General features: G+C 69.2%; 45 protein-coding genes and 1 pseudogene (2 of these 46 cut by a window edge). 21 read left to right on the top strand and 25 right to left on the bottom strand.

Features of this window, described 5'->3' with window-relative positions; translation table 11 throughout:
* Positions 1-736: the 3' portion of a hypothetical protein gene (locus tag QWU11_RS01800; protein ID WP_290103178.1), read on the top strand. Its footprint begins 314 nt before the window's first position; 736 of the gene's 1050 nt are visible here — the last part of the coding sequence; the start codon falls outside the window, past its left edge; it ends in the stop codon at positions 734-736.
* Here QWU11_RS01800 and QWU11_RS01805 read toward each other — a convergent pair whose 3' ends face one another.
* Entirely contained in the window at positions 737-4990 is a 4254-nt protein-coding gene (locus QWU11_RS01805) for an AAA domain-containing protein (protein WP_290103179.1), read from the bottom strand.
* Positions 4991-5206: 216 nt separating this feature from the next.
* Between QWU11_RS01805 and QWU11_RS01810 the strand changes: the two genes are divergently transcribed.
* Entirely contained in the window at positions 5207-6244 is a 1038-nt protein-coding gene (locus tag QWU11_RS01810) for a phosphatidylinositol-specific phospholipase C domain-containing protein (protein WP_290103180.1), read from the top strand.
* 55 nt (positions 6245-6299) lie between these two features.
* Here QWU11_RS01810 and QWU11_RS01815 read toward each other — a convergent pair whose 3' ends face one another.
* Positions 6300-8726: a lamin tail domain-containing protein gene (locus QWU11_RS01815; RefSeq protein ID WP_290103181.1), complete on the bottom strand. Its 2427-nt coding sequence runs from the start codon at positions 8724-8726 to the stop codon at positions 6300-6302.
* Positions 8727-9076: 350 nt separating this feature from the next.
* On the opposite strand from QWU11_RS01815, the gene QWU11_RS01820 reads away from it, so the two are divergent.
* The gene (locus tag QWU11_RS01820; RefSeq protein WP_290103182.1) at positions 9077-10864 is read left to right on the top strand and encodes a sigma-70 family RNA polymerase sigma factor; all 1788 of its coding nucleotides are present in this window, start codon (positions 9077-9079) and stop codon (positions 10862-10864) included.
* Between the two features lie 14 nt (positions 10865-10878).
* Complete coding sequence (locus tag QWU11_RS01825; RefSeq protein ID WP_290103183.1) at positions 10879-11823, top strand: thaumatin family protein; 945 nt, start codon at positions 10879-10881, stop codon at positions 11821-11823.
* Between the two features lie 13 nt (positions 11824-11836).
* Here the strand turns inward: QWU11_RS01825 and QWU11_RS01830 are convergent, their stop codons facing one another.
* The 3 genes and pseudogenes from QWU11_RS01830 to QWU11_RS01835 form a co-directional block, all read right to left on the bottom strand.
* The gene (locus QWU11_RS01830; protein ID WP_290103184.1) at positions 11837-12403 is read right to left on the bottom strand and encodes a hypothetical protein; all 567 of its coding nucleotides are present in this window, start codon (positions 12401-12403) and stop codon (positions 11837-11839) included.
* A gap of 222 nt (positions 12404-12625) precedes the next feature.
* Positions 12626-12859: pseudogene (locus QWU11_RS47160) on the bottom strand (J domain-containing protein); the annotation flags it as partial.
* The gene (locus QWU11_RS01835; RefSeq protein ID WP_290103185.1) at positions 12820-13308 is read right to left on the bottom strand and encodes a hypothetical protein; all 489 of its coding nucleotides are present in this window, start codon (positions 13306-13308) and stop codon (positions 12820-12822) included. The gene QWU11_RS01835 and the pseudogene QWU11_RS47160, both read right to left, overlap by 40 nt.
* A gap of 779 nt (positions 13309-14087) precedes the next feature.
* Between QWU11_RS01835 and QWU11_RS01840 the strand changes: the two genes are divergently transcribed.
* The 5 genes from QWU11_RS01840 to QWU11_RS01860 all read left to right on the top strand — a co-directional run bounded on the left by QWU11_RS01840 (position 14088) and on the right by QWU11_RS01860 (position 20587).
* A complete protein-coding gene (locus QWU11_RS01840; protein ID WP_290103186.1) occupies positions 14088-17345 on the top strand; it encodes a GH92 family glycosyl hydrolase in 3258 nt (1085 codons plus the stop codon).
* Positions 17346-17514: 169 nt separating this feature from the next.
* Positions 17515-18594 (top strand): hypothetical protein, encoded by a 1080-nt coding sequence (locus tag QWU11_RS01845; RefSeq protein ID WP_290103187.1) that lies wholly within the window; start codon positions 17515-17517, stop codon positions 18592-18594.
* A 75-nt stretch (positions 18595-18669) separates the two neighbouring features.
* Complete coding sequence (locus QWU11_RS01850; RefSeq protein ID WP_290103188.1) at positions 18670-19131, top strand: DUF3592 domain-containing protein; 462 nt, start codon at positions 18670-18672, stop codon at positions 19129-19131.
* Positions 19132-19292: 161 nt separating this feature from the next.
* Positions 19293-19619 carry a helix-turn-helix transcriptional regulator gene (locus QWU11_RS01855; protein WP_290103189.1) on the top strand — a complete coding sequence of 109 codons (327 nt, stop codon included), beginning with the start codon at positions 19293-19295 and terminating at the stop codon, positions 19617-19619.
* The gene (locus QWU11_RS01860) at positions 19616-20587 is read left to right on the top strand and encodes an HD domain-containing protein (RefSeq protein WP_290103190.1); all 972 of its coding nucleotides are present in this window, start codon (positions 19616-19618) and stop codon (positions 20585-20587) included. The genes QWU11_RS01855 and QWU11_RS01860 overlap by 4 nt, the downstream gene beginning before the upstream one ends.
* 89 nt (positions 20588-20676) lie before the next feature.
* Here the strand turns inward: QWU11_RS01860 and QWU11_RS01865 are convergent, their stop codons facing one another.
* The 5 genes from QWU11_RS01865 to QWU11_RS01885 all read right to left on the bottom strand — a co-directional run bounded on the left by QWU11_RS01865 (position 20677) and on the right by QWU11_RS01885 (position 31681).
* The gene (locus QWU11_RS01865; protein ID WP_290103191.1) at positions 20677-21330 is read right to left on the bottom strand and encodes a hypothetical protein; all 654 of its coding nucleotides are present in this window, start codon (positions 21328-21330) and stop codon (positions 20677-20679) included.
* Between the two features lie 89 nt (positions 21331-21419).
* Positions 21420-22649, bottom strand: coding sequence for an MFS transporter (locus tag QWU11_RS01870; RefSeq protein WP_290103192.1), 1230 nt, complete (start codon positions 22647-22649; stop codon positions 21420-21422).
* Entirely contained in the window at positions 22627-22851 is a 225-nt protein-coding gene (locus QWU11_RS01875; RefSeq protein ID WP_290103193.1) for an MbtH family protein, read from the bottom strand. The genes QWU11_RS01870 and QWU11_RS01875 overlap by 23 nt, the downstream gene beginning before the upstream one ends.
* A gap of 51 nt (positions 22852-22902) precedes the next feature.
* Positions 22903-30615 (bottom strand): non-ribosomal peptide synthetase, encoded by a 7713-nt coding sequence (locus QWU11_RS01880; RefSeq protein ID WP_290103194.1) that lies wholly within the window; start codon positions 30613-30615, stop codon positions 22903-22905.
* Positions 30616-30925: 310 nt separating this feature from the next.
* Positions 30926-31681, bottom strand: a complete 756-nt coding sequence (locus QWU11_RS01885; RefSeq protein ID WP_290103195.1) for a hypothetical protein — start codon at positions 31679-31681, stop codon at positions 30926-30928.
* Between the two features lie 404 nt (positions 31682-32085).
* Between QWU11_RS01885 and QWU11_RS01890 the strand changes: the two genes are divergently transcribed.
* The 4 genes from QWU11_RS01890 to QWU11_RS01905 all read left to right on the top strand — a co-directional run bounded on the left by QWU11_RS01890 (position 32086) and on the right by QWU11_RS01905 (position 34451).
* Positions 32086-32232 (top strand): hypothetical protein, encoded by a 147-nt coding sequence (locus QWU11_RS01890; RefSeq protein WP_290103196.1) that lies wholly within the window; start codon positions 32086-32088, stop codon positions 32230-32232.
* 255 nt (positions 32233-32487) lie between these two features.
* A complete protein-coding gene (locus QWU11_RS01895) occupies positions 32488-33090 on the top strand; it encodes a DsbA family protein (RefSeq protein WP_290103332.1) in 603 nt (200 codons plus the stop codon).
* Between the two features lie 3 nt (positions 33091-33093).
* Positions 33094-33846, top strand: coding sequence for an MFS transporter (locus QWU11_RS01900; protein WP_290103197.1), 753 nt, complete (start codon positions 33094-33096; stop codon positions 33844-33846).
* Positions 33834-34451, top strand: coding sequence for a hypothetical protein (locus tag QWU11_RS01905; RefSeq protein WP_290103198.1), 618 nt, complete (start codon positions 33834-33836; stop codon positions 34449-34451). Before QWU11_RS01900 ends, QWU11_RS01905 begins: the two co-directional genes overlap by 13 nt.
* Here QWU11_RS01905 and QWU11_RS01910 read toward each other — a convergent pair.
* Entirely contained in the window at positions 34382-36256 is a 1875-nt protein-coding gene (locus QWU11_RS01910) for a DUF2075 domain-containing protein (RefSeq protein WP_290103199.1), read from the bottom strand. The genes QWU11_RS01905 and QWU11_RS01910 overlap by 70 nt on opposite strands.
* A 191-nt stretch (positions 36257-36447) precedes the next feature.
* On the bottom strand, positions 36448-36576 hold the full coding sequence (locus tag QWU11_RS01915) for a hypothetical protein (protein ID WP_290103200.1): 129 nt from the start codon (positions 36574-36576) through the stop codon (positions 36448-36450).
* A 376-nt stretch (positions 36577-36952) separates the two neighbouring features.
* Here QWU11_RS01915 and QWU11_RS01920 point away from each other — a divergent pair, with 376 nt between their 5' ends.
* Both QWU11_RS01920 and QWU11_RS01925 read left to right on the top strand, forming a co-directional pair.
* Positions 36953-37111: a hypothetical protein gene (locus QWU11_RS01920; RefSeq protein WP_290103201.1), complete on the top strand. Its 159-nt coding sequence runs from the start codon at positions 36953-36955 to the stop codon at positions 37109-37111.
* A 183-nt stretch (positions 37112-37294) separates the two neighbouring features.
* On the top strand, positions 37295-38230 hold the full coding sequence (locus QWU11_RS01925; protein WP_290103202.1) for an HNH endonuclease: 936 nt from the start codon (positions 37295-37297) through the stop codon (positions 38228-38230).
* A 529-nt stretch (positions 38231-38759) separates the two neighbouring features.
* On the opposite strand, the gene QWU11_RS47165 is transcribed toward QWU11_RS01925, so the two are convergent.
* From QWU11_RS47165 to QWU11_RS01940, 4 genes are read right to left on the bottom strand one after another with little or no spacing between them, the layout of a single operon-like run.
* Positions 38760-38876, bottom strand: coding sequence for a DUF397 domain-containing protein (locus QWU11_RS47165; RefSeq protein ID WP_354670794.1), 117 nt, complete (start codon positions 38874-38876; stop codon positions 38760-38762).
* Positions 38873-39754, bottom strand: a complete 882-nt coding sequence (locus QWU11_RS01930; protein WP_290103203.1) for a helix-turn-helix transcriptional regulator — start codon at positions 39752-39754, stop codon at positions 38873-38875. The genes QWU11_RS47165 and QWU11_RS01930 overlap by 4 nt, the downstream gene beginning before the upstream one ends.
* Before the next feature lie 43 nt (positions 39755-39797).
* Positions 39798-40466, bottom strand: a complete 669-nt coding sequence (locus QWU11_RS01935; RefSeq protein ID WP_290103204.1) for an NUDIX domain-containing protein — start codon at positions 40464-40466, stop codon at positions 39798-39800.
* Positions 40463-40945, bottom strand: a complete 483-nt coding sequence (locus QWU11_RS01940; protein ID WP_290103205.1) for a hypothetical protein — start codon at positions 40943-40945, stop codon at positions 40463-40465. The genes QWU11_RS01935 and QWU11_RS01940 overlap by 4 nt, the downstream gene beginning before the upstream one ends.
* A gap of 412 nt (positions 40946-41357) precedes the next feature.
* Here QWU11_RS01940 and QWU11_RS01945 point away from each other — a divergent pair, with 412 nt between their 5' ends.
* The 4 genes from QWU11_RS01945 (at position 41358) to QWU11_RS01960 (ending at position 43655) form a co-directional block, all read left to right on the top strand.
* Positions 41358-41945, top strand: a complete 588-nt coding sequence (locus QWU11_RS01945) for an ATP-binding protein (RefSeq protein ID WP_290103206.1) — start codon at positions 41358-41360, stop codon at positions 41943-41945.
* On the top strand, positions 41942-42184 hold the full coding sequence (locus QWU11_RS01950; RefSeq protein ID WP_290103207.1) for a hypothetical protein: 243 nt from the start codon (positions 41942-41944) through the stop codon (positions 42182-42184). The genes QWU11_RS01945 and QWU11_RS01950 overlap by 4 nt, the downstream gene beginning before the upstream one ends.
* A gap of 254 nt (positions 42185-42438) precedes the next feature.
* Positions 42439-42732, top strand: coding sequence for a helix-turn-helix domain-containing protein (locus tag QWU11_RS01955; protein WP_290103208.1), 294 nt, complete (start codon positions 42439-42441; stop codon positions 42730-42732).
* Positions 42733-42758: 26 nt separating this feature from the next.
* Positions 42759-43655: a hypothetical protein gene (locus QWU11_RS01960; protein ID WP_290103209.1), complete on the top strand. Its 897-nt coding sequence runs from the start codon at positions 42759-42761 to the stop codon at positions 43653-43655.
* 183 nt (positions 43656-43838) lie between these two features.
* On the opposite strand, the gene QWU11_RS01965 is transcribed toward QWU11_RS01960, so the two are convergent.
* Together QWU11_RS01965 and QWU11_RS01970 are read right to left on the bottom strand one after the other, a co-directional pair.
* Positions 43839-44198 carry a DUF6086 family protein gene (locus tag QWU11_RS01965; protein ID WP_290103210.1) on the bottom strand — a complete coding sequence of 120 codons (360 nt, stop codon included), beginning with the start codon at positions 44196-44198 and terminating at the stop codon, positions 43839-43841.
* On the bottom strand, positions 44195-44590 hold the full coding sequence (locus QWU11_RS01970) for a hypothetical protein (RefSeq protein ID WP_290103211.1): 396 nt from the start codon (positions 44588-44590) through the stop codon (positions 44195-44197). The genes QWU11_RS01965 and QWU11_RS01970 overlap by 4 nt, the downstream gene beginning before the upstream one ends.
* Positions 44591-44661: 71 nt before the next feature.
* Here QWU11_RS01970 and QWU11_RS01975 point away from each other — a divergent pair, with 71 nt between their 5' ends.
* Positions 44662-44988 carry a hypothetical protein gene (locus tag QWU11_RS01975; protein WP_290103212.1) on the top strand — a complete coding sequence of 109 codons (327 nt, stop codon included), beginning with the start codon at positions 44662-44664 and terminating at the stop codon, positions 44986-44988.
* Here QWU11_RS01975 and QWU11_RS01980 read toward each other — a convergent pair.
* Positions 44960-45169 (bottom strand): hypothetical protein, encoded by a 210-nt coding sequence (locus QWU11_RS01980; RefSeq protein ID WP_290103213.1) that lies wholly within the window; start codon positions 45167-45169, stop codon positions 44960-44962. The two genes, QWU11_RS01975 and QWU11_RS01980, sit on opposite strands and share 29 nt — an antisense overlap.
* Positions 45170-45233: 64 nt before the next feature.
* Positions 45234-47486, bottom strand: coding sequence for a hypothetical protein (locus QWU11_RS01985; protein ID WP_290103214.1), 2253 nt, complete (start codon positions 47484-47486; stop codon positions 45234-45236).
* On the opposite strand from QWU11_RS01985, the gene QWU11_RS01990 reads away from it, so the two are divergent.
* Complete coding sequence (locus QWU11_RS01990) at positions 47479-47841, top strand: hypothetical protein (RefSeq protein WP_290103215.1); 363 nt, start codon at positions 47479-47481, stop codon at positions 47839-47841. The two genes, QWU11_RS01985 and QWU11_RS01990, sit on opposite strands and share 8 nt — an antisense overlap.
* A 54-nt stretch (positions 47842-47895) precedes the next feature.
* Here QWU11_RS01990 and QWU11_RS01995 read toward each other — a convergent pair whose 3' ends face one another.
* The 5 genes from QWU11_RS01995 to QWU11_RS02015 form a co-directional block, all read right to left on the bottom strand.
* Entirely contained in the window at positions 47896-49224 is a 1329-nt protein-coding gene (locus QWU11_RS01995) for a TIGR02679 family protein (RefSeq protein WP_290103216.1), read from the bottom strand.
* 38 nt (positions 49225-49262) lie between these two features.
* The gene (locus QWU11_RS02000; protein WP_290103217.1) at positions 49263-53429 is read right to left on the bottom strand and encodes a TIGR02680 family protein; all 4167 of its coding nucleotides are present in this window, start codon (positions 53427-53429) and stop codon (positions 49263-49265) included.
* On the bottom strand, positions 53426-54559 hold the full coding sequence (locus QWU11_RS02005; protein WP_290103218.1) for a TIGR02678 family protein: 1134 nt from the start codon (positions 54557-54559) through the stop codon (positions 53426-53428). The genes QWU11_RS02000 and QWU11_RS02005 overlap by 4 nt, the downstream gene beginning before the upstream one ends.
* Entirely contained in the window at positions 54556-56055 is a 1500-nt protein-coding gene (locus QWU11_RS02010; protein ID WP_290103219.1) for a TIGR02677 family protein, read from the bottom strand. The genes QWU11_RS02005 and QWU11_RS02010 overlap by 4 nt, the downstream gene beginning before the upstream one ends.
* Positions 56056-56167: 112 nt before the next feature.
* On the bottom strand, positions 56168-57671 hold the end of the coding sequence (locus QWU11_RS02015) for a TIM-barrel domain-containing protein (protein ID WP_290103220.1). Its footprint extends 1610 nt past the window's final position; the window shows 1504 of its 3114 coding nt (coding positions 1611-3114); the start codon falls outside the window, past its right edge; it ends in the stop codon at positions 56168-56170.

A 57671-nucleotide genomic window follows, 5' to 3' on the forward strand; every position in this document is an offset into this window, starting at 1 on the left:
CCGCCCAGAGGACCGCCGGCGGGCCACGGCCGCCCTTCTGGACTGCGTCGATTACGCCCGCGCCCGCGTACGCGCCGGTGTCCGGCGGGCCGCCGACGTCCTCGACTCCCAGGGCCGCGTCAAGCCCGAAGAGGTCAGCCTCAAATTCTCGGTGATCCCGCCGCACCCGGCCAACTGCTCCTTCAACCGGGTACGCGGCCGCGTCAAGTGCGACGTCATCGAGGAGTTCGGCCGTGCCCTGCACGCGATGCAGGACTTCTACTCCCACAGCAACTGGGCCGACGAGGCCGCCCCCGGGCCGATCGGCGTGCGCAACCCGCCCGGCGGCCGGCAGGACGACATCAGCCCGCTGTTCGCCCTCTTCGGGCCTGAGCCGTCCGACGTACCCGGCTGGCTGACCACCGGCTGCTTCGACGCCCAGGCCGCCATCTCGGGCGAACGGGCCGGGTGCACCGACGACGGCCGGACCCGCCTCAAGCACGCCTGGATCAACAAGGACCACGGCGTGATCGACCCCCGTACGGGCGCCGCCTCGTGCGTGGAGAACGACAAGAACGTGTGCACCTCGCGCGGGCAGGCCGGTGAGGACTTCGCCCGTGCCGTACGCGGGGCCGTCGACGACACCCGCCGCCAGTGGCGCGACTTCGCCACCGCCGTACGCCAGGCCTATCCCGGGCGCGGCGACCTCATCGTCTGCGCCCTCGCCCACGACGACCCGGTCAGGACCTGCCGATGACTACGACTCCGGGTGGATGCCGAGCTCGCCGAGGAGGGGCCACAGGCTCGCCATGGCCTTGTCGGGGTCGCGGTAGAACGCGCTGCCCCGGACCCGCCAGAAGCGCCAGCCCAGACGCTCCAGGACCAGCTGGCGGCGCAGGTCGGCCTCCCACTGGTCGGGGCCGTGATACCTGTCCCCGTCGCACTCGATGGCGAGCTTGCGCCCCGCGCCCCGTACGACCAGGTCGATTCGCAGGCTGCCCACGGGGTGCTGCGGCGTGACCCGGTAGCCACGCGCCAGCAGCTGGCGCAGGACGCGGCGTTCGAAGTCGGACTCACAACGGGACTCCAGATCCTGGGCCAGTGCGGGGGAGCGCTGACCGTCGCGGGCGTAGCGGATCAGTTTGGCGCGCTGGTCGTCCGGGTGCAGCGCGTCCGGCTGGACGCTGTGGAACACCCACATCTGGTCGCGGGCGCGGCTGGCCGTGACGTTCATCCGCTGCTCGAAGACGCGTGAGGTGGCCGCGCTCCGCGCGTCGTCGGCGACGACGCTGATGAAGATCACGTCGCGTTCGTCGCCCTGGAAGCCGTACGCGTCGGCGCAGCGCAGCCGGCGTGCCTCGTACTCCTCCGGGCCGAGCTTGTGCAGCAGCGCGGCGTCGATGAACTGCGCCTGCCGGCTCGTGCCCAGCAGGGAGATCACGCCCATGGTCCGGCCCTCGTACGCGGGGTCGGCGCAGCATTCGACCAGCGCGTCGACCAGCGCCCGCGCCTCCGCCTCGTTCACCTCGCCGACGGCCAGGTCCTGCCGTACGCCGTCCTCGACGTACACGGCGCGTACGACCGGGCCCGGCAGGCGGGTGGTCTCCTCGCGCAGCGGCTGGATCTCGCCGCCGTAGTAGTGCTGGGAGGAGAACTCGATGATCTGCGGCAGGCAGCGGAAGTGCTCGCGCAGCCGTACGACGCCGGGGAACAGCCGGGCCGACGCGTCGTACAGGCTCGACTCCAGGTCGAGCAGCAGCGCATTGGGGAACTCGCCCAGGTGCGTACGGATGAGCTCGTCGACCCGCCCGCGTTCGGTGCCGATCGCGGACGGGCTGATCTGCCGGTCGTCGCCGACGACCACGATCTTGGAGCCGAGCCCGAGCAGGCCGAGCGCGAACGTGTCGCACTGGCTGCTCTCGTCGACCACCACGACGTCGAACGGCGGGGCGGCGGCCGGGTCGAAGGACTCCACGACCCGGTAGTACGGCATGATCCAGATCGGCACCGCGCCCATGGCGTGCGGCATCAGCCGCTGGGCCTCGGCGCGCCACTTGCTGGCCGCCACGCCCGTGCCCTTGCCGATCTTGCGGAGCGTCTGCAGCCAGCCGACCAGCGCCTGCCGCTGGGAGTGGCCCAGGTTGCGCTTCATCGCGAGCCAGGCCGACCGGCGCGTCAGCTCCAGGGTGAGCGCGCGCTGTTCGTCCTGCGTACGTTCCAGGCGCCGCTGCACCTCGGCGACGTCGTCCGCGCCGATGATGCCCGACAGCCAGGTCTCGGCCTGCCGCCACTGCCACAGCAGGTCGAGCTGGGCGGGGTCGCCGGCCAGCATCGCCCGGCCCCCGGTGGAGCGGATCAGCTCGGCCCAGCGCGGCGTCACCTCGGCGAGCCGGTCGTACAGCGACGCGAGGCGTACGACGGCGGGGCGCATGGCGCCCAGGCGCGCGGCGGTCGCGACCGCGGAGTTCCAGCGCCCCCAGTCCGCGGAGTTGAGCGCGTCCAGCAGGTCGTCCCACAGCGAGCTCGCCTCGGGGCGGGTGCGCGCCGCCGCCAGCCATTCGCCGAACCGGGTCAGGTCCGACTGCAGCGACCGCTGCCGCTGCCGGGAGCGCAGGCCGTCGAGGACCTCCGACAGCAGGCGCAGGTCGTCGGGGGAGGGCCTCGGCGGGGCGGGCAGGACGTACGCGACGCGGTCGCGCAGCCAGGGCCAGTCGACGGTCTCCCAGTGCAGGGCGGCGACGACCTGCTGGGTGTGTTCGCCGATCCAGGTCTCGACCGCGGAGATGCCGGGGGGCACGGGAGGCGCCGCGAGCGCCACGACGAACTCATCGGCCCACAGGGCCGCGAGCGACTCGCGGAGCCGCCGCAGCCGCAGCCACGCCGTCACCCGGTCGACGTCCCCCGCCGTACGCGGCGGCTCACCGTCGATGCGGACCGACTTCACGAACTGCGCGAGGTCGCGGTTGACCAGCGAGGAGACCTTCTTGTGCTCGGCGTAGCGGCGGCGCAGCTGGTCGAGCATCTCGAGGTTCTCGCGGTAGGGCCGGTCGGGCATCTCGATCCGGGAGCCGGCGAACGCCGAGCGCATCGCCGCGCACTCGTGCGCGCCCTGCCGGAGCCGTTCGGCGTGCCCCGACCACAGCTCCAGCCACTGCCGCTCCTGCGCGACCTGCGCGCGCAGCCGTACGAGCCACTCCTCGCTCAGGAGGGTCAGGCCGTCAGCCGCCCGCGCGGCGTCGTCGGAGAGCCGGGCCAGCTCGGCGTCGCCGAGCGCGTCGATCCGCGCGAGGTCGGCGTCGTGACCGGCCAGGATCCGGCCGAGCCGGCGTACCTCCTCGGTGTCATGGGCCAGGCGCTCCCCGGTCGGGAGTTCGCTCGCGACCGGCATGTCGGCGGTGCAGGCGATCGCGTCCGAGGGGCCGACGCGCTGGAGGAGGGAGTACAGCTCGGCGAGCTCGGCCGGGGTCAGCGGGCACTCCGTGCCGAAGGAGAGCGCGTCGGGGATCCGGCCGAGGTCGTGCTGGTGCTGGACCAGCCAGTCGGCGACCTCGCCGGCGCGGCGCGGATGACCGGCGACCTCCAGGCTCTCCCGCTCGCGTTCGAGGCCGGTCCGCAGGCGCTTGCGCAGCCGGAGCACCTCGGCCTCGACCTCGTCGAGCCGGAGGCGGAGCCCGGCCACCGCCCGGCTCTCCTGCTCCTCGTCCACACTGTCCGCCGCGGACGTGATGGCCTGGACGGACCGCTGCAGCTCCGTCAGGTGCGCCGAGGACGAGCCGAGCACGGCGAGCGACAGGTCGCGCAGGTCGTCCGGGATCTTCTCACGCAGCACGGTCAGCGCCTGGTCCTTGTGCGCGGTGACCAGCACGCGCTTGCCGTGCGCCACGAGGTGCGACACGAGGTTGGCGATCGTGTGGCTCTTGCCCGTACCGGGCGGGCCCTGCACGGTGACGCCGCTGTGCGTGGCGAGCTTGCGCGCGATCTGCACCTGCTCGTCGTTGGCGGCCAGCGGGAGCAGGAGCTGTTCGGCCACGGGCGCCCAGTCCTCGGCGTCCAGGGCGGCGGCGTCGTCCTCCCCGGCGGCGAGCGCGACCATCGGGGCGGGCAGTGAGGGCCGGTCGGCCATCGCGAGCTTGAGCTGCTCGAAGAACTTCAGGAACATCACGCGGCGCCGGCGTACGACCAGCCGCCACGTGTCCACGATCACCGGGGCCTCGGTGGTCTCGGGCAGCTCCGGGCCTTCGTCGACCCGGTCGTCAAGGCCCAGCGGGGCCACGATCCGGCGGTAGAGCGCACGCGCCTCGCCGGACCAGACGTCGACCGGCTCGGCGGCGAGCTCCTCGCCGATCCGGCCCAGCCGCTCCAGGTCGGGCACGCCGAGCCCCTGCAGGCAGTCGAGCTCCAGCACGGGCAGGCCGTCGGGCACGACCGACAGGTCGCCGGACTCGTCGTCGAAGACGATCCGTACGGGGGTGAGCACCATCGGGTGGCGGATCCGCCGGCCGGCGAAGTTCCAGCCGAGGACGCCGTGGCCCCAGACCAGCTCGTGCGTCGCCTCGTCGGTGCGCATCCGCTGCCGCAGCCGGAACAGCGTCTCGTACAGCCGCCGCGCGGCGACCGCGGGCCGCGCCTCGTGCGCCCAGGGCTCCCAGACCTCGGTCATCCACTCCAGCACGGCGGCCTCGGCGTCGGGGTCGTCGTCGGGCGGCAGCGGCGTGAAGTGCGGGTCGTCGACCGGCACGCCGTCCAGGAAGGACGCGAGCGCCTCGGGTACGGGGGGCGGCACCGGCCTGGGCACCTTCGCCACCCGGAGCCACGTCGTCCCGGCGCCGAGGCTCACGGAGGGGTGCGGCGGCACGTCGGACGGCGCGACCGTCACGTCATAGTCCGCGACGTCGCGGACCGGCTTGGCGTGGACCTCCTGGGCGAGCGCGCTCAGGTAGTCGTGCAGCCGCCCGATCCGTTCGCGGGTGTTCATGTCGTCCATCTTGGGCGCCCCGTCCGTCCGATCCACCCATCTTTCCCCACGGATCTGACGCACGGGCGGGCTCCCCGGACCCGCCCGTGTCGGCCCCGTCACTCCGAAAGGTTCCGAACCTGTTGTCTGACTGCTGTCAACAATCGATAACAAATCGTTCATCGGAAAGTGCTTCACATCACACTCGCAGCCGTTTACCGTCCCCGGTGCGTGAATCGACCCGCGGATTCACCGCAGGCATTGGGAGGCTTGATGCTGTTCAACCGGATCGGCCGTCGCATTCGCTGGAGCATGACGGCCGCCTCGGCCCTCGTACTGGCGAGCCTGGGGATGCCGGCGCTCGCGGCCACCCCGTCCGTGGCGCAATCCACCGTCGTCGGAATTCACAACGCCTACACCAAGGCGGACTTCCCGTATCTGGCCAAGGCCCTCGACGCCGGCGCGTCAATGGTCGAGCTGGACGCGTGGGACGACATCTTCACCCGCGAGTGGAAGGTCAGCCACGACAAGCCGACCAGCAACGACAACAACTGCGTCAACGCCGCCGGCCCGGCCGACATCTACACCGGCAGCGCCAACAAGGACCTCGGCTCCTGTCTGGACGACATCAAGTACTGGCTCGCCGCGCACCCGTCGTCCGGCCCCATCTTCGTCAAGGTCGAGCTCAAGGCCGGCTTCCAGAACAACTACGGGATGGGACCGGCCGCGTTCGACGCGGACGTGAACGCCCACCTGGGGAACGTGCTGTACCGCCCCGCCGACCTGCTCGGCGGCCACGCGAGCCTGGACGAGGCGGCGAAGGCGAACGACTGGCCGAGCCGCGCGTCGCTGGCCGGCAAGGTCATCATGTACGTCATCCCCGGCACGGTGGAGCTGGCCAACCCGACCGACAAGCTGCACACCGACGTGGAGTACGCCACGTACCTGAAGAACCTCAAGGCGGCCGGGAACCTCGCCACCGCCACGACCTTCCCCACCGTGCTCGGCGCGCTCACCGGAGACCCCCGCGCGCAGTACACCGACGCGAGCATCCGGCCCTGGTTCGTGGTCTTCGACGGTGACGCCGCGACGTACGTCGCGGGCGTCGACACCTCCTGGTACGACACCAACCACTACCTGCTGACCATGACCGACGCGCACAACGTGCCGCCCGCCCTGGACGACACGAATCCGCCGGTCGCCGACGCCCAGAACCGGGTGGCCCAGCTTGCCCGGGACCACGCGTCGATCGCCTCGTGCGACTGGTACGCCCTGCCGTCCGTGCTCTCCCAGGTCCTGACGCGCGGCTGAGACACGCAGGGGAAACGCGGCGGCGGGCGGGGGAGACCCAGCCCGCCGCCGGTTCCTACGGGGTCAGACGCAGGACCTGGGGGTCGTGGTCGCTCGTCTGGCCGGTGTACTCCGCGTTGACGTGCACCACCTGGTAGCGCACGCCGCGTACGAGCGGGGACACCAGGATGTGGTCGAGCACCTCGGAGATGCCGTCGTACACGTAGGTGTAACGCTCGTCGCGCGGCAGCGTGCTGATCAGGTCGGTCAGGATCGGCAGGCCGCGCCCGCTGGTGGAGCCCGTCCGCAGCGCCGCCAGCGCCGGGCTGAACTGGTAGTCGTTCAGGTCGCCGAGCACGACGACGTCGGCCAGCAGGTCCTTCTTCAGGATCTGGCCGACGAAGTCATGGACCTCCTTGGCCTGGCTCGCGCGCTGCACTGCCGACGACTGCGCCGGGTACTGGTAGCGCCCGTCCGCGTTCTGGTCGCCCAGCTTGGAGGCGAAGTGGTTCGCGATGACGAACACCGGCTTGTTCCGGAACAGGAACTCGCCCGCGAGCGGCTTGCGGCTGGAGTTCCAGGCCGTGCTCGCCGGGTCGATCCGGCCCGGCGACAGGCTCAGGGCCGGCCTGCCGTGCACCCTCTCGACGGACGTCGGGGTGGTCGAGCGGTTCACCGACGCGGCGCCGCGGTCCACGAAGGACACGCGTGCCGGGTTGAACAGGAACACCACGCGGATGTTGCCGCCGGGCTGGCCGCCGTCCTGGTCGTTGACCGGGTCGATCTCCCGCCAGTCGTACTTCGGGCCGCCGGCCGCGGTGATCGCCGCGGTCAGCTTGGTCAGCGTCTGGTCGGCCGCGACCACGCCGTCGTCGGTGGCGCCGGTGTTGTCCTGCACCTCCTCGACCGCCACGATGTCGGGCCTGGCGAGGTTCGTGACGATGCCCTGCGCGAGCCGCGCGTACTTGGTGGCGGGGTCGCCCGGCGCGAGGTTCTCGACGTTGTACGTCGCCACCGCGAGCTGCCCGGCGTCCTGCGGGGTCGCGACGATCGGCGGCAGATTCTTGTGCTGGACGGCGCCGACCTGCGTCGCGGCGATCGTGTAGCCGCCGAACAGGGAGTAGTCGACCGGCCCGGCGGTCGCGCCCTGGAAGACGTCGCCGACCGAGACGCCCGGGTCGCTGCCGTCGGCCGGGACGACCTCGACGCGGCCGGACGGCACGGCGTTCTCGGCGAGGAGCTCGGTGCCGCCGCGGTACGTCGGCGTCTGCGCCGGTTTGGTGGTGACGTACTGCTCGCCGAAGCTGTTCGACGGGCCGACCACCCGCGCGTCGTCGACCTCGACGCGCATGCCCTCGCGGGACTCCCAGAAGTCCAGGGCCGAGCGGGCCGGGGTGACCGGCGTGGACTCGATGTCGCCGCCGCCGAGGTCGGGGGCGTACGCGGCGGGAACCGTGTCCGGGGTGATGACCTCGGCCGCCGGCAGCGCGTTGCCGTGGGACAGGACCGAGACGCTGGGACCGCCGATCTCGGTCACCGACAGGTTGGAGGTGGCCGGGAGCGTGTCGCCGCTGGCCAGGGGGTAGTAGTCCTTGACCGTGCCCGTGACCAGGACGGAGTCGCCCACCGCCACGCCCGGCGACGAGGTGAAGACGAAGACGCCCTCGCTGGTGGCCGGGTCCGCGTCCGGGGCCGGGTCCTGGATCCAGTAGCCCCTGCTGCTGCCCGCCGACCGGATCGCGGTGACGATGCCGGGCACGTTGGTGACGTGCTGGCCGTCCTGCGGCGAGAGCCAGCCGGCGCCCTGGATGTCGTGGATGCGCAGCGGGCCGGGCTCGCCGCCGCCACCGCCTCCGCCGCCCCCGACGGTGTTCGCCGCGCCGGGCGTCGGGTCCGCGCCGCCGAAGTCGGCGGAGTTGTCGTCGCTGTCCGCCGCGTCCTTGCGCTGTACGGAGGCGGTGTTGGACGCGCCGGCGGCCGGCGCCGTCTCGTTCAGCACGGCGGTGCCGTAGCCGACGAGGTCCGTCGAGGCGCTCTGGCAGGCCGCCGAGTCCGCGCAGGTCAGCGCCGTCGTTCCCTGGACCAGGGCGATCGTGCCGGCGGTGGCGGACATCGCGATGGTGCCGGTGGCCTGCGTCTCCGGCAGGGCCTGCGTGCCGCCCGCGCCCTTCGCCTCGCCGATGAGGTAGAAGCCGCCGGGCGCGAGCGAGCCGCCCAGCGCGGTGACCTGCCAGGTGCCGGTCGCGCCGCCGGAGTGGTACTGCACGGACCAGCCGTCCAGGCTCACGGCGGCGCCGCTCCGGTTGGTGAGCTCGACGAAGTCGTTGGTGTAGGTGGCGCCGGAGTTCCCTCCGCCGCCGTACACCTCGTTGACCACCACGGACGTCGCCGGTGTGGCGGACGCCGGCGCGTCGCCGACGGCGACTCCGGCGGCGAGCGCGAGGCCGCCGACGGCGACACCCGCGGTCGCCCTCGTCAGCCCGAACTTCACATGGACGCGCAAGAGACCCTCCGATGACCGATGTCTGTCGGCCCCCATGATGCTGGGGCGGCCACCGCGGCGAAATGGCGAGCGAGCGTATTTCTCGCGAACGGATCGTCCGTTCCGGCTGGTTAGGACGGTCCGCAGGCCGTTTGCCGAACAATGGGTAGGCGGCTGGTCACGGAAATGGCGCGCGGTGAGGGATTCCACCAAATCGGCGGTGCCGGAATCGGCGGGATCTGCCGACCCGGCGCCATGACCACAAGCGGCCTGCCGTCGTCGCGAGAAGGCCGCCGGAAAAAGTGTTATCCGGCGACCGGCGGCCGCGTCTCCTGACTGTGAGAGAGTTCAGTGCCGTGGTGGCAACCCCCATGCCAGGCGTCGGGACCGTACGCGCGGCCCAGCGCGGTGACCGGCAGGCGCTCGCGGACCTCGCGTCGGGCTGCCTTCCCCTCCTTTACAACATCGTCGGCCGGGCGTTGAACGGCCATCCGGACGTGGACGACGTCGTGCAGGAGACGGTGCTGCGCACGCTGCGCGGCGTCTCCGGGCTCCGGCAGGCGTCCTCCTTCCGGTCCTGGCTGGTCGCGGTCGCGATCCGGCAGATCCGTGACTACCACCGGTCTCGCCCGCGCTCGACGCCCCTGGAGGACGTCCCCGACGTGGCCGATCCCGGCGCCGACTTCGCCGAGGTCACGATCCTGCGGCTCAGGCTCTCCGGCCAGCGCAAGGAGATCGCCGAGGCGACCCGGTGGCTCGACGAGGACGACCGCGAGCTCCTCGCGCTGTGGTGGCTGGAGGAGGGGGGCGAGCTCGAACGCGCCGACCTCGTGGCCGCGCTCGACCTGCCGGGGCCGCACGTCGCGGTGCGCGTCCAGCGGATGAAGCGGCAGCTCGACGTCGGGCGCGCCGTGGTGCGCGTGCTCGCCGACCCGGGGGAGTGCGCCGGGCTCGCCGCGCTCCTCGCGGACTGGGACGGGCGGCCCGCGCCGCTGTGGCGCAAGCGGTTCGCCCGCCACATCCGCGACTGCGCCGCCTGCTCGGCCCGCTCGTCGGACCTGATCCCGGCCGAGCGGCTGCTGGCGTCCCTTCCGCTCGTGCCCGTGCCTCTGGCGCTCGCCCACGGCGCGGCCGTGCCGGGCGCCGCCGCGCACGCCCGGCACGCCGGGAAACTGCTGCACCTGCCGGCGAAGGCGCTCGTCGCCGTACCGCTCGCCGGGGCCGCCGTCGCGGGTCTCGTCGGGTACGCCACGCTCGGCCGGGGTGGCGCGGAACGCCCCGCCGCCGCGACCGAGCGTGGCGTGCCGGCCACCTCGCCGGCCGTACGCGACCCGTCGCGCTCGCCGGTCCCGACGCCGCCCGCGCCTACGCTGATGGCCAAGGGTCACCCCCCGGTCGTAAGCGCCGCCGCGAGCTCGTGCCTGAAGGGGGTCGCCACCTGGAAGTTCGGCGCGGCGAGCACCGCGCTCAAGTCCTCTGGCGCCTGCTGGTACTACGACTGGGCCGCCGAGACCTCGGGGATCACCAAGCCGTCCGGCGTGGAGTTCGTGCCGATGATCTGGGGATCGAAGTCGGTCACCGCGGCGACGCTCGCCCAGGCCAAGGCCCGCGGCCGTACGCTCCTCGGCTTCAACGAGCCCGACATGGCCGCCCAGGCGAACATGTCGCCGGCCCAGGCGCTCGCCCTGTGGCCGAAGCTGACGGCGACCGGGATGCGGATCGGCAGCCCGGCGGTCGCGGCGAACGGCGCCACCGCCGGCGGCTGGCTCGACCGGTTCATGCGCGGCGCCGCCGCGCGTCACTACCGGGTCGACTTCATCACGTTGCACTGGTACGGCTCGGACTTCGACAGCTCGCGCGCGGTCGCACAACTCCGCCAGTACGTGCAGGCGGTGTACGCGCGCTACCACAAGCCGATCTGGCTGACCGAGTACGCGCTGATCCGCTTCGGCGCCACCTCGACGTACCCGTCCCAGAGCCGGCAGGCGGCCTTCCTCAAGGCGTCGACGACGATGCTCGCCGGCCTGAAGGGCGTCGAACGGTACGCGTGGTTCGGCCTGCCCGCCACGAAGGGCAGCGGCACCGGCCTGTTCACCGAGGCGGGCACGCCGAACACCGTCGGCAGGGCCTTCCAGGGCCTGCCGCGTACCAAGCGCTGAGGGGAGGACCCGTCGTGCACCGCAAGAACCCGCGCCGCGCCGCCGCCCTCCTCGCCGCCGCCGTCTGCGCGCTCGGCCTGGCCGCCGCGCTGCTGCTCGACGGCCCGGTCCGGGGAGACCGGGCCGCGTCGAAGCCCATCGCGGAGGCTCCCTCGGGCTCGGCCTCGGCCTCCGCGCCGGCGGACGCGCCGCTCACCCTGTCGGTCAGGTCCGCGCCGCCCAGGCCGCGCAAGACGCCCAAGCCCGACCGGCGCGCCGGGGAACGGCTGCTCACCCTGGTCAACCGCACGGCCCGTACGATCTGGCCCGCGGTGGCGAACGACCCGAAGCACCACCTCGCCGCGACCGGCTGGCGGCTGGAGCCGGGCGCGCGCGTCAGCGTCGTGCTGCCGGCCCACTGGGACGCCCGCGTCTGGGGTCGTACCGGCTGCTCGTTCGACTCCGCCGGCCGGGGCCACTGCGTGACCGGCGACTGCGGCGGGCGGTTCCAGTGCGGCAGCCGCTGGGGCGCGCTGCCCGCCACGCTGGGCGAGTTCAACCTGGACGCCTGGCAGGACATGGACTTCTACGACGTCAGCCTGGTCGACGGCTCGAACCTGCCGATGTACATCAACCACACCGGCGGCACGCCCGACAAGATCAGCTCCACCGGCTGCGTGTCCGCAGGCTGCACGAAGGACGCGAACGACACGTGCCCGCGGACGCTGCGGGTGACCCACGACGGCGCGGTGGTCGCGTGCCGCAGCGCGTGCGTGGCGTTGAACACCGACCAGACCTGCTGCCGTGGCCAGTGGGCGCCCCGGTCACGGTGCAGGCCCTCGGAGTGGCCGATCGACTCTGCGGCGTTGTTCAAACACGCCGAACCGGCGGCGTACTCCTATGTCAACGACGACGCCACCAGCGTATTCACCTGCAAGGGAAGTTGCGACTACCGCATCACCTTCGGCCGCAGCCCCTGACCGTCCGGTGCGTTCACTCCCGGCCGAGCGTTCCCGACACCGTCACCTTGTCCTTGCCGTCGCGATAAGTGACGACGACCGTGTCGCCCTCACGCACGATCTGGATGTCTCCGACGTCGCAGCCCGACATGTCCTCGGGGAAATCGGTGTTCACGGTGAGCCGGTCCGCCTTGAGGCCGATCGGCACCGCCGTTCCGGCGCACTTGGCTTCGAGATAGAGGACGTCACCGTTGTGCCTGCCGGCTCGCAGCCTGAGCTCGACGTTCCAGTGAGCCTTCTCATCTCCGGCGGCCCTGACCGTTCCTTTCCAGTCGCCGGCGAACTGCTCAGGTACGGACACGGACGGCTGCGGGCCCTGCTCCTCGAAGGGCACGGAACAAGACCCGCTGACCTGTGCCATCAAGATCGCCGATGCCAGGGCGAAGCCAGAGACACAGACGAATATCAGGTTGAACTTTCGGTGCGAGGCCGGCGCGTAGATCGGTTTCGGCGGCAGCGGGTGGCCGGGGTTCGAGGTGGCCCAGGGGTCCGGTGGGTGAGCGCTCGGCGGTTCCGGCCTCTCCCACGGGTCCGACGTCACCCACGGGCCCGGTGGAGGAGCGCTCGGCGGTTCCGGCCTCTCCCACGGGTCCGACATCGCCCACGGGTCCCGTGGGGGAGCGCTCCCCGGTTCCGGCCTCTCCCACGGGTCCGGTGGGGGAGCGGCCGCGGCTTCCGTCCCGTGCCGGGCTTCCGTACGTCGCTTACTCCCGGATGCCGACCGGAAGAGGCGGTAGGCGGCCCGACGGCCGAGCAGGACGTCGCGGGCCGCGTTGAGAAGCCGGATCCTCTCCTCGGCTCTGCCCTTGGCCGGCTGGTCGGTGAACAGGTCCGGGTGACTCACCTTGACCAAGGCCCGGTAGGCGCGCCGAACCTCCTCATCCGAGGCATCTGGGTCCACCCCGAGCAGGTCGTACGCGTCGTGTCCGGCGAGCTCGGAGAACTCCGCGGGAACCGCTACCCGCCGATCCGGCGTGCGACCGCGGCCCGGTAACACGTCACCGACCAGTGCGCGGTCGCGGTCGTGTGGCCCGACGGGATCGTGCTCGTGCCGACGGCGACCGTGACATCCTTCGGGCCGGCCAGATACAGCAGGAACATGGACAGGCCGTACTCCGACCCTTCGGCGCCCCACTGGTACCGGAGGACCCGTTGCCCGTGGACGAAAGGCGCCTGGAGCAACTCCTGCGCCCGCGGCGGGAGGTTACCGAGCACGCCTTCGATATCGGCGCCGAGACCGAGGTTCACGTACCGCGGGCCGGCGGGACCGGGCGACGGAGCCGGGCCGGACGACCGGGAGGACGCGTACGGCGGAGGGCGGTGGTCCACACGTACGTGCCGTAACGACCCGGGGAGGAACGCGAACGCGGAGATGGCATAGGCCGGGCGGAGCTGCGCGTTGAGCCGCGGATCCGCCAGGCTCAGGCCCCGATCGCCGAAGACCACGGCATAGGACCGGCCGTCCGGACTGGAGCCGTCCCGGTGCGCGGTCCACTCGATGACCGCGCCGGCGTGTTCCAGCAGCCGGCTCCGGACACGTGAGCCGATGTTCCGCCAGCACTCCTCACGAGATTTCTCAACGGCGGAAAGACCCAGGTGTCCTGGGGCGTGGAGAGCGACCTGGACCGGCTGTTCCGTTAATCGTCCTGGTCCGTTCGCCTGGACCAGTCTGCCGTCATGTCGCCCCTCGGGGCGATTGGTTCCCGAGGGAACCAAAGGAAACGATGAACCCACGCGCCGAGCCTCCCCGTCATGCGTCTCGAACGATATGTATATTATGGCGGGTTTTGACGATATTTGCCCCCTGGTGGCGCTCGGTCCATCAATGGACGGTCTTTGACTTCGAAAAGATCTCGGCGGGCCGCATGGCGTCGGGGAAATGTGGAGCATGACCTATTTCGTCGCGCTCTCCGTTGACCGAAATCCGCCTCGTGTCGTTTCCGGAACGTCCCTCCCCGTACGGTGAGCCGGGATCCGGTCACCTGGCTCCACCGGATCGTGGCCGGCGACGTGGAACGCGACCGTGCCCGGGGTCGTTCCGGCCCCGGGCGCCACGGCGGCATCCCTGACACCCGGCTATACCTCTCTTGACCGTCTTGTCCAGCCCGTGTCCGCTTCAGGCCGCCGCGCGAGTCTTTAACCCTTTTGGATTGACCGCATTCGGCCCGAAGGTCACGATGCCTGGGCGTGACAACGTTGTCATCCCCTCGTTGAACGGAGACGGTATGAGGCGACCGGCGGCGCGCCTGGCGTCCGCGGTGGCACTGGCCACGGCGGCGTTCCTCGGCAGCGGCTCCCCCGCCATGGCGCAGGTCCCCACCCCTACGCCCAGCCACGGATCACAGCTTTCCCGCGCCCGTACGGCCACCTGCGTCAAGGACGCCGACGGACGCCTGACCAACTGTCCGAAGCCCCTCGCCGCCAAGGCGTTGCCGAAGGCCGCCAAGGACACCTCCACCCTCGCGACCGTGAGCGACCCCGCGACGCTCGTCGACACGCGTACCTGGACCACGGGCGGCGGCAACACCTTCCCCGGCGCCGACGTGCCGTACGGGATGGTCCAGTGGAGCCCCGACACCATGCCGCACCGGAACGCCGGCGGCGGCTACAACTACGGCGACGAGGAGCTCACCGGCTACAGCCTCACGCACGTCAGCGGCCCCGGCTGCGGCGCGGCGCAGGACGTGCCGATCCTGCCGGTCACCGGCGACCTGCCGAGCGGGGACCCGAACGACGCGACGACCGCGTTCACCAACGCCGGCGAGGTCGCGCAGGCGGGCTACTACTCGGCGCAGAGCAACCTGCCCGACACGATCACCACGCAGCTCACCGAGACCCCGCACAGCGCGATGGGCCGCTTCACGTTCCCCGCGACGACGCAGGCCGGGTTCCTGGTCAAGCTCATGGACAGCCAGAACGGCGACTCGGCGTCCAGCGCGCAGATCGTCGGGACCAACGAGATCAAGGGCTCGGACACGAGCGGCGGCTTCTGCGGCGACTCGCACCAGTACACGCTGTACTACGACATCGTCTTCGACCGTCCGTTCACCGCGTCGAAGGTGATCGCCGGTGACAAGAGCCCGTCCGCGGTCTCGGTCACGTTCGACACCACGAAGAGCACCGCGGTCCAGGCCAAGGTCGGCATCTCGTACGTGAGTGCCGACAATGCCGCGCTGAACTGGAAGACCGAGAACCCCGGCTGGAACTTCGACTCGGTCAAGAAGGCCGCGCAGAAGTCGTGGAACACGCTGCTGGGCCGGATCGCCGTCTCGGGCGGCGAGGCCTCGACGACGCAGGAGTTCTACAGCCTGCTCTACAAGGACTTCATCCAGCCGAACATCACGAGCGACGTCAACGGGCAGTTCATGGGCTCGGACGTCAAGGTGCACTCGGTCTCGGGTACGCAGAAACAGCAGTACGGGATGTACTCGGGCTGGGACACCTACCATTCGCTGGCGCAACTGCAGGCGATGCTGACGCCCAAGGAAGCCAGCGACCAGGCCCAGTCGCAGGTCAACTACTACGCCGAGAACGGCATCATCCAGCAGTGGGGCTACCTGCACCTGGACAACTGGGTGATGGCCGGCGACCCGGGCACGGCCCTGATCGCGGACTACTACGCGTTCGGGGCCAAGGACTTCGACACCAAGTCCGCCCTCGCCGACATGCTGAAACAGGCGAACTCGGTCAATGACGTACGGCCGGGTGCGGCGCTGGAGGAGAAGTACGGCTACCTCCCCGAGGACGGCACGTACGGCTGCTGCAACCCGCACAACCAGGTGTCCTCGTTGCTGGAGTACGACAACGCCGACTTCGCGCTGTCGCGCTTCGCCGCATCTCTCGGGGACAGCGCGAACGCCGCGAAACTGCAGGACCGGGCGAACAACTGGGCGAACGTCTTCAACACCTCGACCGGGCTGCTGACGCCGCGGCTGCAGAACGGCGCCTTCCTCACCGGGATCACGCCTTCGACGACGAGCCACTACATCGAGGGCAGCGCGTACGAGTACCTGTGGGACGTGCCGAACGACTACGCGGGACTCTTCTCGCTGCTCGGCGGCCCGTCGAAGGTGAAGCCGGCGCTGCGGAAGTTCCTGTCCAGGCCGGACGGGTACGGCGAGTACGCCCAGCTCTCCAACGAGTTCGGCTCCGGCGAGGAGTACGCCCTCGACTACGCGGGCGACCCGGCCGGCACGCAGCAGGCGGTCAACACCCTGCGGTACGGGCTCTACCTGCCCGGCCCGTCGGGCCTGCCGGACAACGACGACCTCGGCGCGAACAGCTCCGCGTTCGTCTGGTCGATGCTGGGGATGTTCCCGGAGAACCCGGGCAGCGACACGCTGGTCTTCGGCAGCCCCGGCTTCCCGCACGCGACGATCTCGCTGCCGAGCGGGAAGACCATCAAGATCAACGCTCCGGGTGCCTCGGCGTCGTCGTACTACGTGAAGTCGATGAAGCTGAACGGGAAGGCGAACACCAAGCTGTACGTCCCGTACTCCACCCTCGCCAAGGGCGGGACCCTGGACTGGACGATGAGCGGCACGGCGACCTCGTGGGGCACGGGCGCCTCGGACGCGCCTCCGTCGTACGGGCCGACGTTCGCCGCGACGGGCGCACTCAGCCCGTCGTCGCTGATCCTCCAGCCGGGGGAGTCGTCGAAGACCACGCTGTCGGTGAAGTCGCTGACCTCCGGCTCCCAGTCGGTGCAGTGGGCGGCTTCGGCGCCCTCCGGGGTGACCGTCAGTCCGGCGAGCGGCACGCTGGCCGTGTCGGGCGACGGGACGGCCACCGCCGACGTGACGGTGACCGCGGGCGACACCGACGGGAGCCATCCGGTCAACTTCACTCTCACCAGCGCGTCGGGCAAGATCCTCCCGGTGTCGTTGTCGGTGATCGTCGCCAGACCGGGAGACCTCGCGCCGTTCTATGACAACGCGGGCATCAGCGACGACAGCGCTCCGTCGGGCGCGAACTACGACGGCGGCGGCTGGAGCTATTCGCAACAGGCACTGACCGCGGCGGGCCTCGCCCCGGGCGCGTCCGTGACGTCCGGCGGCATCACCTACACCTGGCCGAACGTCCCGGCAGGGCAGGCGGACAACGTCTCGGTCGGCGGCCAGACCATCCCGGTGAGCGCGCCGGACGGCGCCACCAAGCTGGGCTTCCTCGGCAGCGCCCACAACGCGGGCACGGCCGGGTCGTCGGGCACCGCCACGATCACCTACACCGACGGGTCGACGTCGACGGCCACGATGGGCTTCAGCGACTGGACCCTGTCGGCCGGGAGCGGCACTCCCGGCTTCGGCAACGTGATCACCGCCTCCACTCCCTATCGCAACTTCACCTCAGGAAAGGACCAGGTGAAGACGTACGTCTTCGCCGAGACCATTCCCATCACGAGCGGTAAGACGGTCACCTCGGTGACCTTGCCGCCTTCTCTCAGCCAGGGCGCCATCGGCGTTTTCGCCATAGCGGCCGGCTGATCCCTGCCGCGGAGGGCCGGGGGCTGGTGTACCCCCGGCCTTTCGCTTTTGTTCGGCTTCTGTACGGTGTCGTGTTCCGATAGCCTGCCGGGGAAATCGTCTGTGGGCCTTTGAGCTGGTCATCCGGTGTCCGGCCACGCGCGATCCGCCGATCCTTTGGAGAGCTGCGATGGCGCCCACGCTTGAGGTCGAGATCCGGGATCTCGTGACGATGACGAACGATCTGGCCGAGGTCGGCACCACTTTCGCCGGCATCAAGACACTGGTGTCGGACACCCGGATCGCGACGAGCAACTGGCCGGCCGCGGGCTGGCACGCCGCCGACGCGTACAAGAGCGCGTCGTCGACCGCGGAGCAGGCCGCAGGCGCGGTCAGCGACGCGAGCAAGGCGACGGCCCTGAACCTCGACGCTGTGGCCAGGCACTACGCCGGCGCGGAGTACCACTCGTCGATCACCCCGTCCGCCCCGTCGAACGTGGGCTCCCCGAACTCCGGGTCGAGGCTGACTCTCAACAACGGGGCCCGCCTGTCCATGCCGGTGACCGAAGGAGCGATCGCCATCCTCCTGGTGCTGGCCCAGGCCCGGTCGTCGGTCAAGGCCTCCGCCCGTGCGACGGGCCTGCTGCCGTACTTCCTCGCCGTGGACGCCACGACGATCGAGCCCAACATCCGGGAGTCGGGTCCGTTCCGCGAGGCCCGCGACACCTGGCGCTCGATCGCGGACATCAAGCCGCTGCTGAGCGACCTGGACGCCCTGGTGCCGCTGCGGAACTGGGAGGGCGACGCGGCGAGCGGCTTCGACGCGCACATGCTCTACAACGTCCTGCCGGTGCTGGACCGCTTCGTGTCGGTGGCCGAGTCCATGGGCGACCTGTGCGACGAGATGGCCAAGGGAATGGACGAGATCAACCACCAGTGGCTGGCCCTGCTCATCAAGACCTCGATCCACCTGCTGGCGCTCAACCTGATCCCGCTGCCGTACCGGCTGGTGTTCTCGATCGCGGCTGCCACGCTGTTCGCGACGAACGTCGCGATCCTGTACTGGAAGATGCGCTCCTGGTACTCGGCGAAGTCCGAGGCGGTGCACAGCATGGCAGCGGAGGCGGGGGCCCTGGCGGTGGAATGCTTCGACGAGACCCAGACCCTCGACGCCAACCGCAACCTCCTGAACCCGCGCTTCACGATGGTCTCGGACGAATGGTCCGCCGGCGACTGGCTCGACAACTGGCGCTACAAAGCCGACGCCTGAGACGCCGCGAAACCTTTCGGGCACCTCACGCGTCCAACCGACGTGGGATACACCCCGAAGACGACGGTCGGCGCCGTGGGCGCCTACGGATTCATCGCACTGATCTTCGGGTGCGGCGCGGTTCTCGGCGCGCTCATGACGTACTCATCGTTCGCCCACGGCGTCGAGACGTCCGCCACCGTGATCAAAGGCGGTACGGCGCGCGGTGAGGCCACGATCGAGTTCACCACCGAAGACGGCCAACTGGTCCGTACGCGGATCGGCGGATCGGAGGTGGGCCGTACCGGTGACACCTCGAAGATCCGCTACTCGCCCGGCGACCCCTCCGATGTCTCCGGTGCCGGGTGGGAGAACCTGACGGTGGACATCGTCAAGACGCTCGCGGTCGCGGTGGTCGCGGCGTACGGCGCCGTGATGACGTACCGGCGGATACGCCGCCGGCCGCGCGCCGCACCGGTGACACCCGACCACCGATCGCCACGGACATCGGCGACCCAGTCCCCGCACGCGCGCCGAGCGTCGCGCGAGAGGGCATGACCGGCCGCGGGCGCAAGGCCGCTGTCGCGCTGTCGGTGGCCGGTGCCGCCATCGTCACCTACCGCGGGCTGGCGGGCCACCACCCGAAGTGATGGCCGGTCAGGTGGGTGTCACCTTTGAAGCAATGTCACGTTCCGCGTTGGATGTATAGAGTCCGATATATGGCGAATGCCCCCCGGATGACCCTGCAGACGATGCTCGTTCTGCGTGCGATGCTCGCCGATCCGGCCAAGCGGCGCTTCGGGCTGGAGCTGTGCGCGGAGACCGGCCAGCCGAGCGGCACCATCTACCCGATCCTGGCCCGGCTGGAGCACTTCGGCTGGATCGAAGGCCACAAGGAGTCCGCGGCCGAGCACTTGGCAGAGGGGCGGCGCGCCCGCTACTACTACACGCTCACCGACGAGGGCGCCGTACGTGCACGCGCCGCCCTCGACCAGGCCCGGCGATCCCGCGGAGCGGCCGCGAACCTGCGGCCGGCGACCTCATGACCACGCTCTTGGAGTCGCTGCTGGCCCGGCTGCCCGCCGGCGTCCCGGCCATCGAGCGCGACAGGATCCGGCGCGCGTATGAGTTCGCAGCTCGCCACCACGAGGGCCAGTTCCGTAAGAGCGGCGACCCGTACATCACCCACCCGGTCGCGGTCGCGGAGATCGCCATCGACTCGGGCCTGGACGGCGCGACCGTCTGCGCCGCTCTGCTGCACGACGTCATCGAGGACACCGGGTGCGACGCCGCCCGGCTCCGCGAGGAGTTCGGCGACGAGATCACCACTCTGGTCCAGCACACGACCGAACTCGACCGCGGCCACGACCAGGCGGCCGTCGACGCCGCCGACGACCGCGCGCTCACGCTCAAGGTGCTCGACCGGCTGCACAACATGCGCACCCTGCGTTACCTCGACCAGGATAGGCAGCGCCTGAAGTCGCGGCAGACACTGGACGTCATGGCGCCGCTCGCCAGGCGTCTGGGCCTGCGAGACGTCTCAGACGAGCTCGAGTCGATCGCTCGCGATCGCCTGACGCTCCTGTCCGGGGACGCGGGCGCGACCCACCGGGCGCTCGCGCTGGCCGCGCTGCTCCTCCCGCCCGTGGCCAGGTCACGTTATCTGGACGAATGGCTCGGGGAGCTCGGCGTCCTGCCGAGCCGCTCCGCCCGGGCCCGCTTCGCGCTGCGGCTCACACTCGCCATGCCGGCTCTGGCCTCAACTCTGCGAGGCCCGGCACGAGACACGCTGACCGGCCGCCTCCTGGCCGTCCTCCGCTGGATCCTGCGAACGGACCTGCGCACCTGGACCCCACTGACCATCCTGCTCGGCTGGATGGTCGCGGCGGCCGCCCGGACGAGCGTCGTCGACGCCGCGCTCACCCTGATCACCGTGCCCCCCGTCCTGCACGCCGGCGTCTCCCGCCTGCGCGTGAAACTCGGCATCGGCGATCCGGACCAACCGCCCTCCTGACCGGCGCGCACCGTGGCCGGTGACGGCGTTCCACGTACGCCCGGGAGGGTGGCGACTCGCCTCAAGAGGGCGGGTCTGCTCGCGCACCGTCATGGGGTCCGATAGAGGGCGGCCTTCTCATGGAGGCGTTCGAGGCTCTCCTCGAGAGTGGCCAGGTTCAGGTCGAGGACATGGACGCCGTCTCGGAAGTGCTCGAATCCGAGCTGTGCCCAGACCTTGCCGAGCTTGTTGACGGCCCGTTCGCGCCGGGCCTCGCTGAGTTCGCCCTCGTCTGTTTCGCCGAGCGGGGCGGGGTAGCACACGGCGGCTCTGGCTCCGCCGGACAGTTTCCTGATCGCGGTTCCGGCGAAGAGGACACCAAGGCCGAAGCCGCGCCATCGCGGAGCCAGTCGTACGGAGTTGAGGATGAGGATACGGCTGCCGAGCGGTTCGATCAGGTCGTCGAGCTCTTGGTCGAGCCGGCCGCTGCGGACGTTGAAGATGGCTCCGGCGACAAGGCCCAGGTCGGCCTCTTCGTCATCGAGCAGACCGAACGGGTCGCGGGTGTCATAGAGGTCGACGGCCACGATGTCCATGTCGGCGACGTGTTCCACCGGCTTGGTGCCGTCGTCGTAGATGTCGGCGTAGACCCGCCAGGTCTCCGGAGCGGTGTCGGCGTCATCCCCCATGTGGTGACGGTGCTGGTAGGTGAGGGTGACGTCGGCCGGGTCGGCGGGTGGAAGGCGGGCCGGGGAATCGGTCATGGAGATGCGACCTATCGGTGGTGGTCAGTGGGGACGGGCTTCGGCGTGGACCTCATCCTGCCCCGGCAGAGGCATGACCGGACCGATCTTCAGCGATCTGGGCTCGACATCCTGACCAGCCCTGTGAGGAGAGCCATGGCGGCGGTCGACATGAGGAGCGCGGCGACGACGAGGGCGACGGCGCGTACGCCGATCCTGGCCGACGCCATGGTCAGAGCGACCGCGCCCGCCGCTCCCAACGCGAGTTGAGCCGTGGTGAAGACCGAGGTGACACGCCCCATGAGGCCATCGGGCGTCATCTCCTGCCGTACGGAAGTGGCGCAGACCAGCGCCAGCGAGGCGCCGAAGCTGTATGCCGCGGCGATCGCCACGACCGACACCAGGTCGGTGACGACGCCCAGTAGCGCGGTGGCGAACCCCGAGAGGACGTAGGAACCGACCATGCAGGCGGCGAAGCCGTATCTCCTGCGAATGCGGTCGGCGAGGAGAGCACCGGCGACGGCTCCGGCACCGGCCGCACCGAGGACGAGGCCCACTGTCCCGTCGCGCTGCCCGAGGTCGTGCCGTACGTGGTAAATGAAAAGGTCGACCAGCCCGTACGTGGGAATCGCCGTTACGGCCATCAGCACCAGCAGCCGGCGCAGCGGGGGCCGATGCCAGAGAAACGACAGGCAGGCCCGCAGGTCATGCGAGGGTTTCGGCACGGCTGCCGCGCCGTCGTGGTGCCGGTCGCGGGAGGGACACACCTGGACGAAGAGCATCCCGACGGCGGAGAGGGCGAAGCTCACGCCGTCCAGCCCGATGGCCGCCGTGGCCCCGAAGGCCGCGGCGACGCCACCGGCCAGCGGAGGTCCCACCACGAACGCGGTCGCGCCACCCGCCTCGTACAGGCCGTTCGCCGCGGTCAGCCGCTCTCGCCCGACCAGCCCCGTGAGCACGCTCGCGTGGGCGGCCTGGAACAGCACGGCGGAGGCGGAACCGAGCGCCGCGGTCGCGTAGAGCGGCCACAGCCGTGGACCGGCGAGCCAGCACAGCGGGATGGCCAGGTAGAGCGCGGCGCGGAACACGTCGCAGGCGATGATGACCGTTCGTGGTCGGGTCCGGTCGACCAGCGATCCGGCGAACAACCCAGAGACGATCATGCTGACACCGCCGATGGCCGCCGTGACGCCCATCTGCGCGACCGATCCGGTGGTCTGGAGTACGAGGAGCGGGAAAGCGGCCGTCGCGAACGCGTCGCCGAGCATGGAAACGGACTGGCTCAGCCAGTAGATCGCGAAGTCGCGGCTTCCGGCTCTATCTTCCTCTGTGCGCGGCATCGCTCGCTTTCACCAGGCTCGCCGGCCGCATGTCCTTCCACTGCGCCTCGATGTGTTCCAGGCATTCGGCCCGGGGCTTTTCGCCGTAGACGGTCCGCCAGCCATCGGGTACGTCCAGGTCCGACGGCCACAGCGAGTACTGTTCCTCGACGTTGATGAGGACGAGGTAATCGCGGTCCTGATCTTCGAATGGGTTCTGCATGGCGGCCTCCAATAGGGAAAGCACGACGTTGAAGGGATCAGCCGGACGGACTCAGTCGCCGATTCTCATCGTGGACATCGGGCGATCCGGATGAGCGACGGCTTCGCGGAGCAGCATCGTCAGTTTCGTGACCAGTGCTTCGCCGGTTTTCCGGTCATAAAGATCGGTGGCGTAGCGGAACGAACACGCCAGCCCGTGACGGTCGTCCTCCTGCAGCAGGTCCAGGATCAGGTCGTAGGAGAACGGCGACTTCACCGCATCGAGCTTCTCGAGAGTGAGGCCCGGCATCGCGTACGTGCCGGTGACGTCGGCGTCCAGCATGACCTGGAACAGCGGACTGGCCGACGAGTCCCCGTGCGGCCACAGCCGCTCGGCGAGGATTTCGACGGGGATGTCCTGGTTTGCGTATGCGGTGGCATCGGTGTCCCGGACACGGCGTAGCAGCTCGGTGAGGCTGGGATCACCGGAGACGTCGGTCCGCAGCACCACCACGTTGACGAAGAAGCCGACCAGGTCGTGGAGCTCGCTGAGCGTACGCATGGAGACCGGGGCACCGATCGGCACGTCCTCGCCCGCCCCCAGCCGGCTCATCAGGGCCGCCAGGGACGCCTGCATGACCATGAAGACGGTCGTGCCGGTGCGGCGGGCGAGGCCGACGATGTCGCGGTGCAGGTCCGGGTCGATCGTGAAGGGCACCGAGTCGCCGTCGAACGTCGGCCTGTCCGGGCGAGGCCGGTCGGACGGAACGGTCGCCTCCGGCGGGAGGTCCCGTAGCGCATTCGTCCAGTGGGCGAGTTGACGGGAGATCTCGCTACCAGGGTCCTCCAGTTCACCCAGGGACTCCCGCTGCCACGCCGCGAAGTCGGCGTATCGCACGGGGAGCGGCGGCCAGTCCGGCCTGTCGCCGGCGGCGCGGGCGGAATAGGCGGCCGAGAGGTCGCGCAGCAAGATCGCCATGGACGGGCCGTCGGCCGCCGTGTGGAAGATCTTGCAGAAGAGGACATGCTCGCTCTCTCCCAGTTCGAACAGAGCGGCCTGGAACGGGAGGTCGTGCGCCGGATCGAAGGCGGCGGAGTTCTGCGACCTCAGCCGGCCGTCCAGTTCTTCGGGCGAGCACCGGATGATCGGCAGCGTGTAGTCGACCACGGGGAGTAGCCGCTGATGCCGTACCCCGTTCGTCTCCGGCAGGACCGTGCGCAGTGTTCCCTGCCGTTCGACGACGTCACGAACGGCGTTTTCCAGCGCCTCGGCGTCAAGGGGGCCGGCCATCCGGATCGCGGCCGGAATGGAGGTCGGTTCGGTCCGCTCGCGCCCCGTAAGGAACCGCAACCTGTGCTGCGCCCACGACAGCGGTACGTCGTGCGGGCGAGCGCGGGACGTGAGAGGAGGTGTCGTGGCCGCATGGGCGGTTTCCAGCCGTCGCACCAGACCGGCGACAGTGGGCGCTTCGAAGACCGCACGTACCGGAAGCTCGACGCCGAGTCTCGTGCGGGCACCGCCCACCAGCTGAGCCGCGAGGAGGGACTGTCCGCCCAGTTCGAAGAAATCGTCATTGATGCCCACGTCTGCGACGTCGAGCACGTCGGCGAACAAGGCGCACAGCGATCGTTCGAGAGACGTCCGGGCCGGCCGGCCATCACCCGGTGCCCGCTCCGGGGCCGGGAGGGCCTGGCGATCGAGTTTTCCGTTCGACGTCAACGGCAGCTCGTCCAGCCGTACGAACGCCGACGGCACCATGTGATTCGGCAGCACGCCCGACACATGTGCACGCAGGCCCGCGAAGTCGATGGGATCAGCGCCGTGGCGGGAGACCACGTAGCCGACCAACGCGGGATGGCCGGGCCGATCCTCGCGGGCGATGACGGCGGCCCGCGCCACCTGGGGATGAGCCGCCAGAACCACCTCGATCTCACCGGGCTCGATCCGGAAACCGCGAATCTTGACCTGGGAATCCGTACGCCCCAGGTATTCGAGCTGTCCGCCGGTGTTCCAGCGCGCTAGATCACCTGTGCGATACATCCGCTCACCTGCCGGTCCGTACGGATCGGCGACGAATCGCTCGGCGGTCAGTCCCGGCCGACGAAAGTAGCCCCGCGCGAGTTGGACACCGGCGACGTACAACTCACCGGCTACCCCGACGGGAACCGGCTGCAACGCCGTGTCCAGGACATAGACCCGCGTGTTCCACAACGGCCGGCCGATCGGGACTTTTCGCCCCTGCTCGTAGTCGTGAGAGGCCAGGGAATAGTAGGTACAACCCACCGTCGCTTCAGTCGGGCCGTACTCATTGTTCACTGAGACTTCTGAGTTCCGGCGATGCCAGTCGCGCACCAGCCGCCCGTCGACCTCTTCGCCACTGACCACCAGGTCACCGGTCGGGGCGTAGTGGCGGGACTGCGAATCCAGGTAGGACAGATGGCTGGGGGTCACCTCGAGATAGGTGAGCTTCCGTCCCCCCAAGACGGTATCGAGGCCGTCGTCCAGCGTTGCCACATGCAGACAGCCGCCACTGACCAGCGTCCCGTACAACGCGGTCACGCCCAGGTCGAACGCGATCGACGTGTGCAGCAACGTCGACCCACCCAGACTCGGGTATCTCCGCGTGACCTGCGTCAGATAGTTGACGAGACTTCGGTGCTGGACGACGACCCCTTTGGGGCGACCGGTGGAACCGGACGTGTAAATCACATACACCGGATGCTGCGGCAGAAGACGGCCGGCTCGCTCGGCACCGAGTACGTCGCCGTCGTCCAGGCGCCCCAGCGCGGCGATGGTCCGCGGATCGTCCGCGACGATGCGGGGCACCGCGTCCGGAACCTTGCTCACCGTACGGGAGTCGGTGAGGACGAGCAGCGGACGCGCGTCCTCGACGAGGTACGCGACGCGCTCTCTGGGATGATCCGGATCGATCGGAAGATAGGCGGCGCCGGCCTTGGCGATCGCCAAGAGGGTGATGACGAGGTCGGGGGAACGACCCATCATGACCACGACCGTGTCCTCCGGACCGGTCCCGTGTCCGATGATGAGCCGCGCCAGCCGGTTCGCCCGCCGGTTCACCTCGGCATAGCTGAGCGTGGTCTCCTCGAAGACGATCGCGGCCGCGCTCGGGTCTCGTGCGACCTGTGCCTGGAACAACTCCGGGAGCGTCAGGTCGGGCAGCGCACGGGCCGTGTCGTTCCACTCGGCGAGGACCTTCCGCCGTTCGCTTTCGTCCAGGACCTCCACGCGGTGCAGGGGCGTTCCCGGCGCCGTCTCCAACGCGTCCACGAGATTTCGAACGGCCGTGAGGAAGAGCGCGGAGACCGCCCGGCCATCGATCGGCGCGACGGCCTGGACGGTGACGCCGAATCCGTCGCCGACATCGTCCACGCTCACGTACAAGGGGTAGTTGGTGTGCTCGGATACCGTCAGCACCTCGACGCCGTCGATTCCGAGACCGTGCTCCTGGGACGCGACGATGCCGTGACGGTAGTTGAACAGCGAGGTGAAGAGCGGCGTCCGCGCGTCGATCCCGCTGGCCTGCCGGGCCAGCGCGAAGGGAGCGTGTTCGTGTACGAGCAGTGCGGCCAACTGCTCCTGCATCGCCCGAACCGCTTCCACGACCGTCGCGGCACCGGTGTCGGTGCGGACGGGAAGGGTGTTGATGAACAGGCCCGGCATCCGGTCCGATCCCGCGCCGGCGTCCATCCGGCCGGACAACACAGTGCCGAAGACCACATCCCGTCGGCCGGACGTGACAGCGACCACCCGCGCCCACGCGACATGAAAGAAGGTCGCGGCGCTGACCCCCAGCCGCTGCGCCTGCTCCCGCAGACGCAACGCCGGCTTCGCGTCCAGCTCGTAGCGTTCTTCCACCGCGTTACGGCCATCGCCGTGAACATCGGCGACGCCGAACGGGGCCGTCGGCTCCTCGACACCACGCAACAGACGGGCGAAGAACTCCCGGTGCTCCTCGCGGGGAACGCCCAGCCGCGTCTGCGCGACGAAGTCGCGGAACGGAAGCGGAGCCGGTAGCTCAGCCGCACGTCCCTCCATGAAGGCACGTATCTCGTCCATCAAGGTCGCCATGGTCGTCTGATCGCCGATCAGATGGTGTGTCTGCAGCACGGCGAGCCGGTGGCCGGTCTCCGGGTCCGTGCACGCGTGGAGGCGGAGCAGCGGCGCCCGCGAGATGTCCATGCCGGTGTCGTAGGTTGACAGCAGCCGGTTGATGAGCACGTCCCGGGTGGGCGCGCGCGGGGCTTCGGCCTCCCTCACCGTGAGCTCGACGCCGCGCTGAACGACCTGCACGGGCTCGCGCAGCCCCTCCCACATGATCGCCGTACGCAGGACGTCATGCCGGTCGATGACCATCTGAAGACCTGCGACGAACTGGTCGAACCGACGGCCGGCGTCGAACTCCAGAACCACCGACGAGACATAGACGTCATGACCATCGTCCGAACCCAGAAGGTGGTAGAAGAAAATGCCTTCCTGCGACGGCGTCAGTGGATAGACGTCAGCGACGTTGGCCGCACCGCCGGGCACGCGGGCGATGATGCGATCGAGCTCGTCCTGACTCAGGTCGGCCAGGGTGATGGCATCCGGGGTGATCGCCGTGGCGTCGTCCGGGATTCGGTTCGGCGGCACAACGTGTTCGCGCCTCATCCCCTGCGTCAGGCCCGCCACCGTCGGTGAGGTGAACAGCGCCCGTACGTCGGCAGGAACTCCCCGACCGCGCAACCGCTCCACCAGCGTCACCGCCAGCAGGGAGTTACCGCCACGAGCGAAGAAGTTGTCGTCGATACCGACCCGGTCCACGCCGAGAACCTCGGCGAAAACCGCGCACAGCGTCTCCTCCCGGGAGTTCCGCGGCGCCCGGTACACCTCATCGGAGGAGTGGTCGGGCGCGGGCAGCGCCGGCCGGTCGAGCTTCCCGTTCGGATTGAGCGGCAACTCATCCAGCGACACGAATGCCGAAGGCACCATGTACTCGGGCAGCAACCCCGACAGATGGCCGCGCAGGTCGGCGATGTCGACGACAGCGCCGGCCTGAAGGGGGACCACATAACCCACCAGCCGGAGTCGTCCCGGCCGGTCCTCACGCGCCAGGACCGCGGCCCGCGCCACGGACGGGTGGGTCATCAGAACGGTCTCGATCTCACCTGGCTCGATGCGGAATCCGCGGATCTTCACCTGGAAGTCGGTGCGCCCGAGATACTGCAGAGTGCCGTCGTGGTTCCAGGTCCCGCGGTCACCGGTGCGGTACATCCGCGAGCCCGCCGGCCCGTAAGGGTCGGCGACGAATCGCTCGGCGGTCAGGCCCGGCCGGTTGAGGTAGCCCCGCGCGAGCTGGGCACCGGCGATGTACAGTTCGCCGGCCACTCCGGGCGGGACCGGCCGTAGGTTCCCGTCGAGTACGTACACCCTGTTGTTGGCCAGTGGCCGGCCGATCGGCGGGTCGGCGCATGAGGTGTCGTCCAGGAGGGCCATGGTCGAGCAGATCGTCGTCTCGGCCGGGCCGTATGCGTTGGCGAGTACGCCGCCGGTGTCATGGAGGCTCTGGGCCAGGGAACTCGACAGCACCTCTCCGCCGGAGAGCTTCACCACCCCGCTGAGGGCGTCGGGGCGGGCGCTCGCGAGTTGCGCCCACAGCGACGGAGTGGACTGGAAGACGGTCGCGCCGGACTTCCTGATCGTCTCGGCCATCGCGTCCATGTCCAGGACCGTGTCGCGGGAGACCACGATGACCTGGCCGCCGTCGAGCAAGGGCGCGAGGAGTTCGAAGTTGGAGACGTCGAACCCGATGGCGGCCACGGCCAGCAGCCGATCGGCGGCGTCCAGCCCGAGCTGCTCGCGGGCGGTGTAGATCAGGTTGACGAGCGGACCGGCGCAGACGACCACACCTTTCGGCCGGCCGGTGGATCCGGAGGTGTAGATCACGAACGCCGGGTTCGCGGGCGAGGGCACGGCACGGAGCTCGGCGTCGGCCACGTCCGCCGCGTCGGTGTGTTCCAGCTCGGCCAGGACATGCGGGGAGTCCACGACCACGAGTTCGCGCCCACCTGTCTCCCCCTGTTCGACCAATGACCGGAGAGCGGTGCTGGTGATCACCAGGGAGCGGCATGCGTCATCGAGTATGTAGCTGACGCGGGCCGCGGGGAGACCGGGATTGATCGGTACGTAGCCGCCACCGGTCTTCAGGACCGCCAGCAGGGCGACGACCAGGTCGGCCGAGCGTTCGATCGCCACTCCGACCAGGGTCTCAGGCCCCGCACCCCGCGCGATGAGGAACCGCGCCAGCCGGTTGGCTCGCCGGTTCACCTCGGCATAGCTGAGCGTGGTCTCCTCGAAGACGACCGCGGTCGCGTACGGGTCTCGTGCGACCTGCGCCTGGAACAACTCCGGGAGCGTCGAGTCCGGCATCACGCGGGCCGTGTCGTTCCACGCGGTGAGGACCCGGTGTCTCTCCTCCTCGGTGAGCACGTCGATCCTGTCGATCGTTGTGTGCTCATCGGAAGCGGAGAAGGATTCGAGAAAACGAGCGAACCTACGGGCGTTCTCGGCGTTGAACAGTCCGCTGTAACGATCGGCGTTCGCGCTGAACTCGACCCTGATCGCGGTGTCGGCCCAGCTGTACAGGTCCATTGAGAAATCATTGGGCGTCGCCGCCTGGAAGGGGCGAGCGCTGCAGCTGAGGCCGTCGAACAGTGTCTCGAATGGATATGTCTGTATGTTTACTATCGGACCGTACAGCTCGCCATCGGTGCCGCGCAGGCCGAAATCCCGACGCATATCCTCGTATCGATAGCGCTGGTGGCGCAACGCCCCCTTCATGGCTCGCGACGTTTCGCGGATCAGTTCGCCCACCGACATCGTTCTCGAAACGCGGACCCGCACGGGCAAGATGTTGGCCGTCATGCCGGGGATCGGCCCTCTGGCCGGCCCGACACGGCCCGTGACCGCGAGGCCGAGGACGATGTCGTCCGCGCCGGTGAGAAGATGAATGAACGCGACGGCCGCGGCGAACCCGAGAACGGGAAAGCTCGTTTTGGAGCGCCGCGCACTCTCTCTCAGGCGAGCGGCCGCATGCGAGTCGATCTCTTCTGTCTGACGTACGAGACCGCCCCCCGTTCCCGCCCGTCCCGAACTCAACGTGACAGGGGCGGGAATATCGGCGAGAGCCGCCCGCCAGTAGTCTCTGTCGCTTTGGAAGGCCGGGGAGGTGCGATACGCCGAGTCGAGCTCGACGAGCGTACGCACCGATGCCAGCGGGCGTCCCGCATCAGGCCGTCCCGAGCGAAGCGACGCATAGATTTCGGCCAGCCGGCCGAAGACGACGACGAGACTGAAACCATCCGCGACCAGATGGTGGGCTCGCTGAAACCACAGATAATGATCTGGGCCGATCTTGAAAAGTTCTTGCTCGTGGAGGGTATCCGCATAAAGATCGAACGGCTGTTCCATCGCCGCCCGCATACGTGCGTCCGCGATGGCAGGCGAGTCCACCTCGCTGCTGAGATCACAATAGTTGAACGGATGTCCATCGGGTTTCGTGAAAAACTGTCTGACCGTTCCTTTGTCCATTGTGAAGTGGGCGCGCAGGGCATCGGACTCATCGACCACCCTGTGGTATGCCTGCCTCATCAGATCTACGTCGACGTGGCCTCGTATTTCGAGAGCCGCTCCAATATTGTATTTGGCGGCATAGGCCGTGGAATGCTGTGCGTACCAAATACCGATCTGGGCCGACGTGAGGTCAGAGGACTCGACGGTCTCGTGCATCCTGGCGCCTCTTCCTCTGTATGAACAAAGCTCGATGTAGCCTTGAACGGAGGTCAAACGAGGGCGATCGTAGATGCGCGTTATGTATAACGTCAAATCTCGGAGGGCTCTTTATAAAACACATTGGGCTGGCGTCTAGAATTTCACTGCCAGAACATCGGACGAACGTGCCGAGGTCAATTAGGGGCCGATTTCGGCAGGCGCGCGCATGGGAAATCTCCGAGCTTGCAGTTCTGTTTCCGGGCGGCACAGATCATCCGGCGGGAGAGGTGTTCTCCGTCGCGGACGATCACGAGTTGTGCCGGACGGTCTAGCCCCCGGGTCGGCGGTCCCGCGCGCGCTCCAGGACCTTTTCGCTGGTCAACGGGCTCTTCGGGTGGTGACTGAGACACAGCGGCGTCCGTACCTTCCGCGGAGCCTCACCCTCGGCCGCGACGTAGAACTCGCCGGAACGCAGCCGCGATACGTCGGGGACGTCCCCGCCCTTGGCCTTCACCATCTCCCGTGCGGCCTCGATCTGGATCGGGCTGTTCAGCAGGCCGTAGAACTGGGTGGCCGCATTGCCCGGAATACGGTTGTGCAGCCCCTTCGGAGCCTGGGTGGCGAACACCAGCCCGAGGCCGTACTTGCGCGCCTGTGAGGCCAGGGCGAGGGTGTTCTGCGTGCACGCCGTCATGGTCCCCGCGGGTGCGAGCGTCTGGGCCTCATCCATCACGAACAGCCCGAGCAGCGGCCGATCCCCGGCCGGGTGCTTCTTGATGTGCGCGAAGAGCGCCATCTCCAGCTGGTTGACGAAACTCTGGCGCATGTCGTCGGAGGGCAGCCCGACCAGGCTGATCACCGAGACACGTGCGCGCTTTCCGCTGGACGGGGTCAGCAGGACCGCCGGGTCCAGCGGCGTGCTGTCGCCGCCGAACATCGGGTCGTTGTCCATCGACGCCGTGAGCGTCTGAGCCAGGCCGCCGGCGATCTTGTCGGCGCCGTCGAGCTCGCTGACGCCGTCCGGCAGGTCGGCGAGCGTGTGGGGCTCGAAAACTCGGTCTCCTGCCGTGAGCTGAGGTCTCACGGCGGGATCACGATCGGGGCTGGCAGCATCCCGAGATGCTGTTGACACTTCTCTATCGGTCGATCCGGGGCCTATTCGATTTGCTGACCGTGATCGTACGCTCTGATCTGTCCACGTTAGGCCGAGTTGCTCGTGCCCCGGCACGAGCAACAGGTTCTGCGCCGGCAGGTCCAGGGTCGGACTCGATGAAATCCTGCTGTTCGGCTCTGGCCGGCCGCGCTGTCGCAGCTGTTACCCCGCCCCCGTTGGGACGAGGTCTTCCCCATCACCCCGGGAGAATCCCGCTTGGGGGCATATGTCGACCGGCCGTGCGCCCCAGGGCAGACCGGTCACGTCGATGCCCTCGGCGTCGACCGGTACGCCGGTGACGCGGACCCCCATCGAGCGGAACAGGAGGCTGGCGGATGGCCGGAGTCCTCGACCGCGACGCGGCAACCGAAATCGATCAGTACCCGGCCGATGAGATCGAGCGACTTCGGGGCGCCGTGGTTAACGACGTCGTCCGTACGCGATCATCGACGGCCGGTTTCCCGCCGGGCGGCCATCCGTGAGCCGACCCGCCGGCTTCAGTCTCTCCCGGAACACAGCGGCCGTCGCGTACGAGCGACTGGCCGCCGATGGGTTCCTCACAGCTGCCGGTTAGGTCTGCGCGGCCACCCCAGGGCGCCCAGGGGCACGTGGACGTCCATCCGGCGAACCGATAGTGGCCCAGCAACTGATGGAGGAATTGGCCCTTACCGTTGGGTCATCGTCCCTCCTAGCGTTGGCCTCCCGAGGATGAGGAGAACGGCGTGACCAGTGTCGATATGTGGTTCGACCCCAAATGTCCGTGGGCGTGGATCGCCTCGCGCTGGCTGCTGGAAGTGGAGAAGGTACGAGACGTTCAGGTCCGCTTCCACGTCATGAGTCTGGCCATGCTGAACGACGGTCGCGAGGGCCTGGAGGAGCGGTACGCCAAGTGGCTGCGCGACGCGTGGGGGCCGGTCCGCGTGGCGATCGCGGCCGAGCAGAAGTACGGCGGTGAGGTGCTGCGCGGCCTGTACACCGCGCTCGGCACCCGCATCCATCACGACAGGGCGCCGATCGGCCGCGACCTGTACCTCGCCGCACTGACCGAGGCGGGGCTGCCCGCGGAGCTCGCCGACGCCGCGGACGGCACCGACCACGACGAGGCGCTGCGGGCGAGCCAGCACGCCGGTCTCGACCTGGTAGGGGAGGACCTCGGTACTCCGGCGATCCACGTGCCGGGGCCGGACGGCGAGCCCATCGCGTTCTTCGGCCCGGTGGTCAGCCCCATTCCGCGCGGCGAGGCCGCGGGGCGGCTGTGGGACGGCGTGCTCCTCGTGGCCGGCACGGACGGGTTCTTCGAGCTGAAGCGCGCCCGTACCCGCCGCCCGATCCCGGACTGACCGATGAAAGGAATCCCACCCGCCGGGCCGCCTCGCGTACTGGCCCTGGCGTACCTGGCCGGTTCCATCGGCGACGGCGCGTACTACGTCACGTCGGCGCTGTACTTCACGCGCATCGTCGGGCTCAGCCCAGGACAGATCGGTTTCGGGCTGACCGCGGGCTGGGCCGTCGGCTCGGTCGTCGCCGTACCGCTGGGGCAGCTCGCGGACCGGCGCGGCCCCCGGGGCGTCGCGGTGCCACTCGCGGTCGCCACGGCCGTGTCACTCCTGGCCTTCCTGCTCGTGCACTCCTTCGTACCGTTCGTCTTGACGGCCTGCCTGTACGGGAGCTGCCAGAGCGGCCTCGCGGCGACACGTCAGGCCCTGCTGGCCGGCTTGGTCGGCCCGTCCGAACGCACGAAGCTCCGCGCGTACCTGCAGTCGACGGTCAACGCGGGCCTCGGCCTCGGCGCCGCCCTCGGGGGCGTGGCGCTGAGCTTGGGAACCCGCCCGGCGTACCTGACGGTGTTCGCGCTGGACGCTTTGAGCTTCTTGGCGTCGGCCGCCGTCCTCATGCGCCTGCCGGCCCCGGCGCCCGTCCCGGCTCCTGCCGCGGGCCCGTCGTCATCGGTGCTGCGGGATCGGCCGTACGCGCTGGTCACACTGATCAACACGTTCATGTTGCTGTACATGCCGCTGCTGAGCCTGGTGCTGCCGCTGTGGATCGTACGGCGGACGGCGGCGCCGGCCTGGACGGTGTCGCCTTGTTCGTACTGAACACGGTGAGCGTCGTCCTGTTCCAGGTCCGCGCGGCCCGCCAGGTGACCGGAACGGCATCGGCCGCCCGCCGGGTACAGCACGCCGGCGTGGTCCTGCTCGCGGCATGCGGAGTCTTCGCCCTGTCGGCGTCGGGCCGCTCGGCGTGGACGGCCGGGGCGGTGCTCGTCGTCGCCGCCGTCCTTCAGGTGATCGGCGAGATGCTGCTGGGCGCCGGGCTGTGGGAGATCGGTTTCGCCCTGGCCCCCGCAGACCGGCAGGGCCAGTACCAGGGCTTCTTCGGCGCGGGCACGGCGGTCGCGCGGATGCTCGGCCCGCTGCTGCTGACGACGCTGATCATCGGGTGGGGTCTGCCCGGCTGGCTGGTGTTGGGCGGGATGTTCCTTCTGGCCGGCTCGGCGATGGCCCCGGCCGTACGCTGGGCCGAACGGGATCCGAGGCGATCCCGTCCGGCGCGGCCTGACGGACCTGCGGCTAATCCGGATGAACCATCCACCAGGACCGAGCCGAGACGGGGCCCCGGCCTCCTATGTGCTCAGGCCCGCTCTGGCTCTGTCTTGAGCAGGTCGGCGAGAAATTCCTGCGTCTCCGGATCGACCGCATAAAGAACGGTGCCCACCATGCCTCGTGTGAGCAGCACCTTGTAGATGTTGCGGATATGCCGCGCGTACTGCAGGTCGGTGATGGAACGCCGCTTGAAATCAGGGTCCTTGTTGGCCTCGCGTACCGTGATCAGCCGACCGTCCCGGGCCACGATGTCGGGGCCGAGGATCACACCTGACCAGTCGTACTCGAAGCCTTGGGCGGTGTACACGCACCCGACCTGCTCGAAGCCACCGTCGAAGGTCGCCCACAGGGCACTGGGCGGTGCGTCGCCGACGGCCCGCTCGCCCTTGACGTTCCACGGCTTCGCCCAGTCACCGATGCGGACGTCGTCGACGAGGCGGCCGTCCTTCGCGTCACTCCACGGCCAGCAGTAGCCGGCCGATATGCGCGCTGAATGGCCGCCTTCAAGCTTGTCCCGCAGCGTCTCTTCCATCTCGCGTGGGGACTCGGCGAGCCGTACCTCGAAATGGTCGTCACCGCTCCACGCCTCCGGCCCCCCGGGCTCGATGTCGAGAAGGCGGAGCACCCAGTCCTCGTACTTGCGACTGCCGCCGCAACGGAACTGGCCGTCCAGCGGGACGTGGTGGACCCGGATGCCCAGCCGGGCGGCCTGAGACTTGATCGCCTCGACCGTCCCGATCTCGTTGGACTTCACGACCTGGTGCTCGTCGAGCAGGAAGACCGGCACGCGGGCGACCGCGAGCAACTCCTCCACCTGCGGCCGCCCGGTCCGCTGCGCCGCCCGGGTGAAGCGGTTCTCGGACGTCTCACGGATCCGGTGCGCCTCGTCGCAGATCAGCACCTCGAACGAGTTCTTCTCCGCCTGCATGAAGCTGTTGAAGTACGTGAACATGTTCTTGACCCGGGGCGATCCCTTGCCCACATGCCGGCGCAGCGTCTGGGTGAACGACCGGGAGCCCGTCGCGTGCAGGACTGTGTGCCCGTGTCGTGCCAGGTGCCCGAGCAGAGACAGCGCGATGACGCTCTTTCCGCTGCCCGGACCACCGGTGACGACGACCGCCTCTTTGGAGTCCGACTGGCGAGCCTTCCGCACCGCGTGCTTCACGAGGTCGTACGCGATCTGCTGTTCGGCCAGCAGCGTGAACTGCTCACGGTCCTTGATCTCCGCGGCCGCATGCTTGAGCAACTGCTTCGACGGGCGCGGCGTGCTGTCGAGCAGCCGGTCCCCGGCGTCGACGCCCGGCTCCGGCGCGAACTGCCCGCGCAGGTACTCCAGGAAGCCGCCTCGCCGGGTCTTGGTGAACAGGCGGGTGCGTTCGGTGGTGGCCAGGTCGAGGAGGTCCTGGACGTCGAGGTCCTGCGCGTTGTGAAGATAGGCGACACCGTGGAGGGCGTCCGGATGCTCGCTCAGCGAACTGGCGAAGTCGGCGATGTACTCGCAGTACTTCTCGACCTGCCGCAGCGGATGCCCGAGCATGCGATAGACGCCGGGGACCAGCACGAGGTTCTCGTCGTCCTCGTAGAGCTCGGCCTGGCTCCACTGCTTGAGCTCGACGACCACGTACCGATCGCCGCCGGTACGCGCGTCGACCCCGGCCAGCACGACATCCGCCCGCATGCTGGTGAGCGGGCGCTGATATTCGATGAGCATCTCGACCTTGCCGAGCCCCGCCTCGACCAGGTCGCGTGCCAGCACCGGCAGGCTCCGCCGCCAGGAATTCTTCTCCGCGTCCGAGGTGGACCGCCCCGTCGTCATCCGGAGATTCTCGGCGAGGATGCCGACAAGCCGTCGTTCCATCGTTGAGCCGACCAGATTCTCGGCGGAGACGCGCAGCGCCGTCACGAACTTCCCCCAGGCAGCACGAAGAACTCGTGCGGGTGGGGGCATGTCCGCGATCAGCGAAGATCGGCGAAAGCCCGTCGGGCCGCATTCCTAACGAAAGATCACACTACAACCGATCCCGTGCTGTCCTCGCCGGTTTACAGCGGACGGTAATTCGACGAGCACGAGATAGAACACCCAACTCACCGCCGTCAGGAGGCGGAGAAGCGAACCGGCTCACGGAGCGTGAGGCGTGCTCCTTCGAGGTCGGCGAGCCGAGCCGACAGTGTCGCCTCGGCGAGATGGCGCGGCAGCGCCGTGCTGAATTTCAGGCCGTTCAACGCGTCGTCGTCGACGTAGGAAGACAGAGTCGTTCGTGCGCGTCGGAGACCGCGACTTCCCAGATGGCGGGAGTCAGATCTCGGCGGAGGCGGATACAGAACTCCTCGACCCGCTGTGCGGGGTCGGCCATGCTGCTGACACTGGCTGCGGAAGTTCGGTGCCGCCGAGGGCGGTCGTGGCGAGGCGCCCGCAGAGCCGGTGCTGGCGATCAGGGTTGCTCATGTAGAGCGGGTGGCTACGCAGAGCCTCGTAACAGCGTCGAGTGTTGCCGGGGGCCTCCGTGCAGAATCGCTCCATCCCTTGGCCGCTTCGTTCGTGGCGAAGCGGAAGCGCCATTAGTCGCTGACAGGTGGCGAAGGGACGTCGTCGCCGCGCTTGGAGGACACCGCGAGCGACCTGCCGCGGATCGCCAAGGTGCTGGAGTGCTTCCTTATGGGTCTTGAAGCCGTCGACCGCCAACGCCTCGTCGAGAACGCTGGGCAGCTCATGGTGAAGCTCGGTCACTCCGACTTCGCTCAGGAGTCGAACGGCTGACCGGAGGCCAACATCGGCTGAGCTTTGGTCGGAGCCGTCAGCATCGTGATCGTGATGCCAAGGATGCGGCACACGGAGAGTGTTCGCACCGCACTTGCCAACCCGCGAGGAGCGGGATCTATGCCACTTTTGGTGGAAGGTCCGAGTTGGCTAAATGATCACCTGATCTGGATAATCCGGTGAGTGAAGGCATATGTAGGGGTTACGGACGGTTCGTGGTATCGGTTCCTTGCGGCACGTCCTAAGCTGGGCGAAGTCAATTTCTGGCGTCCGTCCAGTAAGCAGGCGTTCCGATCACTCGGCTCGGGGGAGCCGTTCTTCTTCAAGACCAAGGCCCCGCAGAATCGGATCGTCGGCGGAGGGTTCTTCAGCGACTTCGTGCGGCTTCCGTTGTCAGAGGCATGGGATCGGTTCGGCGAAGCGAACGGCGCGGCAAGCCTGAGTGACCTGCGCCATCGCATTAACACCAATCGCGCGGAGCCGATCACGGTGGGCGATGACCCGGTCATCGGATGCATCCTCGTGAGAGATGTGCGCTTCTTCGTCTCAGGGGAGGAGGCCGAACCGCCCCACGACTTCGCCTCCAACCTCGTGCAAGGAAAAAGGTACGACCTCGCGACCCATGTAGAAGCCGGTTATCTGGAGCGGCTGGTCACCCGCCTACTCGGCCGCGACGCAGAGCTTGACGACTCCCAGCCGTGGCGTCGGCCCGGGGCGGTGTTCGGGGACCCGCGACTGTCGCGTCGTCGACTCGGGCAGAGCTCGTTCAAGACGGCCGTACTGGCGGCGTACGAGGAACGGTGCGCGGTCACCGGCAGCCGGCTCCGCCCGACCCTCCAGGCCGCGCACATTCGTCCCGTCAGTGAAGACGGCGAGCACCGTCTGGACAACGGCCTGCTGCTACGTGCGGACCTCCACGCCTTGTTCGACGCGGGTTACCTCGGCGTGGACCTGGACTACCGGTTCAAGGTCAGTGCACGGTTGCGAGCGGACTTTGAGGATGGTGAAGAGTTCTACGCGCGAGTCGGCCAGCCGATCGCCCTCCCCGAGCGTGCTGCCGATCGGCCTAATCGAGCGTTCCTGGAGTGGCATGAGGCGAGAGTCTTCAAAGCATCGTGATGACATTTCAGGGCGTGCTCGAAGAGGGTTTTGAACGCTGATAAATATTCTTGCACCCGACGCAGCAGAAACGTGTGGACCCTGACTACAGCGGGCCCCGCGCGGGTCAGTGGCTGTCCGGCACAGGCAGGACCATCGTTGTCCTCGACCGAGTCGAGCGCCTCGGCCTCGGGCGCGGCAAGGACGTCCTGCTGACGACGTTCGACCGCAACCTTGCTCCGACCTTCGTAAAAGGTCGGAACAGTTCGGTAGGAATTCACCGACCGTGTCGAGACTTCTGGATCGTCGACGTTTTTCGACCCGGTCGTTCCCGCGTTCAGTCGCCATGGTCGCCTCTCGCTACGGTGCGGGCGGCAGATAAGAGCGCCGATGTCTGCGCGCCACGGAATCGGTGACGTGCGGACATTTACCCTCCCAAGTAGGCGCGCGATTTCCGGTGTGGCCGATTGCGGCCGATCGGGAGACCTGACTTTCGTGTGCAGGTATACCGGTTCGTTCCAGGCCGACCCGGCGTAGCCGCGCCTGGCGATCAGATGCCCGGCGCTACCGTGGTCCGCGAAGCCGGCGGGATGATCGCTACCTCGACACATGAAGAGTTCGGTTCGCTTCGGCTCGACTTGCGCCAACGCGCGTTCTGCGTGGTCATGTACGGAGTCCTTGCTTCTCGGGAAGCTCATCGGCGAGCAGGTTCATGAAGGAAAGGCTGCGGACTTCTGAAAGCGCCCTGCTCCGTACATAGTCGTATCTATGCGCATATCGCGCTACCTCGGTGGACTCGCTGTAGAAGAGTTCTGTTGAGATGGTTTGAACGGCTGCCATCGGCGGATCGTTGGGATCGGGAAAGTTGAAAAGGACGAAGGATCCGCCAGGTGTCAGCGTTTGCGTCATGCCGGTGACCAGCGGAAAGATCCGTACCGTCACGCGGGGTTGGGTTTCAGCGACGCGGATGACGTGGTGGAGTTGGGTGTACATCACGTCGGGCGGAACGCTGAAGCGGCGGAGGCCGACCTCGTCGAGGATCACCTCGAACTCGGGTCCATCAGGGCGGAGGACGGTGTGCTGACGCTGGAGTCTCGCTTCGACCAGGCGCTCGGGGATATAGGTGATAGGGCCTTCGGCCTTGGCATGTTCGATGAGTGCCCAGGTGTAGTCCTGGGTCTGCAGAATGCCGGGCATGGCGCCGGGCTGGTATTCGCGGATCGTCTTCGCGCCGGACTCGATGTCGGCGTACAGCCGCTGGCGGTCGCCCATCGTGTCGCCGAAGGCGTCCCACCAGCCACGCTCAGCGGCGTCGCGGGCGATGCGGACGATCTCGTGCCACTTATCGCCGCTGACACCCAGGACGTCGAGGATCTTCATGATCTCGGCGAGGTCGGGGCGAATGTGGGCGTTCTCCAGCTTGGAGATCTTCATCCGAGACTGATGGATCAGCCTGGCCAGCCGGTCGGCGGTCATGCCACGTTCCTCGCGCAGCGCGCGTAACTCCGCGGCAAGCCGTCGCCGGCGCACGAAAGGGCTGGTCATCGTCGGCCTCCCCGACGCAGTCGATCACGAGGTGTCGAGCCGATTACAGCATGCGTCGATCGGTCACGTTCTGAAATCGATGGACATCAGCGCCGGTTCGGCGTCGGTATCGCGCCAGGCGCGAACGTTCGGCTGCTGAACGCTCCCGCAAGGTGGGCGCGCAAAAGACATTCACCGATGCTCGGGCCTGTCCGAGCCGGGGACCGTTCCAGGAACATCGGACATGGCTCAGTCGGCGTCGAAATACCGTGACAGGTAGAAGCGGTACATGGCGCCGGTGGAGGCCGGCATCTCTTCGGCCTTCTTGATGATGCGGTGGCCGGAGAAGTGCGCCGGGTTGATCCGGAGTTCGCTGCTGAAAGCACGCACCACGTAGCCGGACGGACGAGAGGTCCTGACGCTCGCGTTCGGTCTTGAACCGGCCGACGTACTGCCCCAGGAACCGCTTGGAGCCAACATCAACCCGTACGCCCAGCTCATCCTCGGCGATCCGGGCGATCACATCGTCGATCCCCTCACCCTTGAACATTCGCAGGCCAGGAAGCGCCCAGCAGTTCTCGTACGGGGCGATTGTCCGCCGGACGAGTACCACGCCATCGGCTTCGGGCAGTTCGACCACAAGGTCGAAGGTCGGTATGACGCTCCAATCCAGCAGTTGTTCGAACACCTCGCGCGGAGCGAACTTGATCTCGGGGTGCCGGGGAGCGGTCACTGGATTCCTCTCTGCACGATGTCGGTCGCGGTACGCCAGACCTGGTCCCGGTCAGGAAGGACGAGTACGTCGTCGGCGAGTTCGAGCCGGTGGGCATGGCTGCCGCGCGTACGATCATGGTCGATATCGCTGACCCTGAAAAGCGCTTGGAATGCGGCAGGGCGTTGCCGTAGCCGGTCGGCAATGTCGGCCAGGACGCGGCGATCTTTGAACAGCAGCTGAAGCGCACGTGTGCCCGTGCCATGGGTGCCGCCGAAGCTGATGATGGAGAATCCTCCATCGGTCGCGTCGCGCGACAGGTAGTTACGGACTTTGGTGACGAGGAGATAGTCATCGAGCAGGAGCCCGTACTCGTCCACCTTCGGTACGTAGATCCGATCCGGGGCCGAGATGCGCCAGTTCGGTCGCTCTACGAGTCCGCGCCCGGGGACGAACCGGCGGGCCACCGCCGAGTCCGCCACATCGTTCTTGGAGATCACTCAGCGATAGGGCAGGTCAAGCGGAACCTGGTCGAGTGCCAGTGAATCGGGATCGCCGTCGGGTGAGTAGCCGAATAACAGCCGGGACAGTCCTTCGGCTGTAGGGCTACCGATGAGTGCCAGGTCATGTTCGGCATGGGTAAGAATCGCGTCTTCGACACGGAGCCGGCCGTTCCGGAGTGCTTCGCAGTCCTTAAGCCGATGCCGGCCGTGGGATTCAGCGCGAACGTTCGGCTTCGCAACGCTCCGGTAAGAAACGACGCACGCGGCATGCGTTCTGGCATTGCGCGTGCGAAGCCGACGTTCGTCAATCCGCTCGTGTTAACCGGTGGTGACGGAGCGGTGATGGAGTGTGAACTGAGGAGCGACCAGGCGGTTCTCCGAAGTCACCAGACGCCTCCGTGAGGTGCCCATGCTGCTACCTATCCTCTTGCCCGTCGCCCCGGCCATGTATTGGCGGCGGACGTTCCCCGGCCGTGCCGACCAGGCTCACGAGGTACGAGCGTTCACGACCGCTCTGATGCCGGACCATCCACGCCACGACGAGTTGCTACTCGTGGTCGGCGAACTCGCAGCGAACGCCCTGCGCCACACCAAATCCGGTCAGGGTGGAATGTTCACCGTGGACGTATCCCACGCCGACAAGCGAACGTGCGTCTCGGTCACCGACGACGGCGGACCGACCGAACCGGTGGCCGCCGAGGCAGGGGAGTGGGACGAATCGGGCCGCGGCCTGCGTACGGTCGCACTGCTCGCCGACAGCTGGGGGTGGCACGGCAACGACACCGGCCGTACGGTCACCGCCGTCTTCGCCGCGGAATCCGACCATGACGACCTGCTCAACGAGAGCGGCCGGGGCCTGGTCATCGTCGACGCGCTCGCGGCCCGCCGCCGGCACGCCGCCACGGCGCACGACAAGCCCGTGCACGCGATCGTCTCCACGCCGCTCGTCAAGCTCACCGTTGCCGAGCTCGCCGAGATCAGGACGGCCGTGCGGTGACCGGCCCGACACCACTCGACCCGCCGCCGATCCTGCCCGGCTACACCGTCCGCTGGGACGCTCAGGCCGGACAGTGGGCCGCCACCGCCGACCGCTTCGGTACGGTCCTGCGCGGCGCGAACCAGGACGAGCTGAACGAGGCCCGCTGGGACCTCATCCTCCGTCTTGCCGAGGAACTCCAGCGAATACTCCGGCAGCCGCCCGTGCGCGGCTACTCCCCGCCGCCGCGAAGACCCTGAGACTCCCCGTACGGCCGACGCCCCTGGACGGTCGCATGAAGACCACGCCTTACCTTGAGGCCGCCGCCCCGCCCCCCGGGAGCAGCGGCCGAAATTGTGGCGGGCAAGGGGAGGCCCGCCGCTCCGGCCGCCTGGGGCGGGCCGTCACCTGCCTGACGTGCTCGCCCCGGGCGGCACCCCCGTACGCTGCGGTCCGGCCGCTTCACACGAGAGGGCCCGGGACTGCGGCCGTGATCATGATGAGGACCCCTCGCATGCAGGACGACCGGTTGCTGACCCCGCGCGAAGCCTCCCGCCATCTCGGTGTCACCGTGACGACGCTGTCGCGATGGGCGCGGAACGACCTGCTGCCGGCGGCGTACACGCCCGGCGGGCACCGCCGCTACCGCCTCGCCGACATCCAGACGCTCCGAGCGGAGCGCGAGCGGAGGGCGGAGGAGTGGGAGAGCGACGCCGTACGGCTGTACGAGCAGGGTTGCTCGATCAGAGAAGTCGCTCGGCATTTCGACTGCACGGCGGGAATTTTCGATAATTGGTCATCACTATAAGAGATCATGAGCTAACTTAACGTGACATGCCGTCTCCTCGTCATGACACCATCAACCGGTTGTTCCGGGAGCATCCTGCACTGGCCGTGGAGATCCTTCGTGAGCTGACGGACGTCGCTTTGCCGCCGGGCCTGCCCGTACGGCTGGAGAGCAACGACTTCAACGATCGGCCGTCGAGGGACTTCCAGCCCGACACGGTGATCACCGTTGGTCCTCCACAGAAGCAGACGCACGGGATCGTGGTGGAGGTTCAGCAGGAGAAGTCCGTTGCCAAGCGGCGGCAGTTACCGCGCTATGCCGCTGCGTTCTGGTTGTCGCTGCAGTGCCCGGTCACCGTGTTGTGTATTTGCCCCAATGCTGACGCGGCCGTCTGGTATGCCGAACCAATTAATACCGAGTTGCCCGGTTTTGTCTTTCGGGCCGTAGTGCTGGGGCCACGTGATGTTCCTGTGATCACCAGCCCGGACCGTGCCGTCGGCCAACCCGGGCTGGCGGCGATGGCGGTGATGGTCCATGGGCGCGACCGCCGGGTCGTCGAGGCGTTCATGGCCGCGCTGGAAATCATCAAGCCCGAACACGCTCCGCAGTACTATGAATACGCCTATGGCATGGCCGCACCTGAGATTCGACGCGTCCTGGAGGAAATCATGGCTTCTTCGACCTGGCCCGTCTACAGCCCCTTCGCCCGCGAACACTTCGGTCGCGGAAAGGACGAAGGCCGCGTGGAGGGCCGCGTGGAGGGCAGGGTGGAGGGCAGGGCGGAAGGGGAGGCCAGCGCGCTCCTGCGGGTTCTGGCCGTGCGGGGGATCGAGGTGCCCGAAGACGTTCGTGCACACATCAGCACCTGCACGGACACGCGACAGCTCGACACCTGGCTCGATCGCGCCGCCGCCGCGACCTCCATCACCGACCTGTTCGAATGACCGCAAGGCGGTGTGACCCGCACGTTCTTAGCTTCTCGAAGAGATCACCATTGGCTCCCCACCGGAGCCCGCGTACGGCATCGTGGTGGGGTCGGTAGGAGAACGCCGGCGTCCCCGCCGCCTTGAGTGACGTGTGTTTCTATCCATCGCGTAGGAATGTCGGCGCTGATCCCAGGCTCCGTCTCATGCCGGCATCGACTTGGCATAGACGGCCAGGTCCTGTTGGAGGTCTTCGTCCGGTTCGTTGGCGACCGGAAGATCAAGGTGGGCTCGTTGCAGCAAGACGAGCGATGTCATGAGCCAGCCGCGGAGCTGGCCTCGGTAAACTTGGTGCTCGGTCGAGAAGAAGTTCGCGTGGACGGCCTCGACGAGCGATCGGAACTCCCCGGGCTCCAGCGCGTACATGTCCTCGGCGTTCGCGACCAGACCAGACGGGCGGCCTTCGAGATCCGCGATGCAGGTGGTCAGTCCTACGTAGAGACGCCCTGTGCGCAGGGACGGACTCCAGATCGTCTCGTCGCCTATGTCGAAAATGTAGCTCACTGTGGCCACTCCAGGCGGATTGTTACTTCAGGATGCGATTTCCGAAGCTTTCCGATGGCGCTCTCGACGGCAGACCTGAACTCGGGATCGGCGCTCGGCTTGGAGAAACTGAAGCCGATGGGCGCATCTTCGTATCCCTCCAGATGTTGCCGAGCCTCAAGATAGGAGTTGAACTTCTTGTCTATATGCTTCGACACCCACTTTGTCGATGTCGACGGCACTTGTTGCGCTCTTGTCTTCCCAGAGGGTGGCCTCTTCGACGCGATCGATGTCAGTGATTCGTCGGCCAGGTCGGGTGGGATCGTCGACCACATAGTCCCTTTTTCCTCCAAGCCGGATAAGGAGGAATTTCCAGTGTCGTTCTTTTCGGAAAGACCTGAAGCGAAGGTCATTGCCGTAGGTCCTGGTATCAGACTTGGAGTCCGGCTCTATCAAGGCGATCGAGGAGGCTGGGCTTACGAAGGTGCTGGTCACGCAACTGCCGGAACCGCTCAGCGAACGCCTCGGCGTTGCCTTCTCGGTCGCCGAGCGCCTCAAGTTTTTTCAGCAGCGTGAACGCCTGGTCGTACTCGCGGGGTTTCTTGGTGTCGATCAGTGCGCTGACCTGCCGCCAAGCCTGTTCTCAACGCGTCGCCAACCCGTCCAGGCGCTTTTCGTACGCTGCCGCCGCCGCCCGCGCCTGGCGAGCGTCTTCCCGCGCGGCTCTCTCGGTCTCAGCCCGTTCTCGCTCCTCACGCAGCGACCATGCCGTCTTCCGGATTTCACCGGCCGTGCGTCGCCCCGTCTCTGATGGCGTTTCGCCACCCGACCGGCGCGTTGGGGTCGCCGCGGAAGTCTCCCCAGTGGTACTCGTTCACGAAGCTGGTCGCGGTGATCTGTGCTCGGGTCGACAGAGCCCGTGGCTCGGCGCGTTGTCGCTCGTGGAGCGGACGATCGATCGCGCGGAACTCGTAGTACTGATTTTCGCTCACGTCCGGGGCTCCGTCTCCGTGCGGATGCGGGCGGCAAGAGGCCGCCGACCAGCGGGGTCGCTGGTCACCGAGTCGCCGATGCCCGGGAGGCCGCCTTGAAGGCGGCCTTGCGGGCGGCTTTGGCGACCTTCTTGTCGGGGTGATGGTCGCCGGCCAGGGTCAGGACCTCGGCGACGTCCGGATGGGGCAGCCGCCACATCACGTCAAGGAGCTCCTGCGGTCGTTCACCGGGCGGGAGCGCTTCGCGGAGCTGGTCGGCGACCTCTTCGGACTCAAGAGCGCGGCAGGTGGCGGCGATGGCGTCGGTGAGCAGCCACGCCAGATCTTCCGGGGTGGGCTCCAGATCGGCCGGGGCATCGGAGGACTCGGCCTCGACGAGCTCGGCGAGCGCGACTTTGGCGTACGGGCGTAGCGGGAGGCCGCCGAGTGCCTCGCGCCACTGCGGTTCGGCGGCGGCGCCGATCCGGGTCGCCAGCACGGTGGCGAACAACCGGTCCGCGGCCCCGCCGGCGGCAGCGGTCGCGAGCAGCTCGTCGGCGGCGGCTTCGGCGCCGCGCAGTTCCAGCCAGGCCGTCATCTCGGTGTCCACCTCGTGCTCGATGCCTCCCTCGGCCACAGCGATCAGGTCGGCGGCGGTCATCTCCTGCACCGGCGGAAGAATCGGCACATCGACCCCGGCTTCCTCTAGCTGGATCAGCAGGGCCCGGGTGGCCAGTGGGGTGAGCCGTACGACTTCGTCGTCGGATCCCTCGGTGCCTTCCGGAACGCTCTTTTCGGTGGGCGGGTGATGTTCGACCGCGCCGAGATCCCGCAGACGGCCGAGCAGCATGCGGGCCGGGTCGCCGTGTTCCTCGGTCCATGCCCGCCAGCCCTCACCCGCGAGGTCGGGTGAGGCCTCGGCGGTCACTCCATCGCGGATCATCGTGTGGAGTTCCGCTGCCGGGATGCCCTCGGAACGGGCGAGGAACAGCGCCATGACGATGGCGACGCCGGCACCGTCGAAGTCGAGGGTTCGCGCGGCCGGGTCGTTCGCGTCGACGTCGACGAGCAAGCCGCACGACAGCGCCGCGCTCAGCGCCCCGTGCCAGATATCGAGCACCTCGTCATCGGCCGCCGAAGGCCAGTTCTCGGTGGTCGGCCCCGTCGTCACGTAGGTTTCGTGGAAGGACAGGAAGTCGGCGTGGTCGGCGAAATGCCACACGTACGCGAGTTCGTCGGCGTCGATGCCAAGGGCGGCCGTTGCTTCCGTGACGTCAGACGGAGCCAGGTCATAGCCGTCGATGATCTCGCGTTCACCGCCGACCCAGTCGGAGAGCTGCCGGGCGCGGTCGAGCAGGACACTGGCCCGCGCGGCCTCTGCCAGCTCGCCGTCCTCGGGCAGACGCAGCGGCGGAAGCCGGTCCGGCAGGCCGAACGCCTCCGCGAGATCGAGCTCCTCGTCCTCGTCATAAGGAGTGATGGCGCCGGCTCCGGACGTGCCCAAAGCAGACAGGCCGCCGTTGTACTCACTGATCCATCGGTCGACGGCGGCCTGGTCGGAGAAATCGATGCCGTCGGCCGACATGGCCTGCGTGAGCGACCGTGCCATTCCCCAGTTGGCGGGGTTCATCACCGCATCGGCGAAACGCGGCTCGATCTCCTCCAACTCGGCTTCCAGGCGTGTGGCCTTCGACGTGCTCAGCCTCCCGGTGTCGCGGCAGAACGTCAGCAGGGCCCGTGCGGTCGGGATCACGCCGTCGACGTCGTCGGCCTTCAGGACGGTGATCTTCCGGGGGTAGATCTCGAGCAACAGCTCGCCGAGGTCTCCCTCGGCCAGATCGGCGAGACCGATCCCCAAGTAGTCACGCAGCAGGTCCAGCAGCAACCGAGCCTCATCGGCGTCGCCGCCCAGCCGGCGGCCGGTCCGTTCAGCCTGTTCCGCCCACCCGGCCAGTTCCTTGAGGACCGTCTCTACCGGGTCACTCACCGTGTCCGCCATGACGGCCAAATTATCGCCCCCGCCACACCGAGGCGGCGCGAATCGCGCCCCGAGCCGACCGACGCTGAACATCGCCGACAACTCGTCTTGGCCGGTGACCGGATGGCGGCCTCTGAGTACCATCGCCGGGTGAAGATGAACATCGATGACGCTGCGCGCTGACCTGACCGCGTTGCTCGCCGATGCCGGCCTCGTTGATGTGGACATCGACGAGGCGGCCGAGGATGAGCACGTACGCTTGTCCGCATACCGCAAGGTGGTCGCTGCCGCGCAGGGCAGTGACCATGACCGCGCAGTCGTTTCGGTGATCCTGCGAGACCCCGAGGAGTCGGTGTCCAAGACGGCGGTCGTCGAACTCGTGGACAGAATCGCCATGAAGACGGATGACCCGGTCGATTTCCGGCAGTGGGGGGTCGGACTGATGCCGGAGATAGATCGGATCGCGACGGACGGGCATCGCAGGTTCCTGTACCGCCGTATCCATGACTGGACGATCTACCTGACCGTCATGACCGGCGCTATTCCGGCTCCCGCTGAGATGGCAGGCGTGACGGGCTGGATGCAACGCCGCATCGCCACTGAATCAACATCTCTACCGGTACTCGCCATGCTTTCCGAAATGGGCAGCACCAAGAAGGTACGGAACATCGCCAGAAACCGTGCCGACAGCCGCGCAGCCAGAAACGAACGCTGACTTACCGGACCCGCGCGACGGCCGCCCAAGACCGGCGAGCCCGTTCAGTGGCTTTCAAGATGAGAGCAGGTCGGCGAGGAGGAGTTCGAGGGCGGACTCCTCCTGGACGGCGACGCCCAGCGCGGTCATGGCGGGCGTCAGTTCCGGGTCCCAGACCGCGTCGACGAGTGCACCGGTCAGCGGCGGCAGCGGTGTGCCCCGGTCGCGGGCCGTGGCGACGTGTTCCTCGTAGTCCGTCGCCCGCATGCGCCAGGGGCGGGCGCCGTATCGGCCGATCATGCGGTTGGCGATGGCGATCCCCGGCCAGTCGAAGTCGCCCCGGTAGGCGAGGCGCGCTCCGGCGGCATGGAGGGCGTCGAGCAGCGTCAGCGCCGTCGTCGTCGGATTGCCGGACACACAGACCAGCGGCCGGCGACACCCGCGGTCGGCGGCGGCCTCCACCACACGAGGGTTCTCGCAGACGAAGACCTCGGTGCCGGGCGGGAGGCGCCAGGTCATACGGCCCAGGTCGCGCAGCGTCAGATGATTCTCGAAGCCGGCACGCGTGCGCTCGCGGAGCAGGCGTACGGCGGGTTGTTCGCCGAGGGGGACGAGCCCGTGCGTGAGCACCGTCGTCGACACACGATCGACGGCCACGCCGGCCGCCTCCCACAGTTCGCGCCGGGAGCGGGCGTCCTGGGGCGGTGGCATTTCCAGGACGCGGGCGACGGCGCGCAGGACGATCCGGGACAGCAGGGTGCCGTCGTCCAGGCCGTGCGCGGTTCCGGTCACACGTTCGGCGAGTTCGCCTCGGCCCGGCGCCCCTGCCGCGCTCGGTCCTGACGGGTCCATGCCCGACGCACCCGCAGACGACGGGTCCAGGCCCGCCGCGCCCGGGGACGCGGGACCGGCCAGCGTCGCCATGACGTCGACGGCCTGGACGATCAGCCGCCCGGCGGTCTCCGGGGCCAGCCGGGCCAGGGCGCCGGCCCGGCGTACCTCCTCCAGCCACGGCCCGGACCAGGCCGCGGAGGCCAGCCCACGCGACCGCAGTGCCTGATCCGCGGCGGCCCAGAGCGACTCGGCGGCGGCGCGGCGGGCGTCGCGGGCGGCGGGGCGGTCGGTGAGCGGGCCGCGGAGTTCCGCGACGACCTCGACAAGACCACGCTCGGCGGCGCCCGTACGGAGCTGAGCGTCGAGGTCGGCAAGGGCGATCGACACCGCGTCTCCGGCGTACGGGCGGCCGGTGAGCAGGGCGAGGGCCTCGCGTTCGGCCGCCGTGACGCCGTCGAGGCGCAGCCTGCCCCGCACCAGCAGCCCGTTGCGTTCGAGCCGGTCGCGCAGCCGGTCCCACAATCGGGCGAGTGCGGGCTGGTCGAGCCAGGCGCGGGTCCGCGTGGTCATCCCACGCTCGGCGGCGGATGTCCCGGGCTCGGCGGAGGTCACGTGCTGACCAGCCGCTTGTGTCGCCCGTCCCACGTGAAGTGGACGGTGGCCACGCCCCGGACGTGCGGGTCGCGCAGGCACTCGTAGATGTGCAGGCTCGGTACGCTCGCGAAGCAGCCGAAGAGGCGTTCGCTGGTGATGATGAAGTCCAGGTCCAGTTCGACCATCAGACCCAGCAGCCGCCCGTGGGTCGGTTCGTCGACCTTGGCGAACGCGTCGTCCAGCAGGATGAGGCGCGGGGCGTCCGGGGCGGTGTCGCCGAGGGAGGAGAAGTGCGCCGCGGCGGTCGCGAACAGCACGAGGTAGGACACGACGCGCTGTTCGCCCTGGCTCAGTGCGGTCCGGTGGCTGAGGACCCGTTCCCGGTCGGGGTTGGCGGCGTCGGTCACCTTGACCCGGAAGCCGTACCAGGCCCGGTAGTCCAGGGCCGTACGCAGGTGCAGGGCGTAGCCGGCGGACGGGTCGGCGCGCCGGGCGTCCTCGATGCGGCGGCGGAGGGCGTCGCGGAGGCCGGCGGACTGCTCGCGGGTACGCAGGGCCGACGGGCGGCGGAGCAGTTCGACGGCCGCCCGGATGTCGGCGTCGGCGCCGGCCGGCAGTTCCCATACGAGGCGGGTGCCGATGCCGTGGGACGAGCGGACCTCATCGAGTGTCTCGTTCATCGTCGCTACGAGGTTGTGCGCGGCCAGCACCTGCCGGGAGAGGTGGTCACCGAGTTCGCCCAGCAGGTAACGCTCGAACACCTCCTGCTCGCGGGTGGACAGCCGTAGCCGGGCCTCGGCGAGGGCCGTGCCGATGCGGGTGCCGACGACGGCCACGTCGTGCGCGCCGGTGTCGTCGTGCAGGGCGAACCTCTTGACGCCGTCCATCTCGTCGACGCCGGCGTCGTAGCCGCCCGCAAGGTTGTCGCGCAGCTCCTCTCCCCGGCGGAGGATCAGCGAGTCGCTGACGTCGGCGGACGCCTGGCCGAGCCGGGTGCCGATGTCGTCGGCGAGGGTGTTCAGCGCCTTGATCCGTGCGCGTACGTCCCCGTCCTGCGCGGTGTCGTAGGCGCCCAACGGCTCCTCGACCTCGCCCAGTTCGGCGGCGAGCGGCAGGCCGGGCAGGCCGAGGGGGCGCCGCAGCCGGACGCCGCCGTTCACGACGTTCCCCTCCTGTTCGGTGAGAGCGACCGAAGCGCCCTCACGCCGTACGCCGGCCTCGATCCGGTCCTTTCGGAGCTCGTCGTGCCGCACCCGGAGCTGCGGGAGCCCGCGTACCGCCGTGTCGAAGCGGTCCTGCGTCTCGCGTTCCCTCGCGAGGATCTCCTGCTCGCTCGCGCCGACGGACTCCTCCAACAGCTTCAGCTCGCGCTGCGCGGCGGTCAGCGCCGCCCGCGCGGTCACGTAGCCGTCCTCGGCGAACGTACGGTCGGCGCGCGCCTTCTCCCAGCCTTCGCGGACCGCGCCGTGCGCCGACAGCCGATCCAGCACGCTTCCGGCGTCGCGGGCGAGCGTGCCGATGAGGGAGTGCAGAGTGCCGAGTTCGGCACGGATCCGGGCGAGGGCCTCCAGGTCCGCGGACAGGCCGTCCGCGCTCGCCCGTGCCTCGGCGCGGGCGCGCAGGCGCACCGCGATCGCGCGGGCCTCCTCGGCCGCGCGGCGGGCACTCGCCAGGTCCGCCGTGAGCCGCCCCGTCTCGGCGATCGCCTCCTCGTACGTCGTCCACGCGTCGGTGAAGGCACGCGTCCGTGGAGCGTCGCGCAGCACCCGGCGGAGCGCGTCGCGCCGCTCCTCGATCCGCGTGCGGACGGTCCGCGCGGTCTCCAGCGCGGCTTCGAGTTCCGCGATCCGGGTGGTCAGCGCGGCGATGCGGAGCTGCCGGGTCGCCGCCCGGACGCCCGCCCCGACGTACTCCGGGCGGTCCTTCCCGTACGCGCCGCGCGTCACACCGAGCCGCCATCGGCCGTCCGCGGCCGCCCAGCTCGACGCCGTCTCCGCCTCGCCCAGCCCGATGGAGCGCAGCAGCGCCTCGAGGCCGGCCGCGCTCACCCCCTCGGCGGGTACGGGCCGGAGCACGTCGGCCAGGCTCGGCCCCGCGACGGGCGGTCCCGGACGCAGCAGTACGTCACGCGTGTCGGCGGCCAGCACGGTGCCGTCGGCGCACACCCAGGCGCCGAGCAGCCCGCTCGCCTCCAGCGCGGCCTCCAGGCCGCTACGGTCGGCGTCGGACAGGCCGTCCGCGAAGTCCAGCAGCCGGAACAGCGGAGCGCCGCCACGCGGTGGCCGGTCGGCGGTCGCGTACGAGGAGCGGGGCGGTTCGGGGTCGGGCTGCCGCTCCCAGCGGCTCCGCTCGGCGCGCGACTCGGCGAGTTCGGCGGCGATGGAGCGTTCGCGGGCGATCGCGTCGTCGCGTTCGGTCTCGCAGACCGCGAGCACCGGGTCGGTCACCTCGTGCGCGGTCCGGTCCACGGTCTCGGCGACGTCCCGGTCGAGGCAGCGGTCGGTGACCGGGAGGTCCTCGTCCTCGTCGGGCAGTGCCACGAGCGACTGGACGGCGGCAGGGTCCGGGAGCCGGTCCGCCCACGCACGGACGAGCCGGGCGTACGCGGCGGACGCCTCGACCAGATGGCCGCCGCGCTGCTTCTCGCGGTCCTGCGCTCCGCCGAGCTGTGCCTCCAGCCGCTCGGCGTCCTGGCGCAGGGCGGCCGCCCGGCTCTCCGCGCCGGCGACCTCCTTCAGGTGTTCGGTGAGCGCTGCCGCGGCGCGCTGCCGCTCCTTGATCACCTTGGTGGCCTCGGTGAGACCGTCCCGCCAGGCCGTCAGGTCCGCGGCCGTCCGTTCGTCGAGTGTCCCGGCGCCGGGCCGTACGGTCTCGTGGTCGCGGCCGTCCGGATCGACGATCGTCTCGGTGGCCGGCGCGGCCAGGGACGCGGTCGTCGTGGCGGGCGGCTCGCCCAGGAGGGCCTCGTCGATCCCGCAGGCTCGGCTGCCGACGCGAGCGTCGCGCAGCGAACCGCGCAGATCGGTCAGACCACGGGCGATCGCGCCGGTCTCCACGGCGAGCCGGTCCGCCGCGGTCGTCTCACCCCGGCGGGCCAGATCGGCGGTGGTCCAGGCGCTGCGTGCGGCGTCCTCCACGGCGCGCACGGTGTTGCGTCTCTCCCGCAGGTCCGTCAGCGCGCCGTACGCCGCGCTCTCCCGCAGTGCCCGTAGGTCGGCGTCGGCCGCGTCGCGAATCTGTTCCAGGCTCGCGACCCGGGCCTCCGCCTCGGCCTCCTGCTCCTTGAGCCGCGCGAGGGTGCGCTCGGCGTTCCCGGCCGCGCGCCGCCGTTCGCGCAGGAGCCCGAGCGCGTCGTCGACCTGGGCGACCCGGCCGCGCAGCACACCGCGCAGGTAGCCGCGATAGGAGGTCAGGAACGTCGTCAGCGCGGCGTCGGTCCGTTCCAGCCGCGCGAGCTCGTCGCGTACGGTGTCGAGGTCGTCGAGGTTGCGGGCGACCTTGTCGATGACCTCGTCGTCGAGGGGCGGCAGGGCGTCGCTGAGCACCTTGACCAGCTCACCGGACTCGATCCGGTCGCCGATCGTCGGCCGGCGCAGCCCGTACAGCAGGTGGACGAGGTTCCGGTACCGCGCCAGGTCGGTGAGGCCGAACAGGTCCCGGGCGACGCGGGCGCGGTAGTCGGCCGCGCGGTCGAAGCAGTTCTCCGGGCCGACCAGGTCCCGCAGCTGGGCGGGCGTGGGACGGCGGCCCGGATCGTCTAGTGGCAGCTCGTCGCCGACGGCGAGCGAGGTCACGAAGAACGTCGCCTTCGCCTCGCCCGTCGACCTCGACGCCCGGACCGCGACGCCGAGCGTCAGACGCTCCCCGGCGTTGTCGTCGTCGACGGTCCGGGCGAACTCGATCCACAGGTAGCCCAGCCGGTTGGTGCCGGTCGTCCAGCCGTCCAGCATGAGCCACTTCAGCGTCGTCTTGCCGCCGCCGGCGGCATCCAGCCTGCGGGTGTCGCCGTCCAGCAGGAAGGGCAGCAGCATCTCCAGGGCCTTGGACTTGCCGGCGCCGTTCTTGCCACGGAGCAGCAGCCGGCCGCCGCCGAACAGGAACTCCTCGTCGTACTGCCAGACCTGATGGATCCCGGCACGGCTGAGCCGGAACCGATGCGGGTTCCTCGGCAACGGTGTCACGCGGTCACCTCCGGGGCGTAGCGGGCGGCCGCGGCCAGCAGCCCTAGGCCGCCGTCGCCGGACCGCTCGATCAGCCGCATTCGCAGCAGCAGATCGGTGACGGCCTGGCACAGCGGCTCGGGGGAGGCGGTGTACCGCTCCGCCCACGCGTTACCGTGCCGCTCGACCAGCTCGGCGAGCACGGACGCGATCCGCCCGCGGGGAATGCCGGCGGGGCCGCCGTCCGGGGTGAGCTCGGCGACCAGGCGTTCGAGCACGAGCAGCGCGGCCCAGGGAACGGTGCCGGAGCCGGGGAACTCGATGTCGCTCAGCTCCCCGGCCGGATCGAGCAGGGCGACGCCCTCCGCGCGGATCTCCGTGTCCAGGCCCAGGAACTCCTCGAACGTGCGCTGCTCGCGGCGCTGGTTGCGGCGCAGCCAGTCGTGCTCCTCGTCGGTCAGCCCGTCGACGTACACGACCGGGGTCTCCACCAGCCGCCGCCGTACGGCGTGCCGCGGACCGGCGTCTCCGGGTGCGGCCGCCAGCTCGATCAGCTCATCGGGCGCCGAAGCCCGGCCGATCGGCCCGCTCACCAGACGCCGTGCGACCTCCCGGTCGACCGTCAGCAGCGCCTCGGCGCCGCCGTCGCCGGAGTAGGACTCCACCGACCCCTCGTCCTCGGACAGCACGTGCCAGGTCATCAGCTGCTTGAGCGCCGCGACCAGCGCGCGGCGTTCGGCGATGCGGTTCGGCTCGCCCAGGTCGATGCCCGCCTCGGCCGCGGCTGCCCGGGTACGGGTGACGATCTCCGACAGCAGCAACTGCTCGGGCGCGGTGACCAGCACCGACAGTGCCAAGGCGAGATAGGCGTACGTGCGGGGGGTGAACGGCGCGCCCGACGTGCGCTCCAGCCGGCGGCCGGAGTCACGGCCGAGACCCGCCTTGAGGAGCCGCGCGAAACCGGGCTCGACGACGAGGCGGTACCCCAGCAACTGCCCGAACTGCCGGGTCAGCTCGTCGGCATGCCGCCGGATCAGCGGAAACTCCTCGGGATGCGTCCCCGGGGTGACCAGGGGTTCCCGCAGCAGCAGCCGGGCCGCGCTACGCCGCTCGGCCGCCAACTCGTCGGCGAAGTCGCCCGTGCCGCTCAACCGGCGGCCTCCAGATCCGTGCGTGCGACGGTGCCGAGGTCGACGCGCAGCCCGTCGAGGACGAGGTCGCCGTCCGCTCCGTGGACGACGGTCGCCGTTCCGGCCGTACGGCTGAGGCGGAGCCGGACGTCCAGGTCGTCGTCGGAGGCCTCCGCGTCCTCGAACCTCGGCGGCGCCCCCGCCAGGGATCGCGCGAGCAGGTCCAGGAACAGCCGGGTGGCCGAGCCCGACAGCCGTACGTCGCCGAGCCGCGGGCCGGCCGCGCGGAGTTCGGCGGCCGCGGCGTGCTGACGGCGGGCCTCGTCCTCCGCCTGTTCACGCAGTCTCGCCCGCTGGTCCTCATAGTCCTCCGGCCCGGAGGTGCGTCCCCGGGGCGCGCGCGAACCGCGTTCCTTCAGCGCGATGGGTACGCGGGCGGCCGGTCCGTCCCACCAGCTCGTCGTCGCCGGCACGTCCTGGTCGGTGTCCGGGGCGACGCCGAGGTGACGTGCCCCGTACAGCCCGAACGCCGCGACGAACAGGTCGTGGGCGGTCGCGTCGTCGGAGCCGTCGAACCACTGCGCGAGCCGGATCAGATCGCGACGCCGGGACAGCCCGCCACCGGCCGACCGGATCATGCGCTTGGCGTTGGCCAGCAGCGCCTGCAGGGCCCGCAACGTCGCGTCGCGGAGCTGGTCGACCTGGCTGCCCTGGCCGGTGTCGTCGAAGAACCACGCGCGCAGCCCCGCCCAGTCGCCGAGCTCACGGCCGCGACTTCGCTGAATCCGTACGTCGGCGTCCTGGAGAGCCGCGAGTCCCTGGTCCGCCGCGTCGATGCTCGCAAGAAGCGCCGGCAGCCGCGGCCACAGCCCCTGAATGCTCGCCTCGATCTGCGGCGCGAACAGGGCGACCTCATCGGTGATCGTCTCGGCGTAGTCCAGCAGCAGCTCCTTGAAGCCGGTGAACTCCGCGCCGTCCAGGTCATACCGGAAGATCACCTGGCCGAGGTAGGCGTAGAAGTCGCGTACCGAGTCGGCGAACTGGCCGAACTGCGCGAACAGCGTGGAGATGCGGTCCAGCGCCTCACGCGGGTCGACCCCGCCCGGCCGCCCGGCCGACTTCTCCAGATCGGCCAGACCCCGGGCCACGAGGGCGAGCAGCTCCCGGCTGACCTCGCGCGCCGCGTCGGCGTGGAGGAGGATCTCGTCCGCCTGCCGCTGGATCCGCTCGCCGAGCGCGGACAGCTGATAGCGGGACCGGACCCGGTGGTACTCCCGGATGCTGCCCGCCTTCACCGGACGGGAGCTGGGGATGAGATCACCCCAGGTCGTCAACGCGTCCAGCTTCGCGGCGATCGTCTCGACCGGGAACCGATCGTCGAGACGACCGGCCAGGTCGTGCGCCGACAGATCCGCCAGCAGCGTCGAGGTGAACACACGCATGATCGCGATGTACGCCGCGCGATCCGGCACCGTCAGGTAGGTGTACGCGGTCAGCCGCTCCAGATCTTCCCCCACGGTCAGCAACCGTACGCGTCGCACCGTAGGGAAACGGACGGCTCGCCGTTTCCGCGGCCTCATCCGGCCGTGTGAACCGGGCCGCCGCCGGGGTCCTCGGCGGCGGCCCGGCTCAGCTGTAGCTGATGGTCGTGGCGGTCCTGACCGACCGGGACGGGACGGTGACCGTCAACGTTCTTCGGGTCGTGTCGTACTTCCAGTTCGTGGTCGACGTGCCGTTGACGGTGACCGTCGCCGGGGCGGTGGCGTTCGTGAAGACGGCGGTCCACTGGCGGTCCGTCGGCTGGCCGGTGTAGGTGCCCTGGGCCGCGGCGATGTTCAGCGTGTGGCCGGACTCCGTGGAGCGGATCGCGGTCGTCGACGACTGGCTCGCCGTCGTGCCATTGTCCTCGTACAGCGAGTACGAGCCGTCCGCGCCGCCGGCCACCGTCAAACTGACCTTTGTCAGCGGGTTCTGCACGTCATTGGAAACGTTGTCCGTACGCGTCGGCACGATGCCGCCCGAGCGTACGAAGACCGGCATCGAATTCCAGTCCGTCGTCACATTGGCGGTGGACGGGCCCGTGTACGTCGTCCCCGTGAAGTAGTCGGTCCATTTCCCGGGTGGGAACCAGACCGACGTCGTGGCGCTCGTTCCCGCGGACGCGACCGGGGCCACCAGCACGTCCGAGCCGTAGAAGTACTCACGCGACGCCGCGGAATAGGCCCCGGCCTGGTCCGGGTACTCCAGATACGTCGCCCGTACGGCGGGAACGCCCGTCACCGACGCCTCGTGCGCCAGACCGTACGTGTACGGGACCAGCGCCTCGCGCAGGTTCAGGAACTTCTCCGCCGCCATGCGCGCCGCGTCGCCGTACTGCCAGGGCAGGCGGTCGCTGTGGTTGCTGTGCAGGCGCAGGATCGGCTGGAACGCGCCCAGCTGCACCCACCGTACGTAAAGGTCGTCGGCGAGATGAGCGGGACCGTTGAAGCCGCCGATGTCGTGGCTCACCGCCGACAACCCGGTGGCCGCCGACTCGCCCGGCGTGTAGCCCGTCTCGAAAGCGAGCGTCTGCCAGTTCGACGTCGTGTCGCCCGTGAAATGCACCGTCGTACGCTTGTCCGCCCACGGGCCCGTCGGGACGCCCGCCTGGCCGCTGTAGCCCGACGACTGCAACGACCCGAACGCTCGCGAGAAGGCGAAGCCGCGGCCCACGTTCTTCGTCGTGTCCCAGGCGTACTGCTGGTTGATCCACGCGTCCGGAGTGACGCCCGCCATCGACGAGCGGGAGTCGTCGCAGCACCAGTCCAGCCACCAGAAGTCCGCTCCCTGGCGTTCCATCGTCTGGTGCAGGTCGAGGTAGGCCTTCAGCTGGGCGGGGTCGCTCCAGTCGAACACGTGGCACGTCTGCCCCGAGGGCGCGGAACACCCGCTCGTGGCGAGCTTTCCGCCGGCCGTCGCCTGGGCCGCGGCGTACTGCGGGTCGCCGCTCACGATGCTCGGATGGATGTTCAGCGTGTTGTGCAGCCCCTGGGCGGCCGACCACGAGAAGAACCCCGCAGGGTCGGGGAACTTCTTCGTGTCGATCTCCCAGCCGTCCCACGTGGCGGGCGACTTGAAGTCCGTGTCCGTCACC

This window comes from Actinomadura sp. DC4 (assembly GCF_030406325.1).
In the GTDB taxonomy this organism is placed as follows: Bacteria; Actinomycetota; Actinomycetes; order Streptosporangiales; family Streptosporangiaceae; genus Actinoallomurus.

Coding starts and splice junctions, on each gene's coding strand:
- QWU11_RS01930 (WP_290103203.1), bottom strand. CDS start 39,754: ATGACCAGCCCTTTCGTGCGCCGGCGACGGCTTGCCGCGGAGTTACGC.
- QWU11_RS01970 (WP_290103211.1), bottom strand. CDS start 44,590: ATGACCTTCGCTTCAGGTCTTTCCGAAAAGAACGACACTGGAAATTCC.
- QWU11_RS01960 (WP_290103209.1), top strand. CDS start 42,759: ATGCCGTCTCCTCGTCATGACACCATCAACCGGTTGTTCCGGGAGCAT.
- QWU11_RS01820 (WP_290103182.1), top strand. CDS start 9,077: ATGCCAGGCGTCGGGACCGTACGCGCGGCCCAGCGCGGTGACCGGCAG.
- QWU11_RS01810 (WP_290103180.1), top strand. CDS start 5,207: ATGCTGTTCAACCGGATCGGCCGTCGCATTCGCTGGAGCATGACGGCC.
- QWU11_RS01890 (WP_290103196.1), top strand. CDS start 32,086: ATGGCCGGAGTCCTCGACCGCGACGCGGCAACCGAAATCGATCAGTAC.
- QWU11_RS01895 (WP_290103332.1), top strand. CDS start 32,488: ATGTGGTTCGACCCCAAATGTCCGTGGGCGTGGATCGCCTCGCGCTGG.
- QWU11_RS01875 (WP_290103193.1), bottom strand. CDS start 22,851: ATGCAGAACCCATTCGAAGATCAGGACCGCGATTACCTCGTCCTCATC.
- QWU11_RS01880 (WP_290103194.1), bottom strand. CDS start 30,615: ATGCACGAGACCGTCGAGTCCTCTGACCTCACGTCGGCCCAGATCGGT.
- QWU11_RS01995 (WP_290103216.1), bottom strand. CDS start 49,224: ATGACCACGCGGACCCGCGCCTGGCTCGACCAGCCCGCACTCGCCCGA.
- QWU11_RS01865 (WP_290103191.1), bottom strand. CDS start 21,330: ATGACCGATTCCCCGGCCCGCCTTCCACCCGCCGACCCGGCCGACGTC.
- QWU11_RS01840 (WP_290103186.1), top strand. CDS start 14,088: ATGAGGCGACCGGCGGCGCGCCTGGCGTCCGCGGTGGCACTGGCCACG.
- QWU11_RS01945 (WP_290103206.1), top strand. CDS start 41,358: ATGCTGCTACCTATCCTCTTGCCCGTCGCCCCGGCCATGTATTGGCGG.
- QWU11_RS01845 (WP_290103187.1), top strand. CDS start 17,515: ATGGCGCCCACGCTTGAGGTCGAGATCCGGGATCTCGTGACGATGACG.
- QWU11_RS01900 (WP_290103197.1), top strand. CDS start 33,094: ATGAAAGGAATCCCACCCGCCGGGCCGCCTCGCGTACTGGCCCTGGCG.
- QWU11_RS47165 (WP_354670794.1), bottom strand. CDS start 38,876: ATGACCACGCAGAACGCGCGTTGGCGCAAGTCGAGCCGAAGCGAACCG.
- QWU11_RS01870 (WP_290103192.1), bottom strand. CDS start 22,649: ATGCCGCGCACAGAGGAAGATAGAGCCGGAAGCCGCGACTTCGCGATC.
- QWU11_RS01855 (WP_290103189.1), top strand. CDS start 19,293: ATGGCGAATGCCCCCCGGATGACCCTGCAGACGATGCTCGTTCTGCGT.
- QWU11_RS01860 (WP_290103190.1), top strand. CDS start 19,616: ATGACCACGCTCTTGGAGTCGCTGCTGGCCCGGCTGCCCGCCGGCGTC.
- QWU11_RS01955 (WP_290103208.1), top strand. CDS start 42,439: ATGCAGGACGACCGGTTGCTGACCCCGCGCGAAGCCTCCCGCCATCTC.